The organism is Streptomyces sp. NPDC014656 (assembly GCF_043084305.1).
Taxonomy (GTDB): Bacteria; Actinomycetota; Actinomycetes; order Streptomycetales; family Streptomycetaceae; genus Streptomyces.
On record NZ_JBIBZN010000007.1, the window covers coordinates 168,715 to 226,385 of the forward strand.

At 75.2% G+C, this 57,671-nt stretch carries 48 protein-coding genes (2 of these 48 only partly in view); 37 read left to right on the plus strand and 11 right to left on the minus strand.

Features of this window, described 5'->3' with window-relative positions:
- The 6 genes from aroB to nusB form a co-directional block, all read left to right on the plus strand.
- Positions 1-881, plus strand: partial view of a 3-dehydroquinate synthase gene (gene aroB / locus ACF1ED_RS18405; protein ID WP_391761609.1) — the 3' portion only. 217 nt of this gene lie to the left of the window's left edge; 881 of the gene's 1,098 nt are visible here — the last part of the coding sequence; the start codon falls outside the window, past its left edge; the stop codon is at positions 879-881.
- Positions 878-1,336, plus strand: a complete 459-nt coding sequence (gene aroQ, locus ACF1ED_RS18410) for a type II 3-dehydroquinate dehydratase (protein WP_391761611.1) — start codon at positions 878-880, stop codon at positions 1,334-1,336. The genes aroB and aroQ overlap by 4 nt, the downstream gene beginning before the upstream one ends.
- Before the next feature lie 239 nt (positions 1,337-1,575).
- Complete coding sequence (locus ACF1ED_RS18415) at positions 1,576-2,484, plus strand: AAA family ATPase (RefSeq protein ID WP_391761613.1); 909 nt, start codon at positions 1,576-1,578, stop codon at positions 2,482-2,484.
- Between the two features lie 71 nt (positions 2,485-2,555).
- On the plus strand, positions 2,556-3,668 hold the full coding sequence (locus tag ACF1ED_RS18420; protein ID WP_391761615.1) for a M24 family metallopeptidase: 1,113 nt from the start codon (positions 2,556-2,558) through the stop codon (positions 3,666-3,668).
- Positions 3,669-3,717: 49 nt separating this feature from the next.
- On the plus strand, positions 3,718-4,284 hold the full coding sequence (efp, locus tag ACF1ED_RS18425; RefSeq protein WP_030745513.1) for an elongation factor P: 567 nt from the start codon (positions 3,718-3,720) through the stop codon (positions 4,282-4,284).
- A 2-nt stretch (positions 4,285-4,286) separates the two neighbouring features.
- Positions 4,287-4,724, plus strand: a complete 438-nt coding sequence (nusB, locus tag ACF1ED_RS18430; protein ID WP_391761617.1) for a transcription antitermination factor NusB — start codon at positions 4,287-4,289, stop codon at positions 4,722-4,724.
- A 187-nt stretch (positions 4,725-4,911) separates the two neighbouring features.
- Here the strand turns inward: nusB and bldD are convergent, their stop codons facing one another.
- Positions 4,912-5,412 carry a transcriptional regulator BldD gene (gene bldD, locus ACF1ED_RS18435; RefSeq protein WP_015032294.1) on the minus strand — a complete coding sequence of 167 codons (501 nt, stop codon included), beginning with the start codon at positions 5,410-5,412 and terminating at the stop codon, positions 4,912-4,914.
- A gap of 257 nt (positions 5,413-5,669) precedes the next feature.
- On the opposite strand from bldD, the gene pyrR reads away from it, so the two are divergent.
- The 14 genes from pyrR (at position 5,670) to ACF1ED_RS18505 (ending at position 22,175) form a co-directional block, all read left to right on the plus strand.
- Entirely contained in the window at positions 5,670-6,233 is a 564-nt protein-coding gene (gene pyrR / locus ACF1ED_RS18440; protein WP_391761619.1) for a bifunctional pyr operon transcriptional regulator/uracil phosphoribosyltransferase PyrR, read from the plus strand.
- A gap of 84 nt (positions 6,234-6,317) precedes the next feature.
- The gene (locus ACF1ED_RS18445) at positions 6,318-7,304 is read left to right on the plus strand and encodes an aspartate carbamoyltransferase catalytic subunit (RefSeq protein ID WP_391761621.1); all 987 of its coding nucleotides are present in this window, start codon (positions 6,318-6,320) and stop codon (positions 7,302-7,304) included.
- 2 nt (positions 7,305-7,306) lie between these two features.
- Positions 7,307-8,593 (plus strand): dihydroorotase, encoded by a 1,287-nt coding sequence (locus ACF1ED_RS18450; protein ID WP_391761623.1) that lies wholly within the window; start codon positions 7,307-7,309, stop codon positions 8,591-8,593.
- Positions 8,590-9,162: a hypothetical protein gene (locus ACF1ED_RS18455; protein WP_351844248.1), complete on the plus strand. Its 573-nt coding sequence runs from the start codon at positions 8,590-8,592 to the stop codon at positions 9,160-9,162. Before ACF1ED_RS18450 ends, ACF1ED_RS18455 begins: the two co-directional genes overlap by 4 nt.
- Positions 9,159-10,298, plus strand: coding sequence for a glutamine-hydrolyzing carbamoyl-phosphate synthase small subunit (carA, locus tag ACF1ED_RS18460; protein ID WP_391761625.1), 1,140 nt, complete (start codon positions 9,159-9,161; stop codon positions 10,296-10,298). The genes ACF1ED_RS18455 and carA overlap by 4 nt, the downstream gene beginning before the upstream one ends.
- Positions 10,291-13,599 (plus strand): carbamoyl-phosphate synthase large subunit, encoded by a 3,309-nt coding sequence (carB, locus tag ACF1ED_RS18465; RefSeq protein WP_391761627.1) that lies wholly within the window; start codon positions 10,291-10,293, stop codon positions 13,597-13,599. The genes carA and carB overlap by 8 nt, the downstream gene beginning before the upstream one ends.
- Before the next feature lie 55 nt (positions 13,600-13,654).
- Positions 13,655-14,767, plus strand: a complete 1,113-nt coding sequence (locus tag ACF1ED_RS18470) for a quinone-dependent dihydroorotate dehydrogenase (RefSeq protein WP_391761629.1) — start codon at positions 13,655-13,657, stop codon at positions 14,765-14,767.
- A complete protein-coding gene (gene pyrF, locus ACF1ED_RS18475; protein WP_391761631.1) occupies positions 14,764-15,600 on the plus strand; it encodes an orotidine-5'-phosphate decarboxylase in 837 nt (278 codons plus the stop codon). Before ACF1ED_RS18470 ends, pyrF begins: the two co-directional genes overlap by 4 nt.
- Positions 15,601-15,907: 307 nt before the next feature.
- The gene (locus ACF1ED_RS18480) at positions 15,908-16,231 is read left to right on the plus strand and encodes an integration host factor (protein WP_030493613.1); all 324 of its coding nucleotides are present in this window, start codon (positions 15,908-15,910) and stop codon (positions 16,229-16,231) included.
- Positions 16,232-16,316: 85 nt separating this feature from the next.
- Positions 16,317-16,880 (plus strand): guanylate kinase, encoded by a 564-nt coding sequence (gmk, locus tag ACF1ED_RS18485; RefSeq protein WP_043228100.1) that lies wholly within the window; start codon positions 16,317-16,319, stop codon positions 16,878-16,880.
- A gap of 28 nt (positions 16,881-16,908) precedes the next feature.
- Complete coding sequence (gene rpoZ, locus ACF1ED_RS18490) at positions 16,909-17,181, plus strand: DNA-directed RNA polymerase subunit omega (protein WP_030493615.1); 273 nt, start codon at positions 16,909-16,911, stop codon at positions 17,179-17,181.
- Between the two features lie 106 nt (positions 17,182-17,287).
- Positions 17,288-18,502 (plus strand): bifunctional phosphopantothenoylcysteine decarboxylase/phosphopantothenate--cysteine ligase CoaBC, encoded by a 1,215-nt coding sequence (gene coaBC / locus ACF1ED_RS18495; protein ID WP_391761633.1) that lies wholly within the window; start codon positions 17,288-17,290, stop codon positions 18,500-18,502.
- 239 nt (positions 18,503-18,741) lie between these two features.
- The gene (gene metK, locus ACF1ED_RS18500; protein WP_382838968.1) at positions 18,742-19,950 is read left to right on the plus strand and encodes a methionine adenosyltransferase; all 1,209 of its coding nucleotides are present in this window, start codon (positions 18,742-18,744) and stop codon (positions 19,948-19,950) included.
- A 95-nt stretch (positions 19,951-20,045) separates the two neighbouring features.
- Positions 20,046-22,175, plus strand: a complete 2,130-nt coding sequence (locus ACF1ED_RS18505; RefSeq protein WP_391761635.1) for a primosomal protein N' — start codon at positions 20,046-20,048, stop codon at positions 22,173-22,175.
- A gap of 83 nt (positions 22,176-22,258) precedes the next feature.
- Here the strand turns inward: ACF1ED_RS18505 and ACF1ED_RS18510 are convergent, their stop codons facing one another.
- Positions 22,259-22,777: a hypothetical protein gene (locus tag ACF1ED_RS18510; RefSeq protein ID WP_391761637.1), complete on the minus strand. Its 519-nt coding sequence runs from the start codon at positions 22,775-22,777 to the stop codon at positions 22,259-22,261.
- 226 nt (positions 22,778-23,003) lie between these two features.
- Between ACF1ED_RS18510 and fmt the strand changes: the two genes are divergently transcribed.
- The 9 genes from fmt to ACF1ED_RS18555 all read left to right on the plus strand — a co-directional run bounded on the left by fmt (position 23,004) and on the right by ACF1ED_RS18555 (position 31,221).
- A complete protein-coding gene (gene fmt / locus ACF1ED_RS18515; RefSeq protein ID WP_391761639.1) occupies positions 23,004-23,936 on the plus strand; it encodes a methionyl-tRNA formyltransferase in 933 nt (310 codons plus the stop codon).
- Between the two features lie 142 nt (positions 23,937-24,078).
- A complete protein-coding gene (locus ACF1ED_RS18520) occupies positions 24,079-25,491 on the plus strand; it encodes an RsmB/NOP family class I SAM-dependent RNA methyltransferase (protein WP_391761641.1) in 1,413 nt (470 codons plus the stop codon).
- 96 nt (positions 25,492-25,587) lie between these two features.
- A complete protein-coding gene (rpe, locus tag ACF1ED_RS18525; RefSeq protein ID WP_391761643.1) occupies positions 25,588-26,271 on the plus strand; it encodes a ribulose-phosphate 3-epimerase in 684 nt (227 codons plus the stop codon).
- A 121-nt stretch (positions 26,272-26,392) separates the two neighbouring features.
- Entirely contained in the window at positions 26,393-27,448 is a 1,056-nt protein-coding gene (locus ACF1ED_RS18530) for a sugar-binding transcriptional regulator (RefSeq protein WP_391761645.1), read from the plus strand.
- 99 nt (positions 27,449-27,547) lie between these two features.
- Positions 27,548-28,009, plus strand: a complete 462-nt coding sequence (locus ACF1ED_RS18535) for a ribonuclease domain-containing protein (RefSeq protein ID WP_391761647.1) — start codon at positions 27,548-27,550, stop codon at positions 28,007-28,009.
- Positions 27,996-28,328 (plus strand): barstar family protein, encoded by a 333-nt coding sequence (locus ACF1ED_RS18540; RefSeq protein ID WP_391761649.1) that lies wholly within the window; start codon positions 27,996-27,998, stop codon positions 28,326-28,328. The genes ACF1ED_RS18535 and ACF1ED_RS18540 overlap by 14 nt, the downstream gene beginning before the upstream one ends.
- Positions 28,329-28,508: 180 nt before the next feature.
- Complete coding sequence (locus tag ACF1ED_RS18545; RefSeq protein WP_391761651.1) at positions 28,509-29,207, plus strand: DUF998 domain-containing protein; 699 nt, start codon at positions 28,509-28,511, stop codon at positions 29,205-29,207.
- Positions 29,208-29,245: 38 nt separating this feature from the next.
- Positions 29,246-30,520 (plus strand): sensor histidine kinase, encoded by a 1,275-nt coding sequence (locus ACF1ED_RS18550; protein ID WP_391761653.1) that lies wholly within the window; start codon positions 29,246-29,248, stop codon positions 30,518-30,520.
- Between the two features lie 5 nt (positions 30,521-30,525).
- Entirely contained in the window at positions 30,526-31,221 is a 696-nt protein-coding gene (locus ACF1ED_RS18555) for a response regulator (RefSeq protein ID WP_391761655.1), read from the plus strand.
- Between the two features lie 46 nt (positions 31,222-31,267).
- On the opposite strand, the gene ACF1ED_RS18560 is transcribed toward ACF1ED_RS18555, so the two are convergent.
- The gene (locus ACF1ED_RS18560; protein ID WP_391761657.1) at positions 31,268-32,305 is read right to left on the minus strand and encodes a ketoacyl-ACP synthase III family protein; all 1,038 of its coding nucleotides are present in this window, start codon (positions 32,303-32,305) and stop codon (positions 31,268-31,270) included.
- Positions 32,306-32,501: 196 nt separating this feature from the next.
- Here ACF1ED_RS18560 and ACF1ED_RS18565 point away from each other — a divergent pair, with 196 nt between their 5' ends.
- The 5 genes from ACF1ED_RS18565 (at position 32,502) to ACF1ED_RS18585 (ending at position 47,087) form a co-directional block, all read left to right on the plus strand.
- A complete protein-coding gene (locus ACF1ED_RS18565; protein ID WP_391761659.1) occupies positions 32,502-34,028 on the plus strand; it encodes an NDP-hexose 2,3-dehydratase family protein in 1,527 nt (508 codons plus the stop codon).
- Positions 34,025-35,020, plus strand: a complete 996-nt coding sequence (locus ACF1ED_RS18570) for a Gfo/Idh/MocA family protein (RefSeq protein ID WP_391761661.1) — start codon at positions 34,025-34,027, stop codon at positions 35,018-35,020. Before ACF1ED_RS18565 ends, ACF1ED_RS18570 begins: the two co-directional genes overlap by 4 nt.
- Positions 35,017-36,087 carry an NAD-dependent epimerase/dehydratase family protein gene (locus ACF1ED_RS18575; RefSeq protein ID WP_391761663.1) on the plus strand — a complete coding sequence of 357 codons (1,071 nt, stop codon included), beginning with the start codon at positions 35,017-35,019 and terminating at the stop codon, positions 36,085-36,087. Before ACF1ED_RS18570 ends, ACF1ED_RS18575 begins: the two co-directional genes overlap by 4 nt.
- 50 nt (positions 36,088-36,137) lie before the next feature.
- Positions 36,138-37,505 carry a lipopolysaccharide biosynthesis protein RfbH gene (gene rfbH / locus ACF1ED_RS18580; protein ID WP_391761665.1) on the plus strand — a complete coding sequence of 456 codons (1,368 nt, stop codon included), beginning with the start codon at positions 36,138-36,140 and terminating at the stop codon, positions 37,503-37,505.
- A 108-nt stretch (positions 37,506-37,613) separates the two neighbouring features.
- Complete coding sequence (locus tag ACF1ED_RS18585; RefSeq protein ID WP_391761667.1) at positions 37,614-47,087, plus strand: type I polyketide synthase; 9,474 nt, start codon at positions 37,614-37,616, stop codon at positions 47,085-47,087.
- A 244-nt stretch (positions 47,088-47,331) separates the two neighbouring features.
- Here ACF1ED_RS18585 and ACF1ED_RS18590 read toward each other — a convergent pair whose 3' ends face one another.
- Together ACF1ED_RS18590 and ACF1ED_RS18595 are read right to left on the minus strand one after the other, a co-directional pair.
- Positions 47,332-48,507, minus strand: a complete 1,176-nt coding sequence (locus ACF1ED_RS18590; protein WP_391761669.1) for a nucleotide disphospho-sugar-binding domain-containing protein — start codon at positions 48,505-48,507, stop codon at positions 47,332-47,334.
- A complete protein-coding gene (locus ACF1ED_RS18595; protein ID WP_391761671.1) occupies positions 48,504-50,270 on the minus strand; it encodes an FAD-dependent monooxygenase in 1,767 nt (588 codons plus the stop codon). The genes ACF1ED_RS18590 and ACF1ED_RS18595 overlap by 4 nt, the downstream gene beginning before the upstream one ends.
- 274 nt (positions 50,271-50,544) lie before the next feature.
- Here ACF1ED_RS18595 and ACF1ED_RS18600 point away from each other — a divergent pair, with 274 nt between their 5' ends.
- From ACF1ED_RS18600 to ACF1ED_RS18610, 3 genes are all read left to right on the plus strand, one after another.
- Positions 50,545-51,462, plus strand: a complete 918-nt coding sequence (locus ACF1ED_RS18600; protein WP_391761673.1) for a hypothetical protein — start codon at positions 50,545-50,547, stop codon at positions 51,460-51,462.
- A gap of 2 nt (positions 51,463-51,464) precedes the next feature.
- Positions 51,465-52,220: an SDR family NAD(P)-dependent oxidoreductase gene (locus ACF1ED_RS18605; RefSeq protein ID WP_391761675.1), complete on the plus strand. Its 756-nt coding sequence runs from the start codon at positions 51,465-51,467 to the stop codon at positions 52,218-52,220.
- Positions 52,221-52,285: 65 nt separating this feature from the next.
- Positions 52,286-53,728, plus strand: a complete 1,443-nt coding sequence (locus ACF1ED_RS18610) for a sialidase family protein (RefSeq protein ID WP_391761677.1) — start codon at positions 52,286-52,288, stop codon at positions 53,726-53,728.
- 84 nt (positions 53,729-53,812) lie between these two features.
- Here ACF1ED_RS18610 and ACF1ED_RS18615 read toward each other — a convergent pair whose 3' ends face one another.
- From ACF1ED_RS18615 to ACF1ED_RS18640, 6 genes are all read right to left on the minus strand, one after another.
- Positions 53,813-54,079, minus strand: a complete 267-nt coding sequence (locus ACF1ED_RS18615; protein ID WP_391761679.1) for a DUF6059 family protein — start codon at positions 54,077-54,079, stop codon at positions 53,813-53,815.
- A gap of 96 nt (positions 54,080-54,175) precedes the next feature.
- A complete protein-coding gene (locus ACF1ED_RS18620) occupies positions 54,176-54,922 on the minus strand; it encodes a 4'-phosphopantetheinyl transferase family protein (protein ID WP_391761681.1) in 747 nt (248 codons plus the stop codon).
- On the minus strand, positions 54,901-55,155 hold the full coding sequence (locus ACF1ED_RS18625; RefSeq protein ID WP_391761683.1) for an acyl-CoA carboxylase epsilon subunit: 255 nt from the start codon (positions 55,153-55,155) through the stop codon (positions 54,901-54,903). The genes ACF1ED_RS18620 and ACF1ED_RS18625 overlap by 22 nt, the downstream gene beginning before the upstream one ends.
- The gene (locus ACF1ED_RS18630; RefSeq protein ID WP_391761685.1) at positions 55,152-56,756 is read right to left on the minus strand and encodes an acyl-CoA carboxylase subunit beta; all 1,605 of its coding nucleotides are present in this window, start codon (positions 56,754-56,756) and stop codon (positions 55,152-55,154) included. Before ACF1ED_RS18630 ends, ACF1ED_RS18625 begins: the two co-directional genes overlap by 4 nt.
- Positions 56,757-56,883: 127 nt before the next feature.
- Positions 56,884-57,489 (minus strand): DNA-binding response regulator, encoded by a 606-nt coding sequence (locus ACF1ED_RS18635; protein WP_391761687.1) that lies wholly within the window; start codon positions 57,487-57,489, stop codon positions 56,884-56,886.
- A 135-nt stretch (positions 57,490-57,624) separates the two neighbouring features.
- Positions 57,625-57,671: the 3' end of a TOMM precursor leader peptide-binding protein gene (locus tag ACF1ED_RS18640; protein WP_391761689.1), read on the minus strand. It continues 2,137 nt past the right edge of the window; the window shows 47 of its 2,184 coding nt (coding positions 2,138-2,184); its start codon lies beyond the right edge, outside the window — the gene reads right to left on this strand; it ends in the stop codon at positions 57,625-57,627.

The following is a 57,671-nucleotide window of genomic DNA, read 5'->3' on the forward strand; positions in this document are numbered from 1 at the left end:
TCCAGGTGCCCAACGCGGAGGAGGCGAAGACCGCCGAGGTCGCCGCCTACTGCTGGAAGGCCCTCGGCCAGACCGGATTCACCCGCACCGACGTCATCGTCGGCGTCGGCGGCGGCGCCACCACCGACCTGGCCGGCTTCGTCGCCGCCACCTGGCTGCGCGGCGTCCGCTGGGTCGCCGTGCCCACCACCGTCCTCGGCATGGTCGACGCGGCCGTCGGCGGCAAGACCGGCATCAACACCGCCGAGGGCAAGAACCTCGTCGGCGCCTTCCACCCGCCGGCCGGCGTCCTGTGCGACCTCGCCGCGCTGGACTCGCTGCCGGTCCACGACTTCGTCAGCGGCCTCGCCGAGATCATCAAGACCGGCTTCATCGCCGACCCGGTGATCCTCGACCTCATCGAGGAGGACCCGCAGGCCGCCCGGACCCCCGCCGGCCCGCACACCGCCGAGCTGATCGTCCGCTCGATCCGGGTCAAGGCCGACGTGGTCTCCGGCGACCTCAAGGAGTCCGGCCGCCGCGAGATCCTGAACTACGGTCACACCCTCGCGCACGCCATCGAGAAGAACGAGCGGTACAAGTGGCGCCACGGCGCCGCCGTCTCCGTCGGCATGGTCTTCGCCGCCGAGCTGGGCCGTCTCGCCGGCCGTCTCGACGACGCCACCGCCGACCGGCACCGCGCCGTCCTGGAGTCCGTCGGCCTGCCGCTCACCTACCGCGGCGACCAGTGGCCCAAGCTCCTGGAGACGATGAAGGTGGACAAGAAGTCCCGCGGCGACCTGCTGCGCTTCATCGTCCTCGACGGACTCGCCAAGCCGTCCGTCCTGGAGGGCCCCGACCCCGCCGTCCTCATCGCCGCCTACGGGGAGCTCTCGGCATGAGCGAGGCCCGCCGCGTCCTGGTCCTGAACGGGCCGAACCTCGGCCGGCTCGGCTCGCGCGAGCCCGACATCTACGGCGCCACCTCCTACAAGGGGCTCGTCGAGTCCTGCCGGGAGCTGGGCGCCGAGCTCGGCTTCGACGTCGAGGTCCGCGAGACCAACGACGAGGGCGAGATGATCCGCTGGCTCCACGAGGCGGCCGACGGGCGGGTGCCGGTGGTGCTCAACCCGGGCGCCTTCACGCACTACTCGTACGGGATGCGGGACGCGGCGGCGCAGCGCACCGCCCCGCTGATCGAGGTGCACATCTCCAACCCGTACACCCGCGAGGAGTTCCGCCACACCTCGGTGGTGGCCGCGGTGGCGACCGGCACGGTCGCCGGCTTCGGCATCGGCTCCTACCGGCTCGCGCTGCGCGCGCTGGCCGAGGAGGTCGCGGCCGACGGCCGGGGCTGAACGGTTCGGCGCGGGGGAGCCGGGGCGGCCGCCGCCCCGGCTCCCCCGCGCCTCCGCGTCCCGTGCGGCCGCCTTCCGGCGGGGCGGGCACTTTCGAAAGGGGCCCGCCCCGTTCCCCGGGCGGGGGGACGGGGCGGTAACGTTTTGGCATCCCCGGGCGACCGCAGCGGGGGCCGACGGCGGCACCGGACCGGCCGCCCTCACCGACCTACGAGGCCGACGAGACGGAGTGGCACCGGATGCAGCACGCAGTGGGGGGACCGCTGCCCTCGCCCGAGCAGCCGGGCCGGGCGCCCGGCCCGGTCCCGGCGGGCGGGCACGGCCCCGTGCCCCCGCCTCCGCCCCCGCGGGCCGCACCCCACCCGGGGCCGCCGTCCGGCCCGCCCGGGAACCGGCTCGGGGTGCACCCCGCCGTCCGCCCCGGACCGCCCCCGGCGCCCGGCGGAGCGGGCTGGGGCGCCGCCCCCGGAGCCGTACCGCCGCACGCGGGCGCCGGCGCGCCCGGGCACGTCCCGGGGTCCCCGCACGTCACCGGCGCGGTGCCGCTGCTGCCGCCGGTGCCGGTGGTGGAACACCGGCCGGGCACCGGGGCCGCGACCCTCGCCGTCCTGCTCATCGGGCCCGCGGGCGCGGGCAAGACGACCGTCGCCCGGCACTGGGCGCGCCGCCGGCCCGTCCCCACCGCCCACATCAGCCTCGACGACGTGCGGGAATGGGTGTGCTCCGGCTTCGCCGACCCGCAGTCGGGGTGGAACGACCAGTCCGAGGCGCAGTACCGGCTCGCCCGCCGCACCTGCGGCTTCGCCGCCCGCAACTTCCTCGCCAACGGCATCTCCTGCATCCTCGACGACGCCGTCTTCCCCGACCGGCCCGTCGTCGGCCTCGGCGGCTGGAAGCGGCACGTCGGCCCCGGCCTGCTGCCGGTGGTCCTCCTGCCCGGCCTGGAGGTCGTCCTGGAGCGCAACGCCCAGCGCGCCGGCAACCGCCGCCTCTCCGACGAGGAGGTCGCCGCGATCCACGGCCGGATGGCCGGCTGGTACGGCTCCGGGCTCCCGATCATCGACAACTCGGCGCTCGACGTGGAGTCCACCGCCCGGCTCATCGACGAGGCCCTGGCCCGTGCGATAGCCGCGCCGCCCGGCGGCTGAGACCGGGCGGCCCTCCCCGGTCGGACGCCGCCGACAGGCCGGGGCGGGGCCCGGCTCGTAGGCTCGGAGACATGTCACAGGTGTATGCGGACCGCCGGGTCAGACTGCGCGACCGGGTCGCGGCAGCGGGCAGCGCGGCGGCCCTGGTGTCCCGCCCCGCCAACGTCCGTTACCTCGCGGGCGGCGCCCCGCCGGGCGCCGTCCTGCTCGTCGGCCCCGAGCCCGGCGCGGATCTGCTGATCCGCCCGCCCGCGACCGAGGGCGAGCCCCTCGACGGGCGGCTCGACGAGCTGCTCCGGCAGCAGCAACTCCCGCTCGGCGGCGGTGATCCGGCCGTCGCCGCGGCCGAACTCGCCCGCCGCTCCGGCGCCGACGGGCTCGCCGTCGAGGAGCACGACCTCACGGTGGCCCGCCACCGCAGCCTCGGCGCCGCCGCCCCCGGACTCCGCCTCGCCGACCTCGCCTGCGCCGTCGAACAGCTCAGGGTGGTCAAGGACGAGGACGAGATCGCCTGTCTGCGGATCGCCGCCGAGATCGCCGACCAGGCCCTCGGCGAGCTCCTGGAGTCCATCCTCGTCGGCCGCACCGAGCGCCACCTCGCGCTCGAACTGGAGCGGCGGCTGGTCGACCACGGCGCCGACGGGGCCGCCTTCCCCACCTCCGTCGCCACCGGTCCGCACTCCGGCCGGCGCGGCCACCGGCCCACCGACCGCAGGGTCGAGGAGGGCGACTTCCTGTCGGTCTGCCTCGGCGCGGACTACCGCGGCTACCGCTGCGAGATCGGCCGGACCTTCGTCATCGGCACCGCCCCCGCCGACTGGCAGATCGATCTCTACGAGCTCGTCTTCGCCGCCCAGAAGGCCGGACGGGAGTCCCTCGTGCCCGGCGCCGGGTACCGTGACGTGGACCGCGCGGCCCGCCACATCCTCGACGCCGCGGGGCACGCGGAGACCGCCGTCCCCCTCACCGGACACGGGGTGGGGCTCGAAATCGACGAGGACCCGCAGCTGTCCCCCTCGGCCATGGGTAAACTGGACGCTTGTGTGCCGGTCACCGTCGAACCGGGGGTCCACCTCCCGGGCCGGGGCGGGGTCCGGATCGATGACACGCTCGTCGTGCGCCAGGAGGCGGACGGCGGACCCGAGCTACTCACCATCACGACCAAGGAACTGCTCGCGCTGTGAGGCGCGCAGGCCTCCTCGGTCCCACGTCAGTCCAGGAGATTCCGCAACCGTGGCTTCCACGAACGACCTCAAGAACGGCATGGTGCTCAAGCTCGAAGGCGGCCAGCTCTGGTCCGTCGTCGAGTTCCAGCACGTCAAGCCCGGCAAGGGCCCGGCCTTCGTGCGCACCAAGCTCAAGAACGTGCTGTCCGGCAAGGTCGTCGACAAGACCTTCAACGCCGGCGTGAAGGTGGAGACCGCGAACGTCGACAAGCGCGACATGCAGTTCTCCTACATGGACGGCGACTACTTCGTCTTCATGGACCTGGACACCTACGACCAGCTCCACATCGACCGCAAGGTCGTCGGCGACGCCGCCAACTTCCTCATCGAGGGCTTCACCGCGCTCGTCGCGCAGAACGAGGGCTCCGTGCTCTACGTCGAGCTGCCGGCCGCCGTCGAGCTCGTCATCGCCGAGACCGAGCCGGGCGTCCAGGGCGACCGCTCCACCGGTGGCACCAAGCCCGCCAAGCTGGAGACCGGCCACGAGATCCAGGTCCCGCTCTTCATCACCACCGGTGAGAAGGTCAAGGTCGACACCCGCACCAGCGACTACCTCGGCCGGGTGAACAGCTAACCGTGGCTGCCCGGAGCAAGGCCCGCAGGCGGGCCTTCCAGATCCTGTTCGAGGCCGACCAGCGCGGCACTTCGGTGCAGGAGGTCCTCGCGGACCAGATCCGGCTCCACCGTGCCGACGAGCGCCAGCCCGCGGTCGCCGACTTCACGATGCAGCTGGTCGAGGGGTACGCCCAGTACGTGGCCCGGATCGACGAGCTCATCGCCACCTACGCGGTGGACTGGGACCTCGACCGGATGCCGGCCGCCGACCGCAGCATCGTGCGCCTCGGCGCCTACGAGCTGATCTGGGAGGACGGCACCCCGGACGCGGTGGCGATCGACGAGGCGGTGCAGCTCGCCAAGGAGTTCTCCACGGACGACTCCCCGTCCTTCGTCAACGGCCTCCTGGGGCGCTTCAAGGACCTGAAGCCCCGGCTGCGCCGGGACGTGGACGCCTAGTCCCGCACGGCCCTGCGAAGGGGCCCGCGGCACCTCGCGGTGCGGCGGGCCCCTTCGCGTTCCCCCATTCGGGTGAGGGTGGCGGCCGGTGAGGGGCGGGAGGACCGCGAAAAGCCGCCGGGCCCGTGGCGTCGGATGACGTCCACGGGCCCGGCGGCACGTTTCTGCAGTGGGGGTGGCGGAGAGGTCAGTTCTCCTCGTGGGCCACCGCGCGGCGCGCGTCCGCGTCGAGCACGCCCCAGCTGATCAGCTGCTCGGTCAGGACCGAGGGGGACTGGTCGTAGATGACGGCCAGGGTGCGCAGGTCGTCCTGGCGGATCGACAGCACCTTGCCGTTGTAGTCGCCGCGCTGCGACTGGATCGTCGCCGCGTAGCGCTGGAGGGGGCCGGCCTTCTCCTGCGGGACGTGGGCCAGGCGCTCCAGGTCCAGGACCAGCTTCGGCGGGGGCTCGGCGGCGCCGCCGGGGGTCGTACCGGGCAGCAGCTCCTGCACCGGCACGCCGTAGAAGTCCGCCAGCTCGGCCAGGCGCTGCACGGTCACGGCACGGTCGCCGCGCTCGTACGAACCGACCACCACGGCCTTCCAGCGGCCCTGGGACTTCTCCTCCACCCCGTGGAGGGACAGGCCCTGCTGGGTGCGGATGGCGCGGAGTTTGGCCCCGAGCTGCTTTGCGTATTCGCTGGACATAACGCTCCCGGACGCTGTGACGACATGCGGCTGCGCCGCGCGGCTGGTAACTCACTGTGAGGTTACGCAGCGTTACTCTTTCCCGTCAAGCCGAAAGGGGCGCGCCACCCCCTCCCGGGGGACGGCCCGCCGCAGGTCGGAGCGGGGGAGGGGTGGCCCCGGGAAAGCCCGTGCGAGCGCCCCTGCTAAAGTGGACGCCGTACATCCGACGTCCTTTAAGAACCGTCCCGTGAGGCGGAGAAGGAGGTCCTTTTCCTATGGACACGCAAGCACACGTCGATGAGGCGCGGCCCGTTCTCGAGGCCCCTGACATCGCCCGGGTCCTCACCCGGATCGCCCACGAGATCGTCGAGCGCGCCAAGGGCGCCGACGACGTGGTCCTCCTCGGCATCCCCACCCGTGGCGTCCACCTCGCCCGGCGGCTGGCCGAGAAGCTCGAATCGATCACCGGCGCCAAGGTCCCGGTCGGTTCCCTCGACATCACCATGTACCGCGACGACCTCCGGATGAAGCCGGCGCGCGCCATCGGCCGCACCGAGATCCCCGGGGAGGGCCTCGACGGCCGCCTCGTCGTCCTCGTCGACGACGTCCTCTTCTCGGGCCGCACCATCCGCGCCGCCCTCGACGCCCTCGGCGACATCGGCCGCCCCCGCGCGGTCCAGCTCGCCGTCCTCGTCGACCGCGGCCACCGCGAGCTCCCGATCCGCGCCGACTACGTCGGCAAGAACCTCCCCACGTCGCTGCGGGAGACCGTCAAGGTCCAGCTCGCCGAGGAGGACGGTCGCGACACCGTGCTGCTCGGCGGCAAGTCCGCCTCCTAGCCGGACCGGCCACCCCGCGGGGCCCCGGCACCTCCCGGTGCCCCCGCATGCCCTCACGCCTCCCCACCCCGGAGAGAAACCCCGATGATGCGTCACCTCATCTCGGCCGCCGACCTCACCCGCGACGACGCCGTCCTGATCCTCGACACCGCCGAGGAGATGGCCCGGGTGGCCGACCGGCCGATCAAGAAGCTGCCGACCCTCCGCGGCCGGACCATCTGCAACCTCTTCTTCGAGGACTCCACCCGGACCCGGATCTCCTTCGAGGCCGCCGAGAAGCGCCTCTCCGCCGACGTCATCAACTTCGCGGCCAAGGGCTCCAGCGTCTCCAAGGGCGAGTCGCTGAAGGACACCGCGCAGACCCTGGAGGCGATGGGCGTCGACGCCGTCGTCATCCGGCACGGCGCCTCCGGAGCCCCCTTCCGCCTCGCCACCTCCGGCTGGATCGACGCCCCGGTCATCAACGCGGGCGACGGCACCCACCAGCACCCCACCCAGGCACTCCTGGACGCCTTCACCATGCGCCGCCGCCTCGTCGGCCGCGACGCCGGCCTCGGCAAGGACCTGGAGGGCAAGCGGATCACGCTCGTCGGCGACGTCCTGCACAGCCGGGTCGCCCGCTCCAACGTCGACCTGCTGCACACCCTCGGCGCCGAGGTCACCCTGGTGGCCCCGCCCACCCTCGTCCCCGTCGGCGTCGAGACCTGGCCCTGCGAGGTCAGCTACGACCTCGACGGCGTGCTGCCGAAGTCCGACGCGGTGATGATGCTGCGTGTGCAGCGCGAGCGGATGAACGCCGCCTTCTTCCCGACCGAGCGCGAGTACTCGCGCCGCTACGGGCTGGACGGCGAGCGGATGGCGAAGATGCCCGAGCACGCCATCGTCATGCACCCCGGCCCCATGGTCCGCGGCATGGAGATCACCGCCGAGGTCGCCGACTCCGACCGCTGCACGGTCGTCGAGCAGGTCGCCAACGGCGTCTCCGTCCGGATGGCCGTCCTCTACCTGCTGCTCGGCGGCTCCGAGCCCGCCGCCGCCCCCGCCACCACCCGTACCGAGGAGAGCAAGTAAAGATGAGCAAGATCCTTATCCGTGGTGCGAAGGTGCTGGGCGGCGAGCCGCAGGACGTCCTGATCGACGGCGAGACCATCGCCGAGGTCGGCACCGGCCTGACCGCCGGGGGCGCCACCGTGATCGAGGCCGACGGGCAGGTCCTGCTCCCGGGCCTCGTCGACCTCCACACCCACCTGCGCGAGCCGGGCCGCGAGGACTCCGAGACCGTCCTCACCGGCACCCGCGCCGCCGCCTCCGGCGGCTACACGGCCGTCTTCGCCATGGCCAACACCCACCCCGTCGCCGACACCGCCGGCGTCGTCGAGCAGGTCTACCGGCTCGGCAAGGAGGCCGGCTACTGCGACGTGCAGCCCATCGGCGCCGTCACCGTCGGCCTGGAGGGCAAGAAGCTCGCCGAGCTCGGCGCCATGCACGACTCCGCCGCAGGCGTCACCGTCTTCTCCGACGACGGCAAGTGCGTCGACGACGCCGTGATCATGCGCCGCGCCCTGGAGTACGTGAAGGCCTTCGGCGGCGTCGTCGCCCAGCACGCCCAGGAGCCCCGCCTCACCGAGGGCGCCCAGATGAACGAGGGCGTCGTCTCCGCCGAGCTCGGCCTCGGCGGCTGGCCGGCCGTCGCCGAGGAGTCGATCATCGCCCGCGACGTCCTGCTCGCCGAGCACGTCGGCTCCCGCGTCCACATCTGCCACCTCTCCACCGCCGGCTCCGTCGAGATCGTCCGCTGGGCCAAGTCCCGCGGCATCGACGTCACCGCCGAGGTCACCCCGCACCACCTCCTCCTCACCGACGAGCTGGTCCGCACCTACGACCCGGTCTACAAGGTCAACCCGCCGCTGCGCACCGAGCGCGACGTGCTGGCCCTGCGCGAGGCCCTGGCCGACGGCACCATCGACATCGTCGCCACCGACCACGCCCCGCACCCGCACGAGGACAAGGACTGCGAGTGGGCCGCCGCCGCCATGGGCATGGTCGGCCTGGAGACCGCGCTCTCCGTCGTCCAGCAGACGATGGTGGAGACCGGCCTGATCGACTGGGCGGGCGTCGCCGACCGGATGTCCTTCGCCCCGGCCCGCATCGGCCGCGCCACCGGCCATGGACGGCCCGTCTCGGCTGGTGAGCCCGCGAACCTCGTCCTGGTCGATCCGGCTTACCGTGGGACGGTGGACCCCGCGGACTTCGCCTCCCGCAGCCGCAACACCCCCTACGAGGGCCGTGAGCTGCCGGGTCGCGTCACCCACACCTTCCTGCGGGGCCGGGCAACGGTCATGGACGGGAAGTTGGCGTGACACACACCCTCGCAAGCGCGGCCCTCGCCGCGGAGCAGAAATCGGCCGAGGTGACCGACTGGGCCGGCCGCATCGGCTGGGTCGTCGGACTCCTGCTCTTCGTCGCCTTCGTCTACTGGCTGATGCGCCAGGGCTGGAAGTGGCGCGGCAGCCTCCAGTCGGACCTCCCCGCCCTCCCCGAGGTGCCGGAGGCGCCCGGTGAGGCGAAGCTGACGATGGAGGGCCGCTACCACGGCTCCACCACCGCCGGTCAGTGGCTCGACCGGATCGTCGCCCACGGCCTCGGCACCCGCAGCCGTGCCGGGCTCACGCTCACCGACACCGGGATCTCGGTCGTCCGCCCCGGGGCGAACGACTTCCTGATCCCCGCCGCCGCCCTGCGCGAGGCCCGTCTCGACAAGGGCATCGCCGGCAAGGTCCTCGCCGAGGGCGGGCTCCTGGTCGTCACCTGGGAGCACGGCGGCACCCTCCTCGACTCCGGCTTCCGCTCCGACCGGGCGGCCGAGCACACGACCTGGGTCGAGACCCTCAACTCCATGATCAACACGACGGAAGGCATCGCACGATGACGACCTCCACAAGGGGAGCCCAGGCTCCCGCCGTACTCGTCCTGGAGGACGGCCGCACCTTCCGCGGCCGCGCCTACGGGGCCGTGGGGGAGACCTTCGGCGAGGCCGTGTTCTCCACCGGCATGACCGGCTACCAGGAGACCCTGACCGACCCCTCCTACGACCGCCAGATCGTCGTCGCCACCGCCCCCCAGATCGGCAACACCGGCTGGAACGACGAGGACGACGAGTCGAGCCGCATCTGGGTCTCCGGCTACGTGGTCCGCGACCCCGCCCGCATCCCGTCGAACTGGCGCGCCACGCGCAGCCTCGACGCCGAGCTGGTCGCCCAGGGCGTCGTCGGCATCTCCGGCATCGACACCCGCGCCCTCACCCGCCACCTGCGCGAGCGCGGCTCCATGCGCGCCGGCGTCTTCTCCGGCGAGGCCCTCGCCCCCGAGGCCGAGCTGCTCGCCCGCGTGCAGGCCCAGCCGCACATGAAGGGCGCCAGCCTCTACGAGGAGGTCGCCACCAAGGAGCCGTACGTCGTCCCCGCGATCGGCGAGAAGAAGTTCACCGTCGCCGCGATCGACCTCGGCATCAAGGGCATGACCCCGCACCGGATGGCCGAACGCGGCATCGAGGTCCACGTGCTGCCCGCCACCGCGACCGTCGACGACGTGTACGCGGTGAACCCGGACGGCGTCTTCTTCTCCAACGGCCCGGGCGACCCGGCCACCGCCGACGGCCCGGTCGCGCTCATGACCGCCGTCCTGGAGCGGAAGACCCCGCTCTTCGGCATCTGCTTCGGCAACCAGATCCTCGGCCGCTCCCTCGGCTTCGGCACCTACAAGCTGAAGTACGGCCACCGGGGCATCAACCAGCCCGTCCAGGACCGCACCACCGGCAAGGTCGAGGTCACCGCGCACAACCACGGCTTCGCCGTCGACGCGCCCCTCGACAAGGTCTCCGAGACCCCCTTCGGCCGCGCCGAGGTCTCCCACGTCTGCCTGAACGACAACGTGGTGGAGGGCCTCCAGCTGCTCGACCAGCCCGGCTTCTCCGTCCAGTACCACCCCGAGGCGGCCGCGGGCCCGCACGACGCCGCGTACCTCTTCGACCGCTTCGTGACCCTCATGGAGGCCGAGCGTGCCTAAGCGCACCGACATCCAGTCCGTCCTGGTCATCGGCTCCGGCCCGATCGTCATCGGCCAGGCCGCGGAGTTCGACTACTCCGGCACCCAGGCCTGCCGGGTCCTCAAGGCCGAGGGCCTGCGGGTCATCCTGGTCAACTCCAACCCGGCCACGATCATGACCGACCCGGAGATCGCCGACGCCACCTACGTCGAGCCGATCACCCCCGAGTTCGTCGAGAAGATCATCGCCAAGGAGCGCCCCGACGCCCTCCTGCCCACCCTCGGCGGCCAGACCGCGCTCAACACCGCGATCTCCATGCACGAGCAGGGCGTCCTGGAGAAGTACGGCGTCGAGCTCATCGGCGCCAACGTCGAGGCCATCCACAAGGGCGAGGACCGCGACCTCTTCAAGGGCGTCGTCGAGGCCGTCAAGGCCAAGATCGGGTACGGCGAGTCCGCCCGCTCCGTCATCTGCCACTCCATGGACGACGTCCTCAAGGGCGTCGAGACGCTCGGCGGCTACCCCGTCGTCGTCCGCCCCTCCTTCACCATGGGCGGCGCCGGCTCCGGCTTCGCCCACGACGAGGAGGAGCTGCGCCGCATCGCCGGCCAGGGCCTCACGCTCTCCCCGACCACCGAGGTGCTCCTGGAGGAGTCCATCCTCGGCTGGAAGGAGTACGAGCTGGAGCTCATGCGCGACAAGCACGACAACGTCGTGGTCGTCTGCTCCATCGAGAACTTCGACCCGATGGGCGTCCACACCGGTGACTCGATCACCGTGGCCCCGGCGATGACGCTCACCGACCGCGAGTACCAGCGGCTGCGCGACATCGGCATCGCGATCATCCGCGAGGTCGGCGTCGACACCGGCGGCTGCAACATCCAGTTCGCGATCGACCCGGTCGACGGCCGGATCATCGTCATCGAGATGAACCCGCGCGTCTCCCGCTCCTCGGCGCTCGCCTCCAAGGCGACCGGCTTCCCGATCGCCAAGATCGCCGCCCGGCTCGCCGTCGGCTACACGCTGGACGAGATCCCGAACGACATCACGGAGAAGACCCCGGCGTCCTTCGAGCCCACGCTCGACTACGTCGTCGTCAAGGCCCCGCGCTTCGCCTTCGAGAAGTTCCCCTCGGCCGACTCCACGCTGACCACGACCATGAAGTCGGTCGGCGAGGCCATGGCCATCGGCCGGAACTTCCCCGAGGCCCTCCAGAAGGCCCTGCGCTCCCTGGAGAAGAAGGGCTCGCAGTTCGCCTTCACCGGCGAGCCCGGCGACAAGGACGAGCTGCTGCGCGAGGCGGTCCGCCCGACCGACGGCCGCATCAACACCGTCATGCAGGCGATCCGCGCCGGAGCCACCCCCCAGGAGGTCTTCGACGCCACGAAGATCGACCCCTGGTTCGTCGACCAGCTCTTCCTGATCAAGGAGCTCGCCGACGAGCTGGCCGGCGCCGAGAAGCTGGAGCCCGAGCTCCTCGCCGAGGCCAAGCGCCACGGCTTCTCCGACGCCCAGATCGCCGAGATCCGCGGCCTGCGCGAGGACGTCGTCCGCGAGGTCCGGCACGCCCTCGGCGTCCGCCCGGTCTACAAGACGGTCGACACCTGCGCCGCCGAGTTCGCCGCGAAGACGCCGTACTTCTACTCCTCCTACGACGAGGAGTCCGAGGTCGCGCCGCGCGAGAAGCCCGCCGTGATCATCCTCGGCTCCGGCCCGAACCGCATCGGCCAGGGCATCGAGTTCGACTACTCCTGCGTCCACGCCTCCTTCGCCCTGAGCGAGGCCGGCTACGAGACCGTGATGGTCAACTGCAACCCCGAGACCGTCTCCACCGACTACGACACCTCCGACCGGCTCTACTTCGAGCCGCTCACCCTGGAGGACGTCCTGGAGATCGTCCACGCCGAGTCCCTCGCGGGCCCGATCGCCGGCGTGGTCGTCCAGCTCGGCGGCCAGACCCCGCTCGGCCTCTCGCAGGCCCTCAAGGACAACGGCGTGCCGGTCGTCGGCACCTCCCCGGAGGCCATCCACGCCGCCGAGGACCGCGGCGCCTTCGGCCGCGTCCTGGAGGAGGCCGGCCTGCCGGCCCCCAAGCACGGCACCGCCACCACCTTCGCCGGCGCCAAGAAGATCGCCGACGAGATCGGCTACCCGGTCCTGGTCCGCCCCTCGTACGTGCTCGGCGGCCGCGGCATGGAGATCGTCTACGACGAGGCGCGCCTGGAGGCGTACATCGCCGAGTCCACCGAGATCAGCCCCACCCGGCCGGTCCTGGTCGACCGCTTCCTCGACGACGCCATCGAGATCGACGTCGACGCCCTCTACGACGGTGAGGAGCTCTACCTCGGCGGCGTCATGGAGCACATCGAGGAGGCCGGCATCCACTCCGGCGACTCGGCCTGCGCCCTGCCCCCGATCACCCTGGGCGGCTTCGACATCAAGCGGCTGCGCGCCTCCACCGAGGCCATCGCCAAGGGCGTCGGCGTCCGCGGCCTGATCAACATCCAGTTCGCCATGGCCGGCGACATCCTCTACGTCCTGGAGGCCAACCCGCGCGCCTCCCGGACCGTGCCCTTCACCTCCAAGGCCACCGCCGTCCCGCTCGCCAAGGCCGCCGCCCGCATCTCGCTGGGCGCGACCATCGCCGAGCTGCGCGCCGAGGGCCTGCTGCCGAAGAACGGCGACGGCGGCACCCTGCCGCTCGACGCGCCGATCTCCGTCAAGGAGGCCGTGATGCCGTGGTCGCGCTTCCGCGACGTGCACGGCCGCGGCGTGGACACCGTCCTCGGCCCGGAGATGCGCTCCACCGGCGAGGTCATGGGCATCGACGCCGTCTTCGGCACGGCCTACGCCAAGTCGCAGGCCGGCGCCTACGGCCCGCTGCCCACCAAGGGCCGCGCCTTCATCTCGGTCGCCAACCGCGACAAGCGCTCGATGATCTTCCCGGCGCGCGAGCTGGTCGCCCACGGCTTCGAGCTGCTCGCCACCTCCGGCACCGCCGAGGTCCTCAAGCGCAACGGCATCAACGCCACCGTCGTGCGCAAGCTCAGCGAGGGCGAGGGCCCGAACGGCGAGAAGACGGTCGTCCAGCTGATCCACGACGGCCAGGTCGACCTGATCGTCAACACCCCGTACGGCACCGGCGGCCGCCTCGACGGCTACGAGATCCGTACGGCGGCGGTGTCCCGCGGCGTCCCGTGCCTCACCACGGTGCAGGCGCTCGCCGCGGCCGTCCAGGGCATCGACGCCCTCAACCACGGCGACGTCGGCGTCCGTTCCCTCCAGGAACACGCCGAACACCTGACCGCGGCCCGCGACTAGCAGCCACCGAGGGGGACACCGGAAACGGTGTCCCCCTCTTCATGAGGACACCACCATGTACAAGCTCTTCTTCCAGCTCGTCTTCAAGCGCATGGACCCGGAGAAGGCCCACCACCTGGCCTTCCGCTGGATCCGGCTCGCGGCCCGCGTCCCGGTCCTGCGCACCTTCGTCGCGGCCGTCCTCGCGCCCCGGTACGAGGAGCTGCGCACCGAGGCCCTGGGCCTCCGCATGCACGGCCCCTTCGGCCTCGCCGCCGGCTTCGACAAGAACGCCGTCGCCATCGACGGCATGGCCATGCTCGGCTTCGACCACGTCGAGATCGGCACGGTCACCGGCGAGGCACAGCCCGGCAACCCCAAGAAGCGGCTCTTCCGCCTCGTCCCCGACCGGGCGCTGATCAACCGCATGGGCTTCAACAACGAGGGCTCCGCCGCCGTCGCCGCCCGCCTCCACGCGCGCGTACCGGTCTTCCGGACCGTCGTCGGCGTCAACATCGGCAAGACCAAGGTCGTCGAGGAGGCCGACGCGGCCGCCGACTACGTGAAGTCCACCGAGCGCCTCGCCGCCCACGCCGACTACCTCGTCGTCAACGTCTCCTCGCCGAACACCCCCGGCCTGCGCAACCTCCAGGCCACCGAGTCGCTGCGCCCGCTGCTCACCGCCGTCCGCGAGGCCGCCGACCGCACGGTCACCGACCGCCGCGTCCCGCTCCTGGTGAAGATCGCCCCCGACCTCGCCGACGAGGACGTGGACGCCGTCGCCGACCTCGCCGTCGAGCTCGGCCTGGACGGCATCATCGCCACCAACACCACCATCGCCCGCGAGGGCCTCGGCCTGGGCTCCGCCCCGGCCCTCGTCCAGGAGACCGGCGGCCTCTCCGGCGCCCCGCTCAAGGAGCGCTCCCTGGAGGTCCTGCGCCGCCTGTACGCGCGCGTGGGCGACCGGATCGTCCTGGTGGGCGTCGGAGGCATCGAGAACGCCGAGGACGCCTGGCAGCGGATCCTGGCCGGCGCCACCCTGGTCCAGGGCTACAGCGCCTTCATCTACGAGGGGCCGTTCTACGCCCGCGCGATCCACAAGGGCCTCGCCGCGCGCCTCGCGGCCTCCCCGTACGCCACCCTCGCCGAGGCCGTCGGCGCCGACCACCGAAAGGCCACCGCCCGATGACCCTCTCCTTCGGCACCCGCCTGCGCTCCGCGATGGACGAGCGCGGCCCGCTCTGCGTCGGCGTCGACCCGCACGCCTCCCTGCTGGACTCCTGGGGCCTCGGCGACGACGTCGCGGGCCTGGAGCGCTTCACGTACACCGTGGTCGAGGCGCTGGCCGAGACCGTCGCCGTCTTCAAGCCGCAGGCCGCCTTCTTCGAGCGCTTCGGCTCGCGCGGCATCGCCGTCCTGGAGCGCGCCACCGCCCAGCTGCGGGAGGCCGGCGGCCTGGTCGTCATGGACGCCAAGCGCGGCGACATCGGCTCCACCATGGCCGCCTACGCGGAGACCTTCCTGCGCAAGGACTCCCCGCTCTTCTCCGACGCCCTCACGGTCTCCCCGTACCTCGGCTACGGCTCCCTGAAGCCGGCCGTCGACCTGGCACGGGAGTCCGGCGCCGGCCTCTTCGTCCTCGCGCTGACCTCCAACCCGGAGGGCGCCGAGGTCCAGCGCGCCGTCCGAGAGGACGGCCGGACGGTCGGCGCGACCATGCTCGCCCACCTCGCCGAGGAGAACGCGGGGGAGACGCCCATGGGCTCCTTCGGCGCGGTCGTCGGCGCCACCCTCGGCGACCTCTCCTCCTTCGACCTCGACATCAACGGCCCGCTGCTCGCCCCGGGCATCGGCGCCCAGGGCGCGACCCCGGCCGACCTTCCGGTCGTCTTCGGGGACGCGGTCCGCAACGTGGTCCCGAACGTGAGCCGGGGCGTCCTGCGCGCCGGACCGGACGCGTCCGCCCTGCGGGACGCGGCGACGCGCTACGCGGACGAGATCCGGGCCGCCGTCGCCGGCTGACCGGCGTCCGCCGCCGTCCCGGCATCCCCGCAGGTGGGAGCGGACGGCGGCGCCGGGCCGCCCGTCGTCGGGCCACTTGACGAAATCTTGGCAGAAAACCGGGTCGTTATGCCGGAAAAGTCCTGGTCGGCAGAGGCTGACCAGGACTTTTCCGCTGTTCTCGCTGACTGGAGCGGCCATGGCCGCTAGTCTCCGGGGCAGAGCCGACGTCCGACGGTCACGTCGTCGGGCGTTGCTCCACTGGTGTGGGTCGACCAGGTCCCCACCGGTCCGTATCCGACAGATCGACATCCGAGGTGACGTAGGCGTGGCTCTTCCGCCCCTTACCCCTGAACAGCGCGCAGCCGCGCTCGAAAAGGCCGCCGCGGCTCGCCGGGAGCGGGCCGAGGTCAAGAATCGACTCAAGCACTCCGGCGCCTCGCTCCACGAGGTCATCAAGCAGGGCCAGGAGAACGACGTCATCGGCAAGATGAAGGTCTCCGCCCTCCTTGAGTCCCTTCCCGGCGTCGGCAAGGTCCGCGCCAAGCAGATCATGGAGCGGCTCGGCATCTCCGAGAGCCGCCGGGTCCGAGGCCTCGGCTCCAACCAGATCGCCTCCCTGGAGCGCGAGTTCGGCGGCGCCGGCGCCTGATCCGGCGCCCGGTCCGTCGTCCGGCCCGGTGCCCGATCCGGGACATGCGTCCCGGGCACCCCGGCGATACTGGAATAATCGCTGCATGGCAGCAGAGGTACGTCCGCGGCTGACCGTGCTCTCCGGCCCCTCAGGGGTCGGCAAGAGCACGGTCGTCGCTCATATGCGCAAGGTCCACCCCGAGGTCTGGCTCTCGGTGTCGGCCACGACACGAAAGCCCCGCCCCGGCGAGAAGCACGGCGTCCAGTACTTCTTCGTCTCGGACGACGAGTTCGACAAGCTGATCGCCAACGGTGAGCTCCTCGAATGGGCCGAGTTCGCGGGCAACCGCTACGGCACCCCCCGCAGCGCGGTCGTCGACCGCCTGGAGAAGGGCGAGCCCGTGCTCCTGGAGATCGAGCTCCAGGGCGCGCGCCAGGTGAAGGAGTCCATGGCCGACTCCCGGCTGGTCTTCCTGGCCCCGCCGAGCTGGGAGGAGCTGGTCCGCCGGCTCACCGGCCGCGGCACCGAGTCGCCGGAGGTCATCGAGCGCCGCCTGGAGGCGGCCAAGATCGAGCTCGCCGCCGAGTCGGAGTTCGACACCACGCTCGTCAACACCTCCGTCGAGGACGTCGCGCGTGAGCTGCTAACGTTGATGCACGTAGTCTGATCTTTTATCCATCTTCGGAAGGTAGAGCGTGTCCTCTTCCATCACCGCGCCCGAGGGCATCATCAACCCGCCGATCGACGAGCTGCTCGAGGCCACTGACTCGAAGTACAGCCTCGTGATCTACGCGGCCAAGCGCGCGCGTCAGATCAACGCGTACTACTCGCAGCTCGGTGAGGGCCTGCTGGAGTACGTCGGTCCCCTCGTCGACACCCACGTCCACGAGAAGCCGCTCTCGATCGCCCTGCGCGAGATCAACGCGGGTCTGCTGACCTCCGAGGCCGTCGAGGGCCCCGTTCAGTAAGCGTTGCGTTCGTCACCACAGGCCCGGCGGTCCTTCCGCCGGGCCTGTGGTGTCTCATGGAGTCGTCCGTCATCCGAGAGCGCGTACCGCGTGGGGAGAGGCAGCCGTGACCAAGCCGAAGGTCGTTCTGGGCGTGAGCGGCGGCATCGCCGCCTACAAGGCGTGCGAGCTGCTGCGCCGGCTCACCGAGTCGGGTCACGACGTCCGCGTCGTCCCCACCGACTCCGCGCTCCACTTCGTCGGCGCCGCCACCTGGTCCGCGCTCTCCGGCAACCCCGTCTCCACCGAGGTCTGGGAGACCGTCCACGAGGTGCCGCACGTCCGCATCGGCCAGGGCGCCGACCTCGTCGTCGTCGCCCCCGCCACCGCCGACCTGCTCGCCAAGGCCGCCCACGGCCTCGCCGACGACCTCCTCACCAACACGCTGCTCACCGCGCGCTGTCCGGTCGTCTTCGCCCCCGCCATGCACACCGAGATGTGGGAGCACCCGGCCACCCAGGAGAACGTGGCCACGCTCCGCCGCCGCGGCGCCGTCGTCATCGAGCCCGCCGTCGGCCGCCTCACCGGCGTCGACACCGGCAAGGGCCGGCTCCCCGACCCCGGCGAGATCTTCGAGGTCTGCCGCAGGATCCTCGCCCGCGGCGTCACCGCCCCCGACCTCGCCGGCCGGCACGTCGTGGTCAGCGCCGGCGGCACCCGCGAGCCACTCGACCCGGTCCGCTACCTGGGCAACCGCTCCTCCGGCAAGCAGGGCTACGCGCTGGCCAGGGCCGCCGCCGCCCGGGGCGCCCGGGTCACCCTCGTCGAGGCCAACACCGGCCTGCCCGACCCGGCCGGCGTCGACGTCGTGCACACCGGCACCGCCGTCCAGCTCCGCGAGGCCGTCCTCAAGGCCGCCGCCGACGCAGACGCGGTCGTCATGGCCGCCGCCGTCGCCGACTTCCGCCCGGCCTCCTACGCCACCGGCAAGATCAAGAAGACGGACGACGGGGGCGCCCCGACCATCGAGCTGGTCCGCAACCCCGACGTCCTCGCCGAGCTCTCCGCCGACCGGGCCCTGCCCGGCCAGGTCGTCGTGGGCTTCGCCGCCGAGACCGACGACGTGCTCGCCAACGGACGCGCCAAGCTCGCCCGCAAGGGCTGCGACCTCCTCGTCGTCAACGAGGTCGGCGAGCGCAAGACCTTCGGCTCGGAGGAGAACGAGGCCGTGGTCCTCGCCGCCGACGGCACCGAGACCCCGGTCCCGTACGGTCCGAAGGAAGCCCTCGCCGAGACCGTGTGGGACCTGGTCCTGCCCCGCCTGCGGGAGCGCTCCGTCTGAGCCGGAGCCGGGGAGCGGGGCGCGCGAAACGCCGGGGCGCGGGTGATCCGCGTCCCGTCGCCGCCCCTTCCCACCCCTTGCCCGGGGCGGTCCGACCCCAGTGCGGGCATTCGTCAGGCGAGACACCTGGTCCAAGGTCCGACCTGGCCCGATAGACTGTCCGTGGAACGTCGCGGGGCGCAGCCCCCTGCCGGTCCGCGAAGAGATAGCCAGCAGCCGCTGCAACCCCAGGGAGCGTTGTGTCCCGTCGTCTGTTCACCTCGGAGTCCGTCACCGAGGGACACCCCGACAAGATCGCTGACCAGATCAGCGACACCATCCTCGACGCGCTGCTGCGCGAGGACCCCACCTCGCGCGTCGCCGTCGAGACGCTGATCACCACCGGTCTCGTGCACGTCGCCGGTGAGGTGACCACCAAGGCGTGGGCGGACATCCCGACCCTCGTCCGGAACAAGATCCTCGAGATCGGCTACGACTCCTCGAAGAAGGGCTTCGACGGCGCCTCCTGCGGCGTGTCGGTGTCCATCGGGTCGCAGTCCCCGGACATCGCCCAGGGCGTGGACACCGCGTACGAGAAGCGGGTCGAGGGCGACGAGGACGAGCTCGACAAGCAGGGCGCCGGCGACCAGGGCCTGATGTTCGGCTACGCGTCGGACGAGACCCCCGAGCTGATGCCGCTGCCGATCCACCTGGCGCACCGGCTCTCCCGCCGCCTCACCGAGGTCCGCAAGAACGGGACCATCCCGTACCTGCGCCCCGACGGCAAGACCCAGGTCACCATCGAGTACGACGGCGACAAGGCCGTCCGCCTCGACACGGTCGTCGTCTCCTCGCAGCACGCCTCGGACATCGACCTCGACTCGCTGCTCGCGCCCGACATCCGCGAGTTCGTCGTCGAGCACGTCCTCAAGGAGCTCGTCGAGGACGGCATCAAGCTCGACACCGACGGCTACCGCCTCCTGGTGAACCCGACCGGGCGCTTCGAGATCGGCGGCCCGATGGGCGACGCCGGCCTCACCGGCCGCAAGATCATCATCGACACGTACGGCGGCATGGCCCGCCACGGCGGCGGCGCCTTCTCCGGCAAGGACCCGTCCAAGGTCGACCGCTCGGCCGCCTACGCCATGCGCTGGGTCGCCAAGAACGTGGTCGCCGCGGGCCTCGCCTCCCGCTGCGAGGTCCAGGTCGCGTACGCGATCGGCAAGGCCGAGCCCGTCGGCCTCTTCGTCGAGACCTTCGGCACCAACGCCGTCGAGACCGAGAAGATCGAGAACGCCATCGGCGAGGTCTTCGACCTCCGCCCGGCCGCGATCATCCGCGACCTCGACCTGCTCCGCCCGATCTACTCCCAGACCGCCGCCTACGGCCACTTCGGCCGCGAGCTGCCGGACTTCACCTGGGAGCGCACCGACCGCGTCGACGCCCTCAAGAAGGCCGCCGGCCTGTAAGGCGCACCGGAGCACCGCCGAAGCCCGGCACCCCACCAGGGGCGCCGGGCTTCGGCGCTCCCCCGTTGTCCGAACGGTCTGGTAGGTATGGGGCTGTGAGCAGCGAGAAGGAGAATCCGGAGGGGCCCGAGCAGCTCGCGCTCATCCGGGAGACGGTGCGCAGGGCGAAGGTGCCGAAGGCCAAGCCGCGGACCTGGCGGGGCGCGGCGCTCGCCGAGGAGCTGCCCGTGGCCCGGGTGGTGGTGAACAAGGGCGCGCTCCACCTCGACCAGTTCTTCGACTACGCGGTGCCCGAGGAGCTCGACGCCGCCGCCCGGCCCGGAGTGCGGGTGCGGGTCCGCTTCGGCGCCGGGTCCGGGCAGGTGCGGGGCGGGCGCCGGGAGGGCGGCCGGCTCATCGACGGCTTCCTCGTGGAGCGGCGCGCCTCCTCCGACTACTCCGGGCCGCTGGCCGCCCTCGCCGACGTCGTCTCGCCCGAGCCGGTGCTCGGACCCGAGCTGCTGGCCCTGGCCCGGGCCGTCGCCGACCGGTACGCGGGCAGCCTCGCCGACGTGCTCCAGCTCGCCGTGCCGCCGCGCAGCGCCGCCGCCGAGCGCCGGACCTCGCCCGCGCCGCTGCCGCCGCCCCCACCGCCCGGTCCCGGCACCTGGAGCCGGTACGAGCGGGGACCCGCCTTCCTGGAGTCGCTGGCGCGCGGCGGGTCGCCCCGGGCGGTGTGGACGGCACTGCCGGGGCCGCACTGGGCCGAGGAGATCGCCCGCGCCGTCGCCGCCGCCCTCGCCTCCGGGCGCGGCGCGCTCGTCGTCGTCCCCGACGGACGGGCCGTCGGGCGGGTCGACGCGGCGCTGACCGCCGTGCTGGGCGAGGGACGGCACGCGGTGCTCACCGCCGAGGCCGGGCCCGAGAAGAGGTACGGGCAGTGGCTCGCCGTCCGGCGCGGCTCCGTCCGGGCCGTCGTCGGCACCCGCGCCGCGATGTTCGCGCCCGTCAGGGACCTGGGCCTGGCCGTCATCTGGGACGACGGCGACGGCAGCCACAGCGACCCGCACGCTCCCCAGCCGCACGCCCGCGAGGTGCTCCTGCTGCGCGCCGCCCACGACCGGTGCGCCTTCCTCCTCGGCGCCACCGGCTGCACCGTGGAGGCCGCGCAGCTCGTCGAGTCCGGCTGGGCCCGGCCGCTCGCCGCCAGTCGCGAGCAGGTCCGCGGGGCGGCGCCCCTGGTCCGCACCGTCGGCGACGACCTCCTCGCCCGGGACGGGGCCGCACGGGCCGCGCGGCTGCCCTCGCTCGCCTGGGAGACCCTCCGGGACGGGCTGCGCACCGGCCCGGTCCTGATCCAGGTGCCCCGGCGCGGGTACGTGCCCCGGCTCGCCTGCCAGCAGTGCCGGACGCCCGCCCGCTGCCGGCACTGCGCCGGGCCGCTGGAGGCCCCCGACCAGCGGGAGCTGCACTGCGGCTGGTGCGGGCGCGAGGCCCCCGCCTGGCACTGCGAGGCGTGCGGTTCCACCCGGCTGCGCGCCCAGGTGGTCGGCGCCCGCCGGACCGCCGAGGAGCTGGGCCGGGCCTTCCCCGCCGTGCCGGTACGGACCTCCGGCCGCGACCACGTCCTGGACCGGGTCCCGGACCGCCCCGCCCTCGTCGTCTCCACCCCCGGCGCCGAACCGGTCGCCGACGGCGGCTACGCGGCGGCGCTGCTGCTCGACGGCTGGGCCCTGCTCGGCCGCCCCGACCTGCGGGCGGGCGAGGAGGCGCTGCGCCGCTGGATGGACGCGGCCTCGCTGGTCCGGGGCCAGGCCGAGGGCGGCACGGTCGTGGTGGTCGCCGAGCCGACGCTGCGGCCCGTGCAGGCCCTCGTCCGCTGGGATCCGGTCGGGCACGCCCAGCGGGAGCTGGCCGAGCGGGCCGAGCTGGGCTTCCCGCCGGTCTCCCGGATGGCCGCGGTGAGCGGGCCGCCCGAGGCGGTGGGGACCTTCCTCGCGGGCGCCGCGCTGCCCATGGACGCGGAGGTCCTCGGCCCGGTGCCGCTCCCGGTGGTCCGCCCCGGGGCCGCCCGCCGGCCCGGCGACCCGCCGCCCGGGGAGGAGTGGGAGCGCGCCCTGGTGCGGGTCCCGCCCGGCAGCGGGGCGGCCCTCGCGCAGGCCCTCAAGCACGCCCGCGCGAGCCGCCAGGCCCGCGGCGCCGGGGAACCGGTCCGGATCAGGGTGGACCCGCCGGACATCGGCTGATCCCTCCCCGGCCGGGCCCGGACACGACGACGGCCGCCGCCCCGTCGGTCAGGGGGTGGCGGCCGGTCGTCGGCTCCGCGCCGTCAGCCGTTGCGCGAGCTGGGGAAGGCGGGGGAGCGGGGCTCCTCGCGGAGGGTGGCGCTGCCCGAGGTGGGCTGGGGCGGCATGGAGCGGGCGGCCGGCACCGACGGGACGGGACGGGGCGCGCCCGGCTCGGCGCCGTGCGGCTCCGGCTCCACCGAGGGCTGCTGGGGCGCCCTGCGGGCGCCGTAGCGGCGGTGGACGGCCTGCTTGGTGACGCCGAGGGCGGAACCGACCGCGTCCCAGGAGAAGCCGAGGGAGCGGTCGAACTCGACGGCGGCGGTCACCAGGGTCTCGACGCTGTCGCGGAGCTCCTGGGCGAGCCGTACGGTGGGGGCGGGCGCGCGGCCGTAGACGACGAAGCCCGTCGACGGGCCGGAGCGGCGGGGGCGGTAGACATTGCCCAGCTGGGCCGTGAGCGTGCGCAGTGCGTCCACCTGCCGCCGGACCCGCTCGATGTCCCGCACCAACAGGTGCAGACTCGCCCGGGCTTGGGCGTCGTGGGTTGCGTGGTCGGCCATGGAAGAGCCTCTCGAACCGGCGATGATAGGGCGGGCCGCGGGTGGGGACGGCGGCCCGATTCGGTCAATCTCTCTTGACCAACGCGCCACCGGGAGTTGGGTCACGCTGCGGGGGCGTACACGCATATGCGCGGGGCGCTCGCCGCCGCGTACGCCCCCTGTGTCACTCCCGCCTAGACTGGTGCGTCGCCCGCAACGCCCCCGGACAGACAGGCAGTCGCCACCCATGAAGCTCGTCTTCGCAGGCACCCCCGAGGTCGCCGTCCCCGCCCTGGACGCCCTGCTGGCCTCCGGCCGCCACGAGGTCGCCGCCGTCGTCACCCGCCCGGACGCGCCCGCGGGCCGGGGCCGGCGCATGGTCGCCAGTCCGGTCGCCCAGCGCGCCGAGGAGGAGGGCATCGAGATCCTGCGGCCCGCCCACCCGCGCGACGAGGACTTCCTGGCCCGGCTCCGCGAGATCGCCCCGGACTGCTGCCCGGTCGTCGCCTACGGCGCGTTGCTGCCGCAGAAGGCACTCGACATCCCGGCGCACGGCTGGGTCAACCTGCACTTCTCCCTCCTCCCGGCCTGGCGCGGCGCGGCGCCCGTGCAGCACGCGGTGATGGCGGGCGACGAGGTGACCGGCGCCAGCACCTTCCAGATCGAGAAGGGCCTCGACTCCGGCCCGGTCTACGGCGTGATCACCGAGGGGATCCGCCCCACCGACACCAGCGGCGACCTCCTCACCAGGCTCGCCTTCGCCGGCGCCGGGCTGCTCGCGGCCACCATGGACGGCATCGAGGACGGCACCCTCAAGGCCGTCCCGCAGCCCGCCGACGGCATCACCCTGGCCCCGAAGATCGAGGTCGAGGACGCCCACGTCGACTTCGCCGCCCCGGCCCTCCGGGTCGACCGCGTCGTCCGCGGCTGCACCCCCGCCCCCGGCGCCTGGACCCTCTTCCGCGGCGAGCGCCTCAAGCTCGTCCACGCGGCGCCCGTCCCCGACCGCACCGACCTCGCCCCCGGCGAGCTGGCGGCCGGCAAGAACAACGTCTACGCGGGCACCGGCTCGTACGCCGTCGAGCTCCTCTGGGTCCAGCCCCAGGGCAAGAAGCCCATGAAGGCCGCCGACTGGGCCCGCGGCGTCCGCATCGCCCCCGGGGAGCGCCTGGGCGCCTGACGCCCCGGGGCGGGCACCGGCCCGTGTCCCGCCCGGTGGGCGGGGAGGCCCGGGCCGCGCGTCCGGGGGCGTTTTCCCCGGTGGCGGCGGGCGGACGTAGGCTGGGAGGGTTCGACCCTCTCTATCCTCACGCGGAGCACCTTTGAGCGAGCAGGCACGTCGCCGTCCCCCCAGGCCCCACCGCCGGCCCCAGAAGGATCCCGTGCGGATGCTCGCCTTCGAGGTGCTCCGGGCGGTCGACGAGCGGGACGCGTACGCCAACCTGGTGCTGCCCCCGCTGCTGCGCAAGGCGCGGGAGAAGGAGGGCTTCGAGGCGCGGGACGCGGCGCTCGCGACCGAGCTGGTCTACGGGACGCTGCGCCGCCAGGGGACGTACGACGCGATCATCGCGGCCTGTGTCGACCGGCCGCTGCGCGAGGTCGACCCGCCGGTGCTCGACGTGCTGTCGCTCGGCGCGCACCAGCTGCTCGGGACGCGGATCCCGCCGCACGCCGCCGTCTCCGCCACCGTCGAGCTGGCCCGCGCGGTGCTGGGCGAGGGACGCGCCAAGTTCGTCAACGCCGTGCTGCGGAAGATCACGCGGCAGGACCTCGACGCCTGGCTGGCCGAGGTCGCCCCGCCGTACGAGAAGGACGCCGAGGACCACCTCGCCGTCGTGCACTCCCACCCCCGCTGGGTGGTCTCCGCGCTCTGGGACGCGCTCGGCGGCGGCCGCGCCGGCATCGAGGCGCTGCTGGAGGCCGACAACGAGCGGCCCGAGGTCACCCTCGTCGCCCGGCCCGGCCGGACCACCGTCGAGGAGCTGGCCGACGCCGCCGAGACCGAGCCGGGACGCTGGTCCCCGTACGCGCTGCGGCTCACCGAGGGCGGCGAGCCCGGCGCCCTGGAGGCCGTGCGGGACGGCCGGGCCGGCGTCCAGGACGAGGGCAGCCAGCTCGTCGCGATCGCGCTGGCGAACGCGCCGCTGGAGGGGCCCGACACCCGCTGGCTCGACGGCTGCGCCGGCCCCGGCGGCAAGGCGGCCCTGCTCGGCGCGCTGGCCGCCGAGCGCGGCGCCGCCCTGCTCGCCTCCGAGAAGCAGCCGCACCGCGCCCGGCTCGTGGAGCGCGCGCTGGCCGGCAACCCCGGCCCGTACCAGGTCATCGCCGCCGACGGCACCCGCCCGCCGTGGCGCGAGGGCTCCTTCGACCGCGTCCTGGTCGACGTGCCCTGCTCCGGGCTCGGCGCCCTGCGCCGCCGCCCCGAGGCCCGCTGGCGCCGCCGCCCGGAGGACCTGGACGGCTTCGGGCCGCTCCAGCGCGGGCTGCTCACCGAGGCGCTCAGGGCCGTCCGCGTCGGCGGCGTCGTCGGCTACGCGACCTGCTCGCCGCACCTCGCCGAGACCCGGGTCGTCGTCGACGACGTCCTCAAGAAGCACGGCGGCGGCGAGCTGGTCGACGCCCGGCCGCTCTTCCCCGGGGTGGACCGGCTCGGCGACGGCCCCGACGTCCAGCTGTGGCCGCATCTGCACGGTACGGACGCCATGTACCTGGCGCTGATCCGCCGGACGGCCTGACGGTTTCCGCTGGTCTGTACCAGTACGTCCGGCCCGGTGGCGGCCACGGACCGGATCGCGGCGAAGAAGTCACCGAGAACGTGGCAGGCTTGGCACATGGCGCAGATCAATCCCAGCATCCTCTCCGCAGACTTCGCCCGCCTCGCGGACGAGGCCAAGGCCGTCGACGGGGCCGACTGGCTGCACGTCGACGTCATGGACAACCACTTCGTGCCCAACCTGACGCTGGGCGTGCCGATCGTCGAGTCGCTCAGCCGGGCGACCGACACCCCCCTCGACTGCCACCTGATGATCGAGGACCCGGACCGCTGGGCCCCGCAGTACGTGGAGGCCGGCGCGGGCTCCGTCACCTTCCACGTCGAGGCGGCCGCCGCCCCGGTCCGGCTCGCCCGGGAGATCCGCGCCAAGGGCGCGCGGGCCTCCATGGCGCTCAGGCCGGCCACCCCCATCGAGCCCTTCGAGGACCTGCTCCCCGAGCTCGACATGCTGCTGATCATGACCGTGGAGCCCGGCTTCGGCGGCCAGGCCTTCCTCGACATCATGCTGCCCAAGATCCGCCGCACCCGTGAGCTGATCTCCAAGCATGGCCTGGAACTGTGGCTCCAGGTCGACGGCGGCGTCTCCGAATCCACCATCGAGCGCTGCGCCGAGGCGGGCGCCGACGTCTTCGTGGCCGGCTCGGCGGTCTACGGCGCGGCCGACCCGGCCGCCGCCGTGGCCGCGCTGCGCGCCAGGGCGGACGCCGCCACGGCGGGCGCCGCCTGGGCGTGTGGCCACTGAGCCACCGGCCGGTGAACGCGGTCCGACGGGCCGCCGACAGGACTGATCAAGGCCCGCCGTTTCTGACAGGATGAACAGCGGGTCCAGAGTGTGAACGAACACGGATCGTGGACAGCGGTGCGTGAACAGCAGTGAGGAGATCGCGGTGGCGGGAATGTCGGCGGGACGGTCGGCCCTGCGGATGGGCCCCGCGGAGCTGGTGCAGGCGGCTGCCATGGCGCGCCGCTTCTACCTGGAGGGGAAGTCCAAGATCCAGATCGCCGAGGAGTTCGGCGTGAGCCGCTTCAAGGTGGCCCGGGTCCTGGAGACCGCTCTGGAAAGAGATCTCGTACGCATCGAGATCCGCGTACCGGCCGAGCTGGACGCCGAACGCTCCGACGCGCTGCGCGCCCGCTACGGGCTCCGGCACGCGGTCGTCGTCGAGTCCCCGGAGGACGACGAGTCGCCCGACCCGGAGAACCTCGGCGAGGTCGCCGCCGACCTCCTCGGCGAGCTGGTCAACGAGGGCGACGTCCTCGGCCTGGCCTGGGGCCGCTCGACCATCCACATGGCGGCCGCCCTCGACCGGCTGCCCCCCTGCACGGTGGTCCAGCTCACCGGTGTGTACGACGCCGGGACCGCCGAGCGCGGCTCGGTCGAGGCGGTCCGGCGCGCCGCCCAGGTCTCCGGCGGCGAGGCCCACCCCATCTACGCCCCCATGCTGCTGCCCGACCCGGCCACGGCCGCCGCGCTGCGCAGCCAGACCGGCATCGCCCGGGCCTTCGAGTACTTCGACAAGGTCACCGTCGCCTGCGTCTCCATCGGCTCCTGGGAGCCGGGCATCTCCACCGTCCACGACATGCTCTCCGAGGAGGAGCGCGCCCACTACGCCTCCCTGGGCGTGGCCGCCGAGATGTCCGCGCACCTCTTCGACGCCGAGGGCCGCCGCGTCGGCCGCGACCTCGGCGAGCGGTGCATCACCGTCGAGGCGGACCGGCTGCGCCGGATCCCCGAGGTCGTCGCCATCGCGGGCGGCCAGCGCAAGGCGGCGGCGATCGGCGCGGTGCTCCGCTCCGGCCTCGTCACCAGCCTGGTCACCGACCGCTCGGCCGCCGACCACCTGCTCGGCGAGTTCAGCCCGGGCCCCTGGCCCGCCCTCGACCGCAAGGACCCCGACACCGGCACCGACGGACGCTGACACCACCGGAGGGCGCCCGCCGTGCACACGGCGGGCGCCCTCCGCCCGCCCGGGCGCGTCCCCGGGGCGGTGCCGGGCGGACGGTGACAGCATCGGGGCATGACCGCTCGCTGCCTCCGGCTGGGGCTCGCCGTCCTGGCCGGGCTGTCCCTGCTCCTCACCGGCTGCTCCACCGGGACGGCCACGTCCACCGCCACCGCCGCCCCGTCCCGTACCGCCGCGACGGCCGACCGCTCGCCGTCCGCCGTCCCCACCGCCTCGCGCGCCTCCGGCCTGCCCACCGTGGAGGCGGCGGAGCTGCCGCCCGAGGCGCGCCGGACCCTCGCCCTGATCCGGGCCGGCGGGCCCTTCCCGTACGCCAAGGACGGCAGCGTCTTCTCCAACTTCGAGCGGATCCTGCCGCCGAGGAAGCGCGGCTACTACCACGAGTACACCGTCCGCACCCCCGGCGAACGCGACCGCGGGGCCCGCCGGATCGTCACCGGCGGGGAGGGGGAGCGGTACTACACCGACGACCACTACGAGAGCTTCCGGGAGGTGGTCGGCGATGAGACTGGATGACGCCGTCGTCCTCGATCTGCGCGGCGTGACCGACAAGGCGGGCTTCATGGACCGCTGCGCCGCCGCGCTCGGCCTGCCGGACTGGTTCGGCCGCAACTGGGACGCCCTCGCCGAGGGCCTCGGCGAGCTGCCCCGGCCCGTCGCCGTGGTCGTCACCCACTGGCAGGGGTACGCGCGCCGCGCGCCGCGCGACTGGGCGACCGCCCAGGAGGTCTTCGCCACCGCCGTGGAGGATTCCCCGGGCCGGCTGTCGGTGCTGATCTCCCTGGGGGACGGGCGCCGGGAGGGCCCGGACGGACCGGAGCCGGGAGGCGGCTGAGGGGCGGCGCGGGCCCGGCGCGTACTCCCTGGGGAGTACGGGGTGCGCCGGGGGAGTACGCGCGGGTGTCGGCGGACGGGGGACGCCCGGGGAGGCGTCCGTTCCTAGTGTGGAGGGCGTCGGGTGGAGACGCCGCCCGGCGCCGCCCCGGCGGCTCCCCCTTCCGTCAGGAGGCCCCCCGTGCAGACCCTTTCCCCCACCCCGTCGTCCTCCTCCCCCTCCACCGTCCGGCCGTCCGGCGCGGACCGCCGGACGCGGCTCGGCGCCCGGGCCGTCCTGGCCGCGGCCGGCACCGCCACCGCGGCGATCGCCGCCGCCGACCTGCTCACCCCGGAGTACAGCCCGGTCACCGAGGTGATCAGCCGGTACGTGAACGGCCCCGCGGGCTGGATGGTCACCACGGCGCTGTTCCTGATCGCCGGCGCCTCCGGCCTCCTCGTGACCCTGCTGCGGCGGGCCGGGGCGCCCCGGGCCGGCCGGTGGGCGGCCGGCGCGTGGGCCGCGGGCGTCGCGGTGGCCGCGGTCTTCCCCGCCGACCCGCCCGGACGCTGGGGCAGGCCGTCCACCTCGGACATCGTCCACGGCATGGCCGCCACCCCCGCCTTCCTGGCCCTGCCCGTGGCCGCGCTGGTGCTGCACCGGTGGCTGGCCCGCCGGTGGACGCGCGGCGCCGGCGCGCTGCGCGCCGTGCTCGGCGCCTCGCTCGTCTCGACGGTCCTGCTGCTGGTCTGCCTGGTGGACGTGATGGACGGGCCCTCGCTGGGCACCGAGGCCGTGCCGACGCTCGTCGGACTGGTCGAGCGGCTCGCCGTCGGCGCCGCCCTGGCCTGGACCGCGCTGGCCGCCGTCGCCGTCTCCCGCCCGGCGGTGCGCGCATGACGGCCGTACGGGCCACGGCCGTTGTGCACAATGAGCCGGTGACCGAAGAGCGCTCCGGGCCGGCCCGGGACCGAACGGGGCCCGCCGAGGGCCCGGCCATCACCCGGGCCGCGCGGGCCGCGGCGGCTGCGGTGACGGCGGTGGCCGTCGTCACCGCCGAGGCCGTGGCGGGCGACGGGCCGCTGCTCACCGGCATCGTGCCGTACGCCCTCGGGCTCGCCGCACTGGTGCTGGCCGCCGGCCGGTGGCCGCGCGCCGCCCTGCTCGTGAGCGTCCAGACCGTCATCGCCTTCCGCGCCGCCGGGCTGTCGGACGTGGGCTGGCTCTGGCCGGCCACCGCCGCGTACTTCCTGGTGGCGGCAGGGGACCGGCCCGCCCGGGGCGCGGTGTCCGGCCGCTTCGGCGCCCTGCTGCGGCGGGTGCCGGACGGGCCCGCCTTCGCCGTCGGCGCCGGGGTCTTCCAGGTCGCCTTCGCCGCCGACTGGGAGCTGTTCGTCGCGGGGATGAGCGGCCGGGCCGTCGTCGCCGAACTGGGCGCGGAGACCCTCTGGCTGGCCCTGGTCCTCGCCGCGGCCACCGCCTGGCGCAACGGACGCAACTGGCGCCGGGAGGAAGCGGCCGGACGCGAGCGGGAGGCCCGCGAGCGGGAGGCGGAGGCCCGGCGGCGGGCGGAGGCGGAGCGGCTGCAGATCGCCCGGGAGCTCCACGACGTGGTCGCGCACACCCTGACCGTCGTGGGCGTGCAGCTGCGGGTGGCCGTCGAGGCCCTGGAGGACGAGCCGGAGGAGGCGCGGGCCGCGCTGAAGACCGCGCAGGAGGTCCGCGCCACCGCCGTCACCGACCTGCGCTCCCTCGTCGGCGTCCTGCGGGGGCCCGGGCAGGACGCGGCCGGCGGGGGCATGGCCCTGGCCCCGGAGCGGGGACTCGACGGCGTCGGCGAACTGGTGGAACGCGTCAGGGCCGCCGGTCTCGACGCGGACGTCGAGACGGCGGGCGACCCCGCCGGGGTGCCCGCGCCGGTCGCGCTCGCCGTCTACCGGATCGTGCAGGAGTCGCTGACCAACGCGGTGCGCCACTCCGGCGGCACCCGGGTCGACGTCCGGCTGCGGTACGACGCCGAGGCGGTCCGCGTGGAGATCGCCGACGACGGGCCGGCGAAGCCCGGCGGCCGTCCGGCGGGCCCGAGCGAGGGGGGCGGCCACGGGGTCTCCGGGATGCGCGAGCGGGTTTCCGTCCTGGGCGGCGAGTTCGCCGTCGGGCCGGGCGAGCGCGGCGGATACACCGTCAGGGCCGTGATTCCTGTGCCAAGCTGACGATCATGACGATTTCGGTTCTGCTCGCCGACGACCAGTCCCTCGTCCGGGCGGGCTTCCGCAGCCTGCTCCGGCGGACGCGCGACATCGAGGTGGTGGGCGAGGCGGCCACCGGCGACGAGGCGCTGCGCGCCGTCCGCGCCCTGCGCCCCGACGTCGTCCTGATGGACATCCGCATGCCGGGGATGGACGGCCTGACCGCGACCGAATCCCTCACCGGGGACCCGGAGCTCACCGGGACCAGGGTGATCGTGCTGACGACCTTCGAGACCGACGAGTACGTCTTCGCCGCGCTGCGGGCGGGCGCCAGCGGCTTCCTCACCAAGGAGATCGAGCCGGACGACCTGCGCCAGGCGATCCGCGCGGTCGCCGGCGGCGACGCCCTGCTCTCCCCGAGCGCGACGCGCCGGGTCGTCGAGGAGTTCGCCCACCGGCCGCTCGCCGCCACCGTGGCCCCGGACCGGCTCACCGCGCTCACCGCCCGCGAACGCGAGGTGGTGGCGCTCGTGGCGGCCGGGCTCTCCAACGACCAGGTCGCCGCCCGGCTGGTGATCTCGCCGCTCACGGCCAAGACCCACGTCACCCGGGCGATCACCAAGCTCGGCGTGCGCGACCGCGTCCAGCTCGTCGTCCTGGCCTACGAGACCGGGCTGATCCAGCCGGGCCACACCGCGGGCGAGCTTCCGGTGGAAGGCGTCTGACGGCCCGTCGGACGAGGGAGGGGGCGGGTCGGGCGGTGCCGGTGGTTCAGGCGACCCAGGAAGGCCGTTCGTCGATCCGCAGCACCACGACCGAGATCGAGATGCCGGTCCCCACGCCGATCATCAGCACGTGGTCCCCGGGCGCCAGCGCACCCGTCTCCAGCAGGTGGTCGAGGCCCGCGACCTGATCGCCGGCCCCCAAGTGGCCGACGCGGCGGCTGAATTCGAGGGTGCCGCGCCAGGTCTCCAGACCGATCGGGGCCAGCGTCCTGCGCAGGAACCGCTCGTGCGCCCAGTTCATGTGCGTCACCCGCGCGAGCTCCGAGGCCTCCACGCCCGCGTCCGCCAGCGCCTCCTTCACCGCGCGCTTGGTCGCGCTGCCGATCAGCTCGTGGTCGGCGAGGCGGGCCGCCGCCTCCGAGGCCGCGTACTGCGCGGCCCGCGCCTTCAGGTCCACCGGCCGGCCCACGGTCGCCCCCGGCGGGAAGAGCGGCTCCTCGCCCCGGTGCAGCAGCTCCAGGGCCGGCACCGAGGCGTGGGCCACGGACAGCACCCGGGCGAAGCCGCCCCGGCGGCTCACCACCAGGGACGTGCCCGCGTCGCCGAGCACGATGTTCGTCATGCTGCGCCAGCGGTCCATCAGGGCGGTGCCGAAGTTGTCACCGCTGGTCAGCACGGCGGCGGTGCGCTCCGGGGCGGCGTGCAGGTGGTTGGCGGCGGCTTCGAGCGCCGCCAGCATGCCGTTGCAGCCCTGCCGCAGCTCCAGCGCGGGCACGTCGGTGCCGAGGACCCGCTGGAGCACGTAGTGCTGGGGGGACCAGGCGTCCGGCCCCTGGTGATGGGTGTCGGTGTGCACCAGCAGGTCGATGTCGGCGGCGGCCAGGCCCGAGCGCTCCAGCGCCAGGCGGCCCGCCCGCGCCGCCAGATCGGGGGCCGGGGTCTCGCCGGCCACCGCCACGGACACCCAGTTGCCCTGGGCGGCGTCCTCCGCGTCGTACAGACCCAGCTCCACCGCGCGCTCCACGGGGAAGCGCTCCGGCAGATGGGTCGCGACTCCCGCGATGTACAGGTCGTCAAGGCGCATGGGGTCTCCCTCTCCCGGACGGCGGCCGGTCCGCTGTTCTCCGGTTCGCCGCCAGGCTCTCCGGCCGTTGTCCACCCGTGCTCAAGCCGGGAGCGACCCGGGCTCTACCGGAACCCCAGATCGCTTCGATCACCCGTTCCTACCGTGGCGGCGAGGGCCGGCCCGGCACGGGCGGCCCGCGGAGGGGAGGCGTGACATGCCGGCGACGACGGTGCGGGCGGTGGAGGACGGCGCGGCCGGGAACGGCGGTGCCGGTACGCGGGACACCGGCGCGGAGGGCACGGAGCCGGGCACGGTGAACGGCGCCGGACGCGCGCCGGCGGGACCGGAGCGGACCGCGCGGCGGCTCGCCGCCTCCGCGCTCGCCGGGGAGGGCCGGGTGCCCGGCCCGTCGCCGGACGCCTGGCTCGCCGAGCGCGGCGGGGCCGGCGCGCTCCGCGTCGAACGCGTCTCCCTCTCCGGGCTCGCGGGCTGGTCGTTCGCCCCCGGCACCGGCGACCTCCGCCACGACAGCGGACGCTTCTTCAGCGTCGAGGGCCTGTCGGTGCGCCGCGAGACCGGGCCGGTCGACAGCTGGTCCCAGCCCGTGCTGGTGCAGAGCGACATCGGCGTCCTGGGCCTGCTCGCCAAGGAGTTCGACGGCGTCCTGCACTTCCTGATGCAGGCCAAGATGGAACCCGGTAACGCCACCCGCACCCAGCTCTGCCCCACCGTGCAGGCCACCCGCAGCAACTACACGGGCGTGCACGGCGGCGCCCCCGTCCCGTACCTCGACCACTTCCTCCGGCCCGGCCGGGGCCGGGTGCTCGTCGACGTCCTCCAGTCCGAGATGGGCTCCTGGTTCCACCGCAAGCGGAACCGGAACATGGTCGTCGAGGCGCTCGACGAGGTGCCCGTCGGCGACGACTTCCGCTGGATGACGCTGGGCGAGGTGCTCGACCAGCTCCGGCACGACGACGTCGTCAACATGGACGTCCGCACCATCCTCGCCTGCCTGCCGCTCGCCGCCCGGGGAACCGCAGGCGCGGCGGGCGCTCCGCGCCGCGGCCAGGCCCGGCACGAGGACGCCGAACTGGCGCACTGGTTCACCGACATGAAGGCCCGGCACCCGATGGTCACCCGGCGGGTCCCGCTCGCCGCGGTGAGCGGCTGGACGTGCGGACCGGACGAGATCGCCCACGAGGAGGGCCGCTACTTCCGCGTCATCGGCGTCCGCGTCGAGGCCACCCAGCGCGAGGTGCGGTCCTGGTCGCAGCCGCTGCTGGCGCCCGTCGCCGAGGGCGTCGTCGCCTTCCTGCTGCGCCGCTTCGGCGGCGTCCCGCACGTCCTCGTGCAGGCCCGGGTGGAGGCCGGACTCCTGGACGGCGTCGAATGGGCGCCCACCGTCCAGTGCACCCCGGCGAACCTGGCCGGGACCGGACTGCCCCGCCCCCGCTTCCTGGACGCCGTCCTCGGCGCGCCGGCCGCCGCCGTCCGCTACGACACCCTCCTCTCCGACGAGGGCGGCCGGTCCTACCACTCGCTGGCCCGGCACCTGGTGGTCGAGGCCGGGGAGGACGTGCCGGACGAGGAGCCCGACGGCTTCCGCTGGGTCTCCCTCGGACAGCTGGCCGCCTTCGCCCGCCACGGCTACCAGGTCAACGTGCAGGCCCGGTCGCTGCTGAGCGTCCTCTACGGCCTGTGGGCCGAGGGCGCCGGGACCGGCGCGGGGGAGTCCTCGTGAACGGCGCGGGACCCGTGCGGATCGGGGTGCTCGGCTGCGCCTCGATCGCCGAACGGCGGGTGCTGCCCGCGCTGTGCCTGGCGGCGGAGCTGGAACTCGCCGCCGTGGCCAGCCGCGACCCGGCGAAGGCCGCCCGCTTCGCCGGGCGGTTCGGCTGCGCGGCGGCCGCCGGGTACGACGCGCTCCTGGACGACCCCGGGATCGAGGCCGTCTACCTCCCGCTGCCCACCGGGCTGCACGAGCGGTGGGCCGAGCGGGCCCTCGCCGCGGGCAAGCACGTCCTGGCGGAGAAGCCGCTGACCACCTCGGCGCGGGCCACCGCCCGCCTCTACGACGCGGCCCGGACGGCCGGACTGGTCCTCATGGAGAACCTGATGTTCGTCCGGCACCGCCAGCACCGCGAGGTCGCCGCGCTGGTCGCCTCCGGCGCCATCGGCGAAGTCCGCGAGATGACCGCCGAGTTCGGCATCCCGCCGCTGCCCGAGGACGACATCCGGCAGGTGGCCGGGCTGGGCGGCGGCGCCCTCCTCGACATGGGTGTCTACCCGGTGCGGGCCGCCCAGTTCCACCTCGGCGGCCCGCTCGACGTGGCGGGCGGCGTCCGCCGGTACGACCCCGTGCGCGGCATCGACGTCTCCTGCACCGCCGTCCTCGTCTCGCCCGCCGGCGTGCCCGTCCGCATCGCCGTCGGCAGCGAGCGCGGCTACCGCGCCTCCTACACCCTGTGGGGCGCGGAGGGCCGGATCACCGTCGAGCGCGCCTTCACCCCGCCGCCCGACCACCGGCCCGCCGTGCGCATCGAGCGGCAGGGCGTCACCGAGGTGCGCGGCCTCGCCCCCGACGACCACTTCCTCGCCCTCGCCCGGCGCTTCGCGAGCGCCGTCCGCGGCACCCTCGCGCCCGCCGAGGCGGCCGAGGACGAGCGGCAGACCCTGTACCAGGCCCGGACCCTGGACGCGCTGGCCACCGACACGCGGCGGATCCCGCTGTGACCGCCGACCGGTCCGGGAGCGGCGGGGCCGTGTCCGGGGAGGCCGCGTCCGGTGAGGCCGCCTTCGGGACGGCGGCGCCCGGGGAGGCCGTACCCGGGGAAGCCGTTTCCGGGACGGCGGCGTCCGGGGAGGCCGCGTCCGGTGGCGCCGGGCCCGGTTCCCGTACCGCCCTGGTCGTCGGCGGGGCCGGCTTCGTCGGGCGGCACGCCGCGGCGGCGCTCGCCGGCGGCGGCTTCCGGGTCCTGACGCTCGGACGCGCCCCCCGCCCCGGCGCGCTGCGCGCCGACCTCGCGGCGACCGCGCCCGGGGAACTGGCGGCCCTGCTCGACCGGCACCGCGTCGACCTGGTCGTCAACGCGGCCGGAGCCGTCTGGGGCGGCCTGGACGAGGAGACCGTCCACCGCGCCAACGTCACCCTGGTCCGCACCCTCGTCGAAGCCGTCGCCGTCTCGGCCCGCGCGCCCCGGCTGGTCCAGCTCGGGTCCGGCTACGAGTACGGCCCCACGCCCGAGGGGGCGTCCGTCACCGAGGACGCCCCCGCCCGCCCCACCACCCCCTACGGGCGGACCAAACTGCTCGCCACCCGCACCGTGCTGGCCGCCGCCGAGGAGGGCCGGATCGACGGAGTGGTCCTGCGCGTGGCCTCCGCCCTCGGGCCGGGCGCCCCGGCCGGAAGCCTCTTCGGCGCCCTCCTGGAACGGCTGCGGGCCGCGCCCGCCGGCGGGCCGCCCGCCGAGATCGTGCTCCGTCCCCTGGTCAGCCGCCAGGACTTCGTCGACGTCCGGGACGTGGGGGCCGCCGTGTGCCGCGCGGCCACGGCCGCCCCGGGCGCCGCCCGGCTCCTCAACATCGGCGGCGGGCGGGCCGTGCCCGTGCGCGACCTCGTCCGGCACCTGGTCGGACTGAGCGGGGCCCCGGTCCGGATCACCGAACGCGACGACGGCACCGGAGCCCGCGGCGGCGGCCTGGACTGGCAGCTCCTCGACACCGCGGCGGCCCGCGCCGCGTGGGGCTGGACCCCGGCGCGCGGCCCCGAGAACGCCCTGCACGACCTGTGGCACCACTGACGCGGCACCCGCCCCACCCACCACCACGGCCTTACGGAACGGGACCCCCGATGACACTCGCGACACCCACCGCCTCCACCGCCTCCACGACCGACACCGCCCCCGCCGCCGACACCAGGGACGAACTCCTCGACCGCGTCCGCGCCTACGCGCGCGAGCGGCTGGCCGGGTCCGACTTCGTCCCCGGCGTCACCCCGGTCCAGCCCGCCGGCGGCGTCCACGACGAGGAGGACACCGTCGCGCTGGTCGAGGCGGCCCTCGGCATGCGGATCGCCGCCGGCGTGAGCGCGCGCCGCTTCGAGCGGCTCTTCTCGCGCGCCCTCAAGGTCCGCAAGGCCCACCTCACCAACTCCGGGTCCTCCGCCAACCTGGTCGCCCTGACCGCCCTCACCTCGCCGCAGCTCGGCGAGGACCGGCTGCGCCCCGGCGACGAGGTCGTCACCGTCGCCACCAGCTTCCCGACGACCGTCAACCCGATCCTGCAGAACCAGATGGTGCCGGTCTTCGTCGACGTCGACCTCGGCACCTACAACACCACCGTCGACCGGATCGCCGACGCCATCGGGCCGCGCACCCGGGCGATCATGATGGCGCACACCCTCGGCAACCCCTTCCAGGCCGCCGAGGTCGCCGAACTCGCCCGCGAAAAGGGGCTCTTCCTCGTCGAGGACAACTGCGACGCGGTCGGCTCCACCTACCGGGGCAAGCTCACCGGAGGCTTCGGCGACCTGTCGACCGTCAGCTTCTACCCCGCCCACCACCTGGCCATGGGCGAGGGCGGCTGCGTCCTCACCGACAACCTGGTGCTCGCCCGCGTCGTCGAGTCCGTCCGGGACTGGGGCCGGGACTGCTGGTGCGAGCCCGGCGAGGACGACCGCTGCGCCAAGCGCTTCGACCAGCAGTTCGGCAAGCTGCCGCACGGCTACGACCACAAGTACGTCTTCTCGCACGTCGGTTACAACCTGAAGACCAGCGACCTGCACGCCTCCCTCGGCCTCAGCCAGCTCCGCCGCCTGGAGGAGTTCACCGACGCCCGCAAGCGGAACTGGCGGCTGCTGCGCGAGGGCCTCGACGGCACGCCCGGCCTGCTGCTGCCCGAGCCGACCCCCGACAGCGACCCCAGCTGGTTCGGCTTCGCCGTGACCGTCCTGCCCGACGCGCCCTTCACCCGGCGCGAGCTCGTCACCCACCTGGAGTCCCGGAAGATCGGCACCCGGCTGCTCTTCGCCGGCGACCTGACCCGCCACCCGGCCTACCTGGACCGCGAGTTCCGGGTCGGCGGTCCCCTCGACAACAGCGCGCTCGTCACCGAGGGCACCTTCTGGCTCGGCGTCTACCCCGGCATCACGCCCGAGATGGCGCAGTACGTCATCGACTCGGTGCGCGAGTTCGCCGCCGGACGCCGCCGCACCGGCTGACGCCGCCCGGGCCCCGCCCCAGGGTCCCCCGCGGCCCGTCCTTCCGGCCCCGGCCGGCCGCCTCCTCGCCCGCAGACCTTCCCGAACCTCCTCGACAGGGGTGCACTCATGGACGTAGAAACCGCCCTGCGGCCGGCCCCGGCCGCCCCCGGGCCGCAGCCGGCCGGTGAACCGATCGCCGTGGTCGGGATCGCCTGCCGGCTGCCGCGCGCGGCCGACCCGGGCCGTTTCTGGCAGCTGCTCGACGAGGGCGGGGACGCCGTCGGCACCGCCCCCGACGGACGACCGGGCCCCGAGGTCCCGGAGGCGTACCGCAAGGGCGGCTTCCTGGACGACGTCGCCGGCTTCGACGCGGCCTTCTTCGGCTTCTCGCCGCGCGAGGCGGCCGTCACCGACCCCCAGCAGCGGCTCGCCCTGGAGCTGGCCTGGGAGGCGCTGGAGGACGCCAGGACCGTCCCCGCCGCCCTGCGCGGCGCGGCCGCCTCCGTCCACGTGGGCGCCATCGCGAGCGACTACGCCACCCTCCTGCACGAGCACGGCGACGAGGCCCTCACCGCCTACACCCTCACCGGCAACCACCGGAGCGTCATCGCCAACCGGATCTCGCACCTGCTCGGGCTCACCGGCCCCAGCCTCACCGTCGACTCCGGCCAGTCCTCCTCGCTCGTCGCCGTCGAACTGGCCTGCGCGAGCCTGCGCTCCGGCCAGAGCGAGCTCGCCCTCGCGGGCGGCGTCCAGCTCAACCTCGCGCCGCACTCCACCCTGGGCACCGTCCGTTTCGGCGGCCTCTCCCCGGACGGCGCCTGCCACACCTTCGACGCGCGCGCCAACGGCTACGTACGCGGCGAGGGCGGGGCCTTCGTCGTCCTGAAGACCCTCTCCCGGGCCCTCGCCGACGGCGACCGCGTCCACTGCCTGATCCTCGGCGGCGCCGTCAACAACGACGGCGCGGGCGACCGGCCCGGCCTCGCCGTGCCGAGCGCGGCCGGCCAGGAGGACGTGCTGCGCCGGGCCTGCGCCGCCGCCGGCACCGACCCGGCCGACGTCCAGTACGTCGAACTGCACGGCACCGGCACCCGGGTCGGCGACCCGGTCGAGGCCGCCGCTCTCGGCGCCGTCTACGGCACGGCCCGCCGGGCCGCGGGCCGGCCGCCGCTGCACGTCGGCTCCGCCAAGACCAACGTCGGCCACCTGGAGGGCGCCGCGGGCATCACCGGGTTCCTCAAGGCCGTGCTCGCGCTCTCCCGCCGGTCGCTGCCGGCCAGCCTGCACTTCGAGACCCCGAACCCCGCCGTCCCCCTCGACGACCTGGGCCTGCGGGTCTGCACCGCCACGACCCCCTGGCCCGAGGACGGGGCGCCGCTGCGCGCCGGCGTCAGCGCCTTCGGCATGGGCGGCACCAACTGCCACCTGATCCTGGGGGAGTGGACCGGGGACCGGTCGCGGCGGCGGACGGACCCGGAGGCGGGCACCGCTGCCGCCGGGCCCTCCGCACCCGTCGTGCCTTCCGCGCCCGTCGTGCCCTCCGCGCCCTCCGCGCCCGTGCTGTGGCCGCTCGCCGGCCACACCGAGCAGGCGCTGCGCGACCAGGCCCGCGGCCTCCTCGAGCGCATGAGCCTGCCCGGCGCCCCCGCGCCCGCCGCCGTCGGCCGCTCGCTCGCCGCCACCCGTACCGCCTTCGAGCACCGCGCGGTGGTCCTCGGCACCGACCCCGCCACGCTCCTCGGCGGACTGGGCGCCCTGGCCGGCGGAACGCCCTCGGCAGCCGTGGTGCGCGGCCGGGCCGGGGGCGAGCCCGGCGCGCCCGGACTGCCGCCGGCCCCCGCCCGTACCGTCTTCGTCTTCCCCGGCCAGGGCTCCCAGTGGCCCGGCATGGCCGCCGGACTCCTCGACACCGAACCGGTCTTCGCCCGCCGGCTGGCCGAGTGCGCCGAGGCCCTCGCCCCGCACACCGACTGGGACCTCCTCGACGTGGTCCGCGACGCGCCCGGCGCCCCCGGCCTGGACCGGGTCGACGTCGTCCAGCCCGCGCTGTGGGCCGTGATGGTCTCCCTCGCCGAGCTGTGGCGCAGCCACGGCCTCGTCCCGGACGCCGTCGTCGGACACTCCCAGGGCGAGGTCGCGGCGGCCACCGTGGCCGGCGCGCTCACCCTGGAGGACGCCGCCCTGACCGTGGCCCGGCGGGCCGCCGCGCTGCGGCGCGTCTCGGGCCGGGGCGGCATCCTCAGCGTCGCCCTGACCGCCGCCGAGGCCGAGCGGCTCATCGCCCCTTGGACCGGACGCCTCGCCGTCTCGGTCCTCAACGGGCCCGCCCAGACCGGCGTCTCCGGCGACCGCGAGGCCCTGGACGAACTCGCCGAGCGGCTCGACCGCGACGGCGTCTGGTGCCGCCGGGTCGCCATCGACTACGCCTCGCACACCGCCCACGTCGACGAGGTCCTCGACGACGTGCGCCGCGAACTCGCCGCCGTCACCCCCCGGTCCGGCCCGCTCCCGATGATCTCCACGGTCACCGGCGAGCCCGTCGACACGGGCACGCTCGACGCCGAGTACTGGGCCGCCAACCTGCGCCAGCCGGTGCGCTTCGAGGCCGCGGTGCGGCGGACCCTCGCCGACGGCACCCGGCTCTACGTCGAGTGCAGCCCGCACCCGGTGCTGACCTGGGTCGTCCGGGAGACGCTGGAGGACGCGGGCGCGCGGGCCGCCGTCGTCGGCACCCTGCGCCGCGACGCGAGCGGGGAGGACGGGCACGGCTTCCCGCGGGCGGTCGCCGAGGCGTACGTCCACGGCGCGGCCGTCGACCTGACCCGGCCGAACGGCCCCGGCGCCCTCGTCGACCTGCCGGGGTACGCCTTCCAGCGCCGCCGCCACTGGTTCGACGGTCCGGGCACGGCCACGGCGCCGCCCGACGCGGCGGACGCCGGGCGTGCGGACGCCGGGCGCGCGGAGACAGGGCGTGCGGACGGCGGGCGTGCGGACACGGACACCGGTGCGCCGTCCGGTTCCGTCGTCCCGGGCGGCCCGTCCGCTCCGGAGGCCGCCGCCGCCCCGGGCGGGCCCACCGCCGGGGAGGTCGCGGCGCTCGTCCGGGGGCTCGCCGCCGCCGTCCTCGGCCACGACTCGGCCGCGGAGGTCGACCCCGAGCGGTCGTTCACCGCCCTCGGCTTCCACTCGCTGACCGCCGTCGAACTCCGGGACCGGCTCAACGAGGCCACCGGACTGACGCTGCCCACCACCGTCGTCTACCACCACCCCACCCCCGCCGCGCTCGCCGCCCACGCCGCCGGACTGCTCGCCGCGCGCGACGCCGTCGCCGCCACCGGCGCGCAGGACCCGGCGGCGCCCGGCCCCGACGCCCTCGGGGCCGGGGACACCGGGGACGCGGGGGACGCCGGCACCGCGGAGCCCCTCGCCGTCGTCGCCATGAGCTGCCGCTTCCCCGGCGGCGCCGACTCGCCGGAGGCGCTCTGGCGGCTGCTGGCCGAGGAGCGCGACGGGATCGGCGCCTTCCCCGACAACCGGGGCTGGGACCTCGCGGGCCTGTACGACCCCGACCCGGACACCCCCGGCACCAGCTACACCCGGCACGGCGGCTTCCTCTACGACGCGGACCTCTTCGACCCGTCCTTCTTCGGCATCAGCCCCCGCGAGGCTGCGGCGATGGACCCCCAGCAGCGGCTCCTCCTGGAGACCGCCTGGGAGGCCGTGGAACGCGCCGGGATCGTCCCCGCCGCCCTGCGCGGCACGGGCGTCGGCGTCTTCGTCGGCGCCATGGCCCAGGAGTACGGCCCCCGCCTCCACGAGGACGCGGCCGGCCACGACGGACACCTGCTCACCGGCGGCTCCATCAGCGTCGCCTCCGGACGCATCGCCCACCTGCTGGGCCTGAACGGCCCCGCCCTCTCCGTCGACACCGCCTGCTCCTCCTCGCTCGTCGCCCTCCACCTCGCCGCCCAGTCGCTGCGCCGCGGCGAGTGCGACCTCGCCCTCGCGGGCGGCGCCGCCGTCCTCTCCCAGCCGGGCATGTTCGTGGAGTTCAGCCGGCAGCGCGGACTCGCCGAGGACGGCCGCTGCAAGCCCTTCGCCGAGGCCGCCGACGGCACCGCCTGGGCCGAGGGCGCCGGCATGGTGCTGCTGGAGCGGCTCTCCGACGCGCGCCGCAACGGCCACCCCGTCCTCGCCGTGATCCGGGGCACCGCCGTCAACCAGGACGGCGCCAGCAACGGCCTCACCGCACCCAGCGGCCCCGCGCAGGAGGACGTCATCCGCCGCGCGCTCGCCGACGCCTCGCTCGCCCCCGCCGACGTCGACGCCGTCGAGGCGCACGGCACCGGCACCCGGCTCGGCGACCCCGTCGAGGCCCAGGCGCTCATCGCCGCCTACGGCGAGGACCGGCCCGCCGGCGCCCCGCTGCGGCTCGGCTCGCTCAAGTCGAACACCGGCCACACCCAGGCGGCCGCCGGCGTCGGCGGCCTGATCAAGATGGTGCTGGCCCTGCGCCACGAACTCCTGCCGCGCACCCTGCACGTCGACGCCCCCACCCCGCACGTCGACTGGTCCGCCGGGACCGTACGGCTCCTCACCGCCGCCGAGCCGTGGCCGCGCGGCGCCCGCCCCCGCCGGGCCGGGGTCTCGTCCTTCGGCATGAGCGGCACCAACGCCCACCTGATCCTGGAGGAGGCCCCCGCCGGGACCGGCCGTCCGGACGCCCCCGAGGCCCCGCCGGCCGACGCCGCGACCGCCGCCGTCCCCGGCCCCGTCCCCGTGGTCGTCACCGGGCACAGCCCCGACGCCGTCCGCGCCCACGCCGACGTCCTGCGCACCTTCCTCGCCGCACCCGCGGTGGAGCCGGCGGCGACCCCGGCCGAGCTCGGCCGCGCGCTCCACGTCACCCGCACCCGCTTCCCGTACCGCGCCGGCTTCGCCCCCGCCACCCGCGAGGAGCTGCTCGACGGGCTCGCGGCGCTCGCCGACGGCCACCCCGAGGCCCCGCCCACGGTCCGCGCCGGCACCCCCGGACCCGGCCCCGTCTTCGTCTTCCCCGGCCAGGGCTCCCAGTGGGCCGGCATGGCCGCCGGACTCCTCGACACCGAACCGGTCTTCGCCCGCCGGCTGGCCGAGTGCGCCGAGGCCCTCGCCCCGCACACCGACTGGGACCTGCTCGACGTGCTGCGCCGCGCCCCCGGCGCCCCCGGCCTCGACCGCGTCGACGTCGTCCAGCCCGCCCTGTTCGCCGTGATGGTCTCGCTGGCCGCGCTCTGGCGCGCCTCCGGCATCGAGCCCGCCGCCGTCGTCGGCCACTCGCAGGGCGAGATCGCCGCCGCCTGCGTCAGCGGCGCGCTCGGCCTCGACGACGCCGCCAAGGTGGTCGCGCTGCGCAGCCGCGAGCTGGTGCGGCTCGCCGGCAGCGGCGCCATGCTCTCCGTGGCGCTCCCCGCCGACCGGGTCCGCGAACTGCTGGCCCGCCGCCCCGGCGAGGTCCACGTCGCCGTCGTCAACGGGCCGGGAGCCACCGTCGTCGCGGGCGAACCGGCCGCCCTCGACGCCTTCGTCGCCGACCTCGGACCGGACGTCCACACCCGGCTCCTGCCGGTCGACTACGCCTCGCACTCCCCGCACGTCGCCCCGGTGCGCGAGCGCGTGCTGGAGGTCCTGGACGGCATCCGGCCGCGCCCGGCCGCCGTCCCCTTCCACTCGACCGCGCTCTGCCGCCGGCTCACCGGCACCGAACTGACCGGCGCCTACTGGTACGGCAACCTGCGGGAGACCGTCCGCTTCGCCGACGTCGTCCGCACCCTCGCCGACCAAGGTCACACCCTCTTCGTCGAGGTCAGCCCGCACCCCGTGCTCACCGCCGCCATCGACGAGACCCTCGCCGAACGGCCGGGCGCCGCCGCCGTCGGCACCCTGCGGCGCGACGACGGCGGACGCGACCGCTTCGCCGCCTCCCTCGCCGCCGCCCTCGCGCACGGCGCCACCGCCGACCCGGCCCGCCTCTACCCCGGCGCGCCGGCCCGCGAACTCGCCCTGCCCACCTCGCCGTTCCGCCGCGAGCGGTACTGGATGGACGCCCCGCGCCCCGCCGCGGGACCCGAACGGCTCGGTCTGGACGACCCCGGACACCCGCTGCTCGGCGCCGCCGTGCCGCTCGCCGACGGCGGCGGACTGGTGCTCAGCGGCCGGCTCGACCCCGCCGGACAGCCCTGGCTCGCCGACCACGTCGTCTCCGGCACCCCCCTGCTCTCCGGCACCGCCTGCCTCGACCTGGCCCTGCACGCCGGCGCCCTCACCGGCTGCCCCGCCGTCGCCGAACTCGGCCTCGCCGCACCCGTGGTGCTCCGCGAGGACGCGCCCACCCCGGTCCAGGCGATCGTCTCCGAGGCAGACGAGACCGGACGCCGCTCCCTGGCCCTCTACGCCCGCGCCGCCGACGACGCGCCGTGGCAGCGCTGCGCCACCGCCGTCCTCACCCCGGACGCCGCCCCCGGGCCGCACCCCGCCGGGGACCCGGCCGTCTGGCCGCCCGAGGACGCCGTCCCGCTCGACCCCGCCGCCGGATACCCGGACCTTGCCGACGAGGGATACGGCTACGGGCCCGCCTACCGCGGCCTGCGGCGCGCCTGGCGCCTGGGCGAGGAACTGCTGGCCGAGGTCCGGCTGCCCGAGGGGACCGCCCCCGAGGGCTTCGGCGTCCACCCCGCGCTCCTCGACGCCGTCCTGCACGCCGCGCTCCTCGCCGGCACCCGCGCACCCGGCCGGATCGACCTGCCGATCACCTGGAGCGGCGTACGGCTGCACGCCGAGGGCGCCACCGTGCTCCGCGCCCGGCTCACCCCGGCCGGCCCGCAGGCCTGGCGGCTGACCGCCACCGGGCCCGACGGAGCGCCCGTCCTCGACGCCGAGGCCGTCGAATGGCGCACCGCCGACCGGCACCGGATCGCGGCCGCCGACGGAGCGGGCCGGGCCCTCCAGCGCGTCGACTGGCAGGAGCACCGGCCGGCGCCCGCCGCCGGTACGGACCTTCCGGCGGTCGGGCACCTCGGCGGCTCCCTCGCCACGGCGCCGGACGCCCTCACCGGCCTGGAGGCCCGCCTCGCCGCCGGCACGCCCGCGCCCGGCACCGTGACCGTGCGCGTCGAGCCGGGCGGCGACCCGCGCGACCGCACCGTCGCCGCCCTCGCGCTCGCCGCGCGCTGGCTGGAGTCCGAACCGCTCTCCGGAGCCCGGCTGCTGGTCGTCACCCGGGGCGCCGTCGCGGCCCGGCCCGGCGACCCGGCCCCCGACCCCGCCCAGGCGGCCGTCTGGGGCGCCCTGCGCAGCGCGGCGACCGAACACCCCGGGCGCTTCGCCCTCCTGGACGCCGACCCGGTCCACGGCACGGACGACTCCGGCGTCACCGCCGCGGCCGCCGCCGGTGCCCCCCAACTCGCCCTGCGCGACGGCGTCCCGCTCGCCCCCGTGCTCGTCCCGGCGGCCGGGGCCGACGCCCTGGCCACCCCGGACGGGCCGTGGAAGCTCGACGTCGCCGAGGGCGGCGGCACCACCGACAGCCTCCGCGCCGTCGCCCACCCAGAGGCCGGACGGCCGCTGGGCGAGGGCGAGGTGAGGATCGCCGTACGGGCCGCCGGGCTCAACTTCCGGGACGTCTTCGTCACCCTCGGCGCGCTGCCCGGCGCCACCGGGGTCGGCATCGAGGTCGCCGGCACCGTGCTGGAGGCCGGGCCCGGAGCGGGCGGGCTCGCGCCCGGCGACCGGGTCGCCGCGCTCGTCCGCGACGCCGGATCGCTCGTCGTCGCCGACCACCGGCACGTGCTGCGCGTCCCCGACGACTGGACGTACGCCCAGGCCGCGACCGTCCCGGTCGTCTTCCTCACCGCCTACTACGCGCTGGTCGACCTGGCCCGCGTCCGCTCCGGCGAGCGGCTGCTCGTGCACGCCGCCGCCGGCGGGGTCGGCCTCGCCGCGCTCCAGCTCGCCCGCCACCTCGGCGCCGAGGCGTACGCCACCGCGGGGCGCGGCAAGTGGCACGCGGTGCGCGCCGCGGGGGTGCCCGGGGAGCGGATCGCCGACTCCCGGACCCTCGCCTTCGAGGAGGAGTTCCGCACCGCCACCGGCGGCGCGGGCGTCGACGTCGTCCTCAACTCGCTCACCGGCGACTTCCTGGACGCCTCGCTGCGGCTGCTGCCGCCGGGCGGCCGGTTCGTCGAGATGGGCAAGACGCAGATCCTGGACCCCGACGACGTCGCCGCACGCCACCCGGGCGTCGCCTACACCGCCTTCGACCTGCTGGAGGTCGACCCGGACCGGATCCAGGCGATGCTCGCCGACCTCGGCGACCTGTTCCGCACCGGGGCGCTGACCCCGCTGCCGGTCACCGCCTGGCCCGTGGCACGGGCCAGGGCAGCGCTGCGCCACCTCCAGCAGGCCCGCCACATCGGCAAGCTGGCCCTGACGCTGCCCGCGCCGCTCGACCCGGACGGCACCGTGCTCGTCACCGGCGGCACGGGCACCCTGGGCGCCCTCTTCGCCCGGCACCTCGTCACCGCCCACGGCAGCCGGCACCTGGTGCTCGCCGGGCGGCGGGGACCGGACGCGCCCGGCGCGGCGGAGCTCGTCGCGGAACTGGAGGCGCTCGGCGCCCGGGTGACCGTCGCGTCCTGCGACGTCGGCGACCGGGAGGCGGTGGCCGCGCTGCTCGCCGCCGTCCCCAAGGAGCACCCGCTCACCGCCGTCGTCCACGCGGCCGGCGTCCTCGACGACGGCGCCGCGCACGCCCTGACGCCCGATCAGGTCACCCGGGTGTTCGCGCCCAAGGCCGACGCCGTCCGCCACCTGCACGAGCTGACCGGCGGCGCGGACCTGGCCGCCTTCGTCTCCTTCTCCTCGATCGCCGGCACCCTCGGCACGGCGGGACAGGCCAACTACGCGGCGGCCAACGCCGTCCTCGACGCGGTCGCCGCCCGCCGCCGGTCCGTGGGCCTGCCCGCCACCTCGATCGCCTGGGGCCTGTGGGGCAGCGACAGCGGCATGACCGGCCACCTCGGCGAGGCCGACCTGGCCCGGATGCGGCGGGCCGGCGTGGCGCCGCTCGGCGATGCCGAGGGGCTCGCGCTCTTCGACGCCGCCCTGGCCGACGGCTCCGACCTGCTGGTCGCCGCCGCCTGGGACCGAGGCGCCCTGCGCCGGCAGGCGGAACGCGGTACGAGGCCGCCGATGCTGGCCCGGCTCGCCCCGGCACCCGTCCAGCGCCGCAGGGCCGCCGCCGGGGCCGGCACCGCCGGTGCGGAGGACGCCACCCCGCTGCCCGAGCGGCTGGCGACCCTCGACGCGGACGCCGGCCGGGCGGTGGTCGCCGCGCTGGTCCGTACCGCCGCGGCGTCGGTCCTCGCCCACGACGCGGAGGCCGTCGACCCCGACCGCGAACTCCGCGAACTGGGCCTGGACTCCCTGACCTGCGTCGAGCTCCGCAACCGGCTGACCGCCACGACCGGGCTGCGGCTCGCCGTGGCGGACATCTTCGGCCACTCCACGGTCACCCGCCTGGCCCGCCACGTCCACGAGACGCTGACGGCGCGGGGATGACCTGACGGAACGCCCGACCCCGGTCCGACGGGCCGGGGCCGGGCGTCCGGCGTGCCGGGGCCGGTCGCCCGTCGGCCGACCGCCGGTAGGCCGGACGCTGCGAGGTCGTCACCGCCCGGGCGCCGTCCGGCCTGGGGCCGGCTTCTCCACCGCCGTCCGCCCGGCGCCCGCTGTGACCGTCCCACGAAGAAGCCCCGCCGCCCGGATCTCCGGGAGGGCGGGGCTCCTTCGTGGGGGAGGGGTGTCAGCCGGGGTGCGTCACCAGGCGTTCCAGGAGGCCGGCGGTCTCGGCGGGGGACGGCAGCGCGCGGACCTCCTCGCGCAGCAGCGCGGCGGACCGGGCGAAGGCGGGATCGGCCAGCAGCCGGCGGACGGCCTCCGCCACGCGGGCGCCGTCGTCCACCGCGGCCGTGTCCAGCCGGAGTCCGGCCCCGGAGGCGACGACCCCGCCCGCGTTCTCCTCGCCGTCCACCGTGGCGGGGAAGACGAGCTGCGGCACCCCGGCCGCCGACGCGGCGAGGGTGGTCCCGGCCCCGCCCTGGTGGACGACGGCCGCGCAGGACGGCAGCAGCAGGTGCAGCGGCATCGACTCGGCGACCCGCGTCCCGGCCGGCAGCCCCTCCGGGGCCCGGCCCGCCGGGACCGCGAGGACCAGCTCGGCGCCGAGACCGGCCAGCGCCCCGGCGATCCGCGCCACCGGCTCCGGGGCCCGCGCGGCCGACCGCGTCGACGTGCCCCAGGTGACGCAGACGCGCGGCCTCCGGGGCGGCACGCGCAGCCAGTCCGGCACCTCGCCGGCGCCGTTGTAGGGGACGTGGGCCGTCGGCAGGCGGCGTACGGCGGGGGCGGCGGGGCCGCCGGAAAGCCGCAGCGACGGCGGACAGGGGTCCACCGTCGCCACGCCCAGCGGGTCCACGCCCGCCGGGTCCAGACCGTGCGCGGCCAGCAGCGGGGCGAGGAAGGGCCCCTCCTCGTCCCAGCGGCCGGCCGTGTAGTCGGTGCCCCACAGCTGGCGCACCAGAGGCACCTTCAGCACCTCGGCCGCCACGAGCCCCGCGTAGGCACGGGGCTCGTGGACGACCAGGTCCGGCCGCCAGTGCCGGGCGAAGTCCAGCAGGTCCGGGGTCATCGCCCCGCCCACCGCGGCGAACATGGTCATGGCCCGGGCCCGCCGCTCACGGATGTGCGCGCCGGGGGCGGCGCCCGCGCCGCCCAGCACGTCGAACCCGCGCCACAGGGCGCGGGTGTCGACGTCCTCGCCGCAGCTCACCCAGGGCAGCCCCGAGCCGAGCACCAGACCCGCCAGCGCTGGCGAGGAGGCGACGCGGACGCTGTGTCCGCGCGCCCGCAGCGCCCACGCCAGCGGCACCAGCGGGAAGTAGTGCGACGCCTTGGGGAAGGCGGCGAGCAGCACTCTCACCGGTCCAGCACCTCGCGGAGCACGCGCTCCACCTCCTCGGTCGCCTCCTGCGCGGTCCCGGCCGGGCCCTTCGCGCGCCAGGCCACGAAGCCGTCGGGGCGGACCAGGACGGCGCCGCCCGCGCCCACGCCGTGCGCCTCGGCCCACGAACCCTCGCGGGTGACCACCTCGGCGCCGGTCTCCGCCGCCGCCCCCAGCCGCCGGGACCGGGCGGTGACGCCCAGCCGGGCCGCCGCCGTCTCCAGCGCGTCCGCCCAGCGGTCGCCGGCCAGGCCCGTGCCCACGAGGAGCGCGAAGCCGTCGCCGTACAGGTCGAGGGTGGAGCCCTCGGCGCCGTCGCGGTCGACCGGCAGGTGCGGGGCGCGGGTGCCGGGCCGGCCGCCCAGCTCGCCCGGCGGCAGCGCCGGCGGCAGCTCGGGGTCGGCGCCGGGCACGGCGGCGGAGCGGTAGCAGTAACCGAGCACCGTCGAGTAGTACTCGTACGGCGTGAAGTAGGAGGCGTCGCCCCCGCCCGCGGCGTCGCCCCCGGCGGGCGCGCCCCCGGCCGGGGCGGGCGCGCCCTCGGCCGCGGCCGGCCTGCCCGCTGCCGGGCCGGGCCTGCCGCCCTGGCCGCCGCCGGGCTTGCCGTCCGGTGCCTTGGTGCGCCGCTCCATCTGCAGCAGCGCCTGGGCCACGGTGAGTTCGGCCACCGGACGCCGCTCCGCGTCGTAGGTGTCGAGCAGCGCGGGGCCGGCCTCCTTGTGGTGGACGGCCGCCAGCTTCCAGGCCAGGTTGTGCGCGTCCGCGAGACCGGTGCTCGCGCCGAAGGCCCCGGTCGGCGGCATCACGTGCGCCGAGTCGCCGACGAGCAGCACCCGGCCCTCGCGGAAGCGGTCCGCCACCCGCGCCGCCAGCTCGTACCCCAGCACCTTGGTGCCGTCGGAGAGCTGCGGGACGATCGCCACCTCCAGATCGGGCACGCCGATCGCCTCGCGGACCAGCGCCACACAGCGCTCGTCGTCGAAGTCGGCCAGCGTCTCCCCGTCCTCCGGGCGGTACGGCATGGAGAACACCCAGCGGCGCTCGCCGTCGTGCTGGAGCAGCACCGTGCCCGTCACCGGACGGTCCAGGTGGCACACCCCCAGCTGCCGGCCGCGCAGCGGCTCGGTCAGATCGGCCTCGAAGACCAGCGTCATCGTGGAGCCGATCAGGCCCCGGCCGTGCAGGCCGATGCCCAGCGCGGTCCTGACCGGGCTGCGGTTGCCGTCCGCCGCGATCAGGTGGCCGGCGCGCAGCGTCCGCTCGGTGCCGCTCGCCCGGTCCCGGACCACCGCGGTGACGCCCTCCTCGTCCTGCTCGAAGGAGACCAGCTCGGTCGCGAAGCGGATGTCCGCGCCCAGCTCCTCGGCGCGCTCGCGCAGCACCGTCTCCAGCTTGTCCTGGTCGATCGGCGCCCACGGCTGGGGCGTGACCCGGCCCACGGTGCTCGGCGGGTCGAGCGGCGACCGGAACACCTCCATGCCGGCGAGCGTCTCGCCGCGGAAGAGCAGACCGCCGGGACGGCTGGAGTAGGAGCGGTGCTCCTGCACCTTCGGGACGAGCCCGAACTGGTCGAACAGCTCGACGCTGCGCGGATTGATGCTGCGGGCCCGCGGGTGGACCATCGTCCCCGCGTGTTTCTCGACCAGGACCACGGGCACGTCCCGCGCGGCCAGGAACACCGCGCTGGACAGGCCCGCCAGGCCACCACCGACTATCAGAACGGCGGGATTCTCGTCGTACATGACTTCCCCTCGGCCACGGGTTGACTGAACGCGTGGATGCTCGCACCCGCCCCTCGAAAACCACTGAACCCCGCCTCGGCCCGCGTGATCAGTCGTTCGACCGGGCCGGCCGGGCACCGGTCCAGCCGTGCTCGATCGGGCGTCGAGGCCGCGATGGCAGAAAAGGATCGGTCCCGCGCACCGCGGGCCCCGGCTCCGCGGCCCGCCGCGGCGACGCCGGACCGGCGAGCAGGAAAGCAGTCACCTCTCCATGTCCTCAGTCATCCGACGCACCGTGCGACGCCTGGGAGCGGTCGCGCTGGCCGCGGTTCTGCTCGGCGGCGCCCAGAGCGCCCAGGCCGTCCCGGCCGCCCCCGACACCACCGGCACCACCGCCGTCACCGGCACCGTCACCACGCCGACCGTCCTCGACCTCGCCCTGACCCACACGGGCCTGACCCTGCCGGTCACCGGCCACCGCCCCGGCTGGCTCACCTTCCGGGCCACCACCGCCGACGCCTCCGGCCACTACCTCTCCCTCCTCAAGCTCGCGCCGGGCGTCACCGTCGCCGACGTGAACACCCTCATGGGACAGGTCACCAGCGCCGATCCGGCCATTTCCGTCCCCGCCGTCAACCGCCTCTACCGCGACGTCGAGTTCAACGGCGGCATCTCCGTGCAGGCCGGCAAGCCCGTCTCGGTCAGCGTCAACCTGGAGCCCGGCACGTACCACGTCGTCGAGTCCTCCGCGAGCTGGACCTCGGGCCGTCCGCCCTACTACGCCCAGACCCTGGAGATCTCCGGCGACCGGCTCACCGTCCGCCCGCCGGCCCACGACGCCGTCCTGCTCGCCGCCACCCTGGGCGGAAAGCCCGCCTTCATCGCCCCCACGGCGGTCGGCACCGACCCCGCCTACCTGGTCGCCAACGTGACGGCCACCCCGCAGGAGGCCATCTTCCGCCCGGTCACCCCCGGCACCACCGACGCCGGCATCCAGGCCTACTACGACGCGGAGAAGACCGGCGCGCCGCTGCCCTCCCCGTTCACCGGCCGGGCCGGCGGCATGCTGCCGATCTCGCCCGGCAAGATCGCCGTCGTCCGCTTCGAGAACACCACCCCCGGCGAGTACGCGGTCAGCTCCTTCACCCGTGACCCCCAGACCGCCGAGCGGAACGCCTACAACGGCATGCACCGCGTGCTCACCCAGGGATGACGATGACCCACGCCACCGAAACGCCCCTGCCCGGACTCGCCCTGACGGGCCGGCACGCCCTGGTCACCGGCGGCACCCGAGGCCTCGGACGCGCCGTCACCCTGGCCCTCGCCGGCCTCGGCGCCCACGTCACCGCCTGCTACCGCTCCGACGAGGAGGCAGCCGGCACGCTGCGCGCCGACCTCGCCGCCCTCCCCGGCGACCACCTGGTCCTGCGCGCCGACGTCACCACGGAGGAAGGAGCCCGCGCCGCCGCCGACGCCTGCCACGCCCGCGCGGACACCCTCCACGTCCTGGTCAACACCGTGGGCACGATGGAACGCGCCCCGCTCGCCGCGCCCGGCGACGCCGTGCTGCGCCGGGCCCTCGCCACCAACCTCGACGCCGCCTTCCTGGTCAGCCGCGCGGTGCGCCCGCTGCTCACCGACGGCTCCTCGGTCGTCAACGTCGGCAGCGGCGCCGCCCGCCGGGGGCTGCCCGGCCACGCCGCGTACACCGCCAGCAAGGCCGGGCTCGCCGGACTGACCCGCTCGCTCGCCAAGGAGTGGGGCGGCGCGGGCATCCGCGTCAACCTCGTCGACCCCGGCATCCTCGGCGGCGCCGCGCTGCCGCCCGCCCAGGCCGACCACCTGCGCGGCCTCACCTCCCTCGGCCGCCTGGGCACCCCCGCCGAGGTGGCCGGAGTGATCGCCTTCCTCGCCGGGGACCTGGCGGGCTACATCACGGGCGCCACCCTCACCGCCGACGGCGGCATCTGATCCGCGGCGGCACGACGCCCGGTCCCGCCCACCCCTCCCGGAACCACCAGAAGGAGTCCCGCACCATGAGAATCGTCCGAAGCTCGGCCGCCGGCGTCGTCGGCGCCCTGGCCGCCGCGGTCCTGCTGACCGCCGGACCCGCCGCCGCCGCGGGCAACACCACCACCGTGCTGTCCGGCGCCACCCCCTTCGCCGACTGCCCGCCCGACTCCACCCAGTACGCGGCCGGTTCGGAGACCGAGCCGTGGGTGGCCACCGACCCCACCGACCCCGACAACCTCGCCGTCGTCTGGCAGCAGGACCGGCACGCCTGGGGCAGCTCCCGCGGCATCATGCTCTCCACCAGCCACGACGGCGGCCGCCAGTGGAACACCAGGCCGCTGCCCGGCTTCGCGCCCTGCACCGACACGATCGGCCGGGTCACCAACCCCTACGCGTCCTTCGGCTCCGACGGCACGCTGTACGCCTCCGTCACGATGATCGGCACCCGCTCCTCGGTGTGGGCCACCAAGTCCACCGACGCCGGCGACACCTGGTCCGCCCCGGTCGCCCTCGTCGACGACGACCGCACCGTCATCCACGACAAGCAGGCCACCACCGCCGACCCGCGCGACCCCGACCGCGTCTACGCCGTCTGGAACCGCCGCACCCTCGCCGAGGACAAGCACGACCTGCTCCTCGCCACCAGCGCCGACGGCGGCGACACCTGGGCCCCCGCCCGCTCGATCTACCGCCCGGCCACCACCGCCGGCACCGTCGGCTCCCAGGTGCTCGTCCAGCGCGACGGCTCGCTGCTCGTCGTCTTCTTCGAGAGCGACCACCCCATCGGCGGCGCCCCCACCCCGCCGCTGCCCGAGCAGATCAAGGCGATCCGCTCCACCGACGGCGGCGCCACCTGGTCCGCCCCCGTGGTCATCGCCGACCACAAGGTCAACGTCCCCGTCCTGCCCGGTACGACGAAGCAGCTCATCGCCCCCGGCATGGTCCCGGACGTCGCCCTCGACCCGGTCACCGGCACCGTCTACGCCGTCTGGGGCGACGCGAGCCTGGGCACCGGCGGCAGCGCCGTCGCCCTCTCCGCCTCCTACGACCGCGGCCGCACCTGGACCACCCCCCGCAAGGTCAACGGCACCCCGGACACCGCCCTCGGCGGCACCGGCCAGGCCTTCCTGCCCCAGGTCGACGTGCACCCCAACGGCACCGTCGCGGTGAGCTACCAGGACTTCCGCGACGACACCGCGGACCTCACCTCCACCCTCACCAGCTCCTGGATCGCCACCTGCCGCTCCTGGACGTGCGCCACGAGCCCCTCGGGCTGGTCCGAGCGCCGCCTGTCCGCCCCGACCGCCGGCATCGAGGGCGTGAGCCCCTCCTTCGGCGGCCCGTTCATCGGCACGTACTCCGGCCTCGCCCACGACGACGACTCCTTCCTCACCGTCCAGGTCGAGCCCACCGGCGTCCCGGCCGACCCGCAGAACGTCCGCTTCACCAAGGTCCCCCTCTGCTGATCCGGCACCGGCACGCGAACGCCGGGCCCCCGACCGCAGCCCGAGGCCGCGGTCGGAGGACCGGCGTTCGCGTGCCGGACGGGCCTACCAGTGGACGCCCAACTGCTGCCACAGCAGCCGCTCCTCGGCGCTCATCGGCACGTCGACGGCGAGCCGCTCCGGATGCCCGGTGCCCGGCCCGGCGAGCGACCGGACGGGACCGGCCGCGACCGGGCGGGCACCGGCCCGGTCGTCCTCGGGCGGCTCCGGCACCCAGCCGGGTATGTGCACCCAGGCCGAGCCCGCGCACTGGAGCGCGTACCAGATCGAGCCGGCCAGCCGGCGCAGCGGACGGGGGACGTGGGTTGCCATGATCTGTCTCCTTCGACGGGCGCCGGTCCATCCGGCGCGGAACGGGGGAGGGGAGGCGGCGGCGCGCGGCCCGGACGGCCGCGGGACCGCGGCGCCTCAGGAGGCCGCGGCCCCGCGGCCGGTCAGCAGCGCGAGGGCCGCCGCGTGACCGCCGCCGGCGTCCAGGTCGAACAGCCGGAAGGCCGGATCGGCGGCGGAGGGGAACGGGCCGGAGCCCACGTAGTCGGCGGCGGCCGAGCGCACCAGACCGGTGCCCAGCGCCTTGAGCAGCGCCTCCTTGCGGGTCCACGCCCGCGCGAAGGCGACGGGCCGCTCCGCGGGCGCCAGCGCGGCCAGTTCGGCGCGCTCCGCCGGATGCAGCTTGGGGGCGACGTGCCCGACGACCTCGCCGCGCGGAATCCGCTCGACGTCCACGCCGACCGGCACCGGCGCGCAGACGATCACCGCCCGGGACCCGCCGTGCGAGAGGGAGAAGTGACGACGGCCGTCCCGCAGCACGGGACGGCCGTGCGGACCGCCGCAGCCCGCGCAGGGCGCCCGGTCCACCGCGACGCGCGCGGGCGGCGTACCGGTCACCGCCCCCAGCACCAGCCGCAGCGCCACATGGGCGGTGACGTACCGGTCCCGGTCGTCGGCACGGACGAAACGGCCGGCGCGCGTGCGCTCGGCCGCGTCCAGCAACCCGGGCGCCAGCCGCACGGCGTACCCGCGCTGCGCCGGGACGTCCACCGTCCAGGCCCGGGCCCCGCCCGTCCCCGGCAGCCGCCCGCCCGGCCCGGTCCCCAGCTCCGGCCGTACGGCACCGAGCGCGCCCTCCAGCGTCAGCGGGGCGGCCCGGAGCACGGCCGCCCCCCGAAACCGTCGCCGGGGGCGCGCTGCCAGGACGCGGCGTCCCTGACGCCGCCCTCCATCCGCCACCGGGTGCCGCCGGGGACCCCCGCCCCCGGCGCGGTTCCGTCGCCGTCCGGCGGCCGGTTCCGCGCCACCGCCAGCAGCACCGCCGCCACCGCCGCCAGCTCCTCGGGGCTCGCGGCGCCCCGCACCACCCGCAGCTCCTCGCCGCCCGGCCCGCTCACAGCGGCGGGTTCCCGTGCTTGCGGGCCGGCACTACCTGGTTCTTGCCGTCCAGCATCGTCAGCGCCCCGATCAGCGCGATCCGGGTGTCGGCCGGGTCGATGACGTCGTCCACCAGCCCCCGCTCGGCCGCGTGGTACGGGTGCATCAGCTCGGACCTGTACTCCTTGACCAGCGCGGCACGCGTGGCCTCCGGGTCCTCCGAGGCGGCGATCTGCCGCCGGAAGACCACGTTGGCCGCGCCCTCCGCGCCCATCACCGCGATCTCGTTGGCCGGCCACGCCAGCGACAGGTCGCAGCCCACCGAGCGGGAGTCCATGACGATGTAGGCGCCGCCGTACGCCTTGCGCAGGATCACCTGCACCCGGGGCACGGTCGCGTCGCAGTAGGCGTGCAGCAGCTTGGCGCCGTGCCGGATGATCCCGCCGTGCTCCTGCTCGACGCCGGGCAGGAAGCCGGGCACGTCCACCAGGGTGACCAGCGGGATGCCGAAGGCGTCGCAGAACTGCACGAAGCGGGCCGCCTTCTCGGACGCGGAGATGTCCAGGACGCCCGCGAGCACGCTCGGCTGGTTCCCGATGACGCCCACGACCCGCCCGCCCATCCGGGTCAGCGCGCACAGGACGTTCCCGGCCCAGGCCTCGTGCACCTCCAGGAACTCGCCGTCGTCGGCCAGCTCCGTGAGCACCGCGCGCATGTCGTAGCCGCGCTCCGGCTGGGCGGGCACCAGGTCGAGCAGGGCCTCGCAGCGCCGGTCGGCCGGGTCCTGCGGCGGGTAGGCGGGCGGAAGTTCGCGGTTGTTGGACGGCAGCATCGACAGCAGGTAGCGCACCTCGGCGAGGCAGGACTCCTCGTCGTCGTGGACGAAGGCCGCGACCCCGGACCGGGACGAGTGCGTGCCCGCACCGCCCAGTTCCTCCTGGGTGACCTGCTCGCCGGTGACCGAACGGATCACGTCCGGACCGGTGATGAACATCTGCGAGGTGGAACGCACCATGAAGACGAAGTCGGTCAGGGCGGGCGCGTAGGCGGCGCCGCCGGCGCACGGACCCATGATCACGCTGATCTGCGGGATCACCCCCGAGGCGCGCACCGCCCGGCGGAAGATGCCGCCGTAGCCGGCGAGCGCGCTGATGCCCTCCTGGATCCGGGCGCCCGCCCCGTCGTTGAGGCTGACCAGCGGAGCGCCCGCGGCCAGCGCCAGGTCCATCAGTTTGTGGATCTTCTGCGCGTGCGCCTCGCCGAGGGCACCGCCGAAGATGCGGAAGTCGTGCGCGTACGCGAACACCTTCCGGCCGTGCACCAGACCCCAGCCGGTGACGACGCCGTCGGTCGGCGGCCGCCGGTCCTCCAGCCCGAACCCCTGCGCGCGGTGCCGCCGCAGCAGCTCGATCTCCGTGAACGTGCCCTCGTCGAAGAGCAGGTCCAGACGTTCCCGGACGGTCAGTTTGCCCTTGCGGTGCTGGGTCTCGGTGGCCTGCGGGCCGGGGCCCGCGGTGGCGTGCTCACGGACGGCGGCCAGTTCGGCCGTCAGTTCCCGCAGCCCGGGTGCCTCCGCGGGCGCCGTGGCGCGCACGGGCCGGCCCGTATCGACGACGCTCATCCCTGGGGTGCCCCTTCCCTCGTGTCGGTGCGCGCGCCCGCCCCGGTGGGGGCGGTGCGACGCGCGCCGACAAGGCAAGCCCGCGGGTCTGGAGGGGCGCTGGGGGAGCGCTGGGGACGGCCGTCGGCTAGAGCCAGCCGGAGGCGGTGGCGATGCGGATGGCGTCCACGCGGTTGCGGGCGCCCAGCTTGTGCACGACCGTCGTCAGGTAGTTGCGGACGGTGCCCGTCGAGAGGTGCAGGGTCGAGGCGATCTCGTCGACGTCGCAGCCGGTGGCGGCGATCCGCAGCACGTCCGTCTCGCGGGCGGTGAGCGGGGACTCGACGACGTCCAGGGCGGCCAGGGTGAGGTCCGGGTCGAAGGCCCGCTTCCCCGCGGCGACCGCCCGGATCGAGTCCGCCAGCTGGTCGGGGGAGCCGTCCTTGAGGAGGAAGCCGTGCACCCCGGCCGCGATGGCGCGGCGCAGATTGGTCGGCCGGCCCAGACTGGTCAGGATCAGCACCCGACTGGAACTCCCGCGCCGGTGCAGCTCCTCGGCGATCGCGATGCCGTCCTGCCCCGGCAGCTCGATGTCGAGCACCGCCACGTCGGGTCTCAGCGCCATGATCCGGTCCGCGGCGCCGGCCCCGGTGTCGAGCTCGGCGATCACCTCGATGTCCTCCTCCAGGGAGATCAGCGCCACCAGCGCGCGGCGCAGCATGGACATGTCCTCGACGAGCAGGATGCGGATCATGAGTCGGCCCCCCCGAACCCCTCGCGAGCCGCCGACCTGGACGACTCCGTCACGATCCCTGGGACTGTAGTCGATGAGGACCATGGCCAGCAGAGGGTTACGGGACCGGTACGGAGCTCCGCCGCGCCGCCCGCCTCACAGGAAGAGCGGCACCGGGTTCAGCTCCTCGTACGGCGTCGGAC

Coding starts and splice junctions, on each gene's coding strand:
- ACF1ED_RS18535 (WP_391761647.1), top strand. CDS start 27,548: ATGACCGCTCGCTGCCTCCGGCTGGGGCTCGCCGTCCTGGCCGGGCTG.
- ACF1ED_RS18540 (WP_391761649.1), top strand. CDS start 27,996: ATGAGACTGGATGACGCCGTCGTCCTCGATCTGCGCGGCGTGACCGAC.
- aroQ (WP_391761611.1), top strand. CDS start 878: ATGAGCGAGGCCCGCCGCGTCCTGGTCCTGAACGGGCCGAACCTCGGC.
- ACF1ED_RS18630 (WP_391761685.1), bottom strand. CDS start 56,756: ATGAGCGTCGTCGATACGGGCCGGCCCGTGCGCGCCACGGCGCCCGCG.
- bldD (WP_015032294.1), bottom strand. CDS start 5,412: ATGTCCAGCGAATACGCAAAGCAGCTCGGGGCCAAACTCCGCGCCATC.
- ACF1ED_RS18615 (WP_391761679.1), bottom strand. CDS start 54,079: ATGGCAACCCACGTCCCCCGTCCGCTGCGCCGGCTGGCCGGCTCGATC.
- ACF1ED_RS18610 (WP_391761677.1), top strand. CDS start 52,286: ATGAGAATCGTCCGAAGCTCGGCCGCCGGCGTCGTCGGCGCCCTGGCC.
- ACF1ED_RS18420 (WP_391761615.1), top strand. CDS start 2,556: ATGTCACAGGTGTATGCGGACCGCCGGGTCAGACTGCGCGACCGGGTC.
- pyrR (WP_391761619.1), top strand. CDS start 5,670: ATGGACACGCAAGCACACGTCGATGAGGCGCGGCCCGTTCTCGAGGCC.
- fmt (WP_391761639.1), top strand. CDS start 23,004: ATGAAGCTCGTCTTCGCAGGCACCCCCGAGGTCGCCGTCCCCGCCCTG.
- gmk (WP_043228100.1), top strand. CDS start 16,317: ATGGCAGCAGAGGTACGTCCGCGGCTGACCGTGCTCTCCGGCCCCTCA.
- ACF1ED_RS18595 (WP_391761671.1), bottom strand. CDS start 50,270: ATGTACGACGAGAATCCCGCCGTTCTGATAGTCGGTGGTGGCCTGGCG.
- carA (WP_391761625.1), top strand. CDS start 9,159: ATGACGACCTCCACAAGGGGAGCCCAGGCTCCCGCCGTACTCGTCCTG.
- ACF1ED_RS18585 (WP_391761667.1), top strand. CDS start 37,614: ATGGACGTAGAAACCGCCCTGCGGCCGGCCCCGGCCGCCCCCGGGCCG.
- ACF1ED_RS18415 (WP_391761613.1), top strand. CDS start 1,576: ATGCAGCACGCAGTGGGGGGACCGCTGCCCTCGCCCGAGCAGCCGGGC.
- ACF1ED_RS18560 (WP_391761657.1), bottom strand. CDS start 32,305: ATGCGCCTTGACGACCTGTACATCGCGGGAGTCGCGACCCATCTGCCG.
- ACF1ED_RS18470 (WP_391761629.1), top strand. CDS start 13,655: ATGTACAAGCTCTTCTTCCAGCTCGTCTTCAAGCGCATGGACCCGGAG.
- ACF1ED_RS18635 (WP_391761687.1), bottom strand. CDS start 57,489: ATGATCCGCATCCTGCTCGTCGAGGACATGTCCATGCTGCGCCGCGCG.
- ACF1ED_RS18565 (WP_391761659.1), top strand. CDS start 32,502: ATGCCGGCGACGACGGTGCGGGCGGTGGAGGACGGCGCGGCCGGGAAC.
- pyrF (WP_391761631.1), top strand. CDS start 14,764: ATGACCCTCTCCTTCGGCACCCGCCTGCGCTCCGCGATGGACGAGCGC.
- rpe (WP_391761643.1), top strand. CDS start 25,588: ATGGCGCAGATCAATCCCAGCATCCTCTCCGCAGACTTCGCCCGCCTC.
- ACF1ED_RS18605 (WP_391761675.1), top strand. CDS start 51,465: ATGACCCACGCCACCGAAACGCCCCTGCCCGGACTCGCCCTGACGGGC.
- ACF1ED_RS18445 (WP_391761621.1), top strand. CDS start 6,318: ATGATGCGTCACCTCATCTCGGCCGCCGACCTCACCCGCGACGACGCC.
- rfbH (WP_391761665.1), top strand. CDS start 36,138: ATGACACTCGCGACACCCACCGCCTCCACCGCCTCCACGACCGACACC.
- ACF1ED_RS18450 (WP_391761623.1), top strand. CDS start 7,307: ATGAGCAAGATCCTTATCCGTGGTGCGAAGGTGCTGGGCGGCGAGCCG.
- ACF1ED_RS18510 (WP_391761637.1), bottom strand. CDS start 22,777: ATGGCCGACCACGCAACCCACGACGCCCAAGCCCGGGCGAGTCTGCAC.
- ACF1ED_RS18555 (WP_391761655.1), top strand. CDS start 30,526: ATGACGATTTCGGTTCTGCTCGCCGACGACCAGTCCCTCGTCCGGGCG.